The organism is Kitasatospora sp. NBC_01246 (genome assembly GCF_036226505.1).
Taxonomy (GTDB): Bacteria; Actinomycetota; Actinomycetes; order Streptomycetales; family Streptomycetaceae; genus Kitasatospora.
On sequence record NZ_CP108484.1, the window covers coordinates 4507860 to 4564979 of the forward strand.

Consider the following 57120-nt stretch of genomic DNA (forward strand, 5'->3'; position numbering starts at 1 on the left):
CGTCCGCCCGGGTGCGGGTCTCGTACGCCTTGGCGTCGGCCGGCTTGCGGACCTCGATCTGCAGCTGCTGCTCCTTGCGGCGCGACTCCAGTTCGGCGACCTTCGTCTCCTGGACGACGACCTCCTGCCGGGAGGCGGCCTCGGCGAGCGGCCCGGCCTGCTGGGCGCGGGCGTTGGCGGTGTCCCGTTCGGCCTGGTACGCGGACTGCTGGATGGCACTGTTGCGGGTCGCCTCGGCCTTGCGGGCGGCGGCCTCCTGCTCCGCCTCGGTGGCCATCCGGTCGGCCGCGGCCTGGGCGATCCGGGCGTCCCGCTGGACGGCGGCGGCGTGCGGGATGGCGAGGTTCTTGATGTAGCCGGTCGGGTCGATGATCTCCTGGATCTGCAGGGTGTCGATGATCAGCCCGAGCTTCTCCATCTCCAGCCCGGAGGCGGCCCTGGTCTCCCCGGTGAGCCGCTCGCGGTCCCGGATCATGTCCTCGACGGTGAGCCCGCCGACGATCGAGCGCAGGTGGCCGGCGAAGACGTTGTGGACCCGCTGGCTGATCAGCTTCTGCTGGTCCAGGAATCGCCGGGCGGCATTGGCGATGGAGACGTCGTCGTCGCCGATCTTGAAGATCACCACGCCCTTGACCCGGACCGGGATGCCCTGCGTGGTGACGCATTCGACGTCCAGCTCGGCCTCGTTGAGGTCCAGCGAGAGCCGGCGGACGCCCTGCAGCCCCGGCGTGACGAAGGTCCCCCGCCCGGTGACGATCCGGAAGCCCAGGCCGTCCCCGACCCCCTCGGTCCGGTGCCGGGAGCCGGAGATGATCAGGGCCTCGTTGGGCTCGGCCACCCGCCACATGAGCTTGAAGAGCGTGACACCCACCAGCAGTACCCCGGCGGCGGTCCCGATGATGACGAACACCATGGTTCAACTCCCCCTTTCGGCGCATGAGATGCGCCGACTCGGATTGTCCGCCCGGGACAACCGGAGGAGAAGGGATCGCACATGACCGTCCGTCACAACCCTGTCACGGCAGGATCGGTGCCACGTAGACGGTCCGGGGCGGGTGGTACTCGATCACCACCACGGGCGTCCCGACCGACAGCCGGTCACCCGGCACGGCGAGATAGGCGAGGAACGCCTCCGTGCCCCGGCGCTCCGGGACGTGCACCATCACCTCGCCGACCAGTCCCGCGCCCACCGCTCCGCTGACCCGCCCCGTGCTCCCGATCACTGCGCTCCTCCTTCGCCGCCCGCCCCGCGTGACTGCCAGTCTGCCCGCCCCGGAGCGCCGCGGCGCCCCGTGGTCCGGATCGCCGCCCGGGGACCCCCTCTGGACCAGCGGCGATCCGCTCGCTACGGTGTTGGACGTCATGCGCAGGCAACACCGCCTGCGGACACGGGAGCTCGGAGCACCGGGCTGAGAGGGCGCTGACCGGAACGTCGCTGGACGTGCCGACCGCTGCGTCGACCGCAGGAACCTGACCGGGTAATGCCGGCGTAGGGAGTAGAGGGTCTGATGACCACGTTCGACGCACAGCCGCAGTCTGCCCGGAACCAGGCCGCCGGAAGCGCGGCCACCGGCTACCCGACCCCGGCCTGGCGCAAGGCCTACCGCCAGGGGTCCCGCCCCGACCTGCGGGTCCCGTACCGCGAGGTCGTCCTGACCAACGGCCGGACCGTCCCGCTCTACGACACCTCCGGCTCGTACACCGACCCCGCCTACGAGGCCGACGTGCGGCGCGGCCTGCCGCCGCTGCGGGACGCCTGGATCCGCCAGCGCGGCGACGTCGAGGAGTACGACGGCCGCGAGGCCCGCCCGGAGGACGACGGGATCAAGCACACCTCGCCGCGCGGCGGGAACCTGCGCAACCTGGACGCCGTCTTCCCCGGCCGCCCGCGCCGCCCGCTGCGCGGCCGGTCCGGCGCCTCCGTCACCCAGCTCGCCTACGCTCGGCGCGGCGTGGTGACGCCGGAGATGGAGTTCGTGGCCCTGCGCGAGGGCCTGGACCCGGAGTACGTCCGCGCCGAGGTGGCGCGCGGCCGCGCCGTCATCCCGGTCAACGTGAACCACCCCGAGGTGGAGCCGTCGATCATCGGCACCAACTTCCTGGTGAAGATCAACGCCAATATCGGCAACTCCGCCGTCACCTCCTCGATCGAGGAGGAGGTGGAGAAGATGACCTGGGCCACCCGCTGGGGCGCCGACACCGTCATGGACCTCTCCACCGGCCGCAACATCCACACCACCCGGGAGTGGATCCTGCGCAACTCCCCCGTCCCGATCGGCACGGTGCCGCTCTACCAGGCGCTGGAGAAGGTCGACGGCCGGGCCGAGGAGCTCAGCTGGGACGTCTACCGGGACACCATCGTCGAGCAGTGCGAGCAGGGCGTCGACTACATGACCGTGCACGCCGGCGTGCTGCTGCGGTACGTGCCGCTGACGGCCCGTCGCAAGACCGGCATCGTCTCGCGCGGCGGCTCGATCATGGCGGCCTGGTGCCTGGCCCACCACCGGGAGAACTTCCTCTACACCAACTTCGAGGAGCTCTGCGAGATCCTCGCGAGCTACGACGTCACCTTCTCGCTCGGTGACGGCCTGCGCCCCGGCTCGATCGCCGACGCCAACGACGAGGCGCAGTTCGCCGAGCTGCAGACGCTGGGCGAGCTGGGCCGGATCGCCCGGGAGCGGGACGTCCAGGTGATGATCGAGGGCCCGGGCCACGTCCCGATGAACAAGATCAAGGAGAACATGGATCTCCAGAAGGAGATCTGCGACGAGGCGCCGTTCTACACCCTCGGCCCGCTGACCACGGACGTCGCCCCCGGCTACGACCACATCACCTCGGGCATCGGCGCCGCGATGATCGCCTGGTGGGGGACGGCGATGCTCTGCTACGTCACTCCCAAGGAGCACCTGGGCCTGCCCAACCGGGACGACGTGAAGACCGGCGTCATCACCTACAAGATCGCCGCCCACGCCGCCGACCTGGCCAAGGGCCACCCCGGCGCCCAGGCCTGGGACGACGCCCTCTCCGACGCCCGCTTCGAGTTCCGCTGGGAGGACCAGTTCAACCTGGCCCTCGACCCGGAGACGGCCCGCGAGTTCCACGACGAGACCCTCCCCGCCGAGCCCGCCAAGACGGCCCACTTCTGCTCGATGTGCGGCCCGAAGTTCTGCTCGATGAAGATCTCCCAGCAGATCCGCGCCGAGCACGGAGACGGCTCCTCCGCCGTCGCCTCGGACTACGACGCCGAGGCCCTGGCGGGCATGCGGGCCAAGTCCGAGGAGTTCGCGGAGCAGGGCAACCGGGTCTACCTGCCGATCGCGGACTGACTCTCCACCGACTGCACCGGCCCGCGTCCCGTGGGGGGAGTCGCGGGCCGGTGCGCTTTCACGTCGTCGGATGTCGTCGGACGTCCCGGGAGGGCCACGATCGGCGCCGGCCGGGTCGTCCGCCGTCGCCGCGAGATCTGCGGGGTTTGCCGGGTTTCGTCGGGGTCAGTGCCGTCGGCGGGCCGCGGCTCGTCCGCTTCGCCTCACCAGGACGACGAGTGCACCGCCCAGGGTGAGGGCGGCCGTCGAGCCGACCAGGAGGCCGATCGATCCACCCGAGCCGGTGGCGGCCAGTGCCGCCCCCGACTCATCCGGGTGCTGCACGGGACCGCCCTGCACGGGAGCGCCCGATGCGTTGCCGCCGTGACCGTTGCCGACCTGCACGGAGCCGCCCGGCACGTTGCCGTGAGGGCCGTGGTCGTTCCCGTGATGACCTTGCTCATGACCACCGTGACCCTGGTCGCCGTGCCCCGGCCCGCCGTGACCGCCGTGGCCGCTTGGAGACTGGGACGGCCCTGCGGGGCCCGCCGGTCCTGCCGGGCCTGTCGGACCTGCGGGTCCTGCCGGTCCTGCGGGGCCGGGAGAACCGGGTGCGCCGGGCGAGCCGTTGGCTCCGGGTGAGCCGTTCGCGCCGGGAGAACCGTTGGCTCCGGGTGAGCCGTTCGCGCCGGGAGAACCGTTGGCTCCGGGTGAGCCGTTCGCGCCGGGAGAACCGTTGGCTCCGGGTGAGCCGTTCGCGCCGGGGAGTCCGTTGGCACCGGGTGAGCCGTTCGCGCCGGGGAGTCCGTTGGCACCGGGTGAGCCGTTCGCGCCGGGGAGTCCGTTGGCACCGGGTGAGCCGTTCGCGCCGGGGAGTCCGTTGGCACCCGGAGCACCAGGTGCACCGGGAGCTCCCGGGGCGCCGTTGGGGCCGGGGGCACCAGGTGCACCCGGGGTGCCGGGTACGCCGGGAGCGCCGTTGGGGCCGGGCGAACCAGGTGCACCAGGGGCTCCTGGGGCGCCGTTGGGGCCGGGGGCACCAGGTGCACCCGGGGTGCCGGGTACGCCGGGAGCGCCGTTGGGGCCGGGCGAACCAGGTGCACCCGGGGCGCCGGGTACGCCGGGAGCGCCGTCGGGGCCGGGCGAACCGGGCGCACCGGGCGAGCCGGCCGGACCGGCGGGTCCGCTCGGACCGGCGGGTCCGCTCGGACCGGTGGGTCCAGTCGGACCGGTGGGTCCGCTCGGACCGGCAGGACCGCTCGGACCGGCAGGACCGCTCGGGCCAGCAGGGCCGCTCGGTCCGGGCGGGCCGACGGTGCAGGCCGCCCTCGTGATGGTGTTGTCGTCCAGCGTGACTGCCCCCGTGCGGGCCAGGGCACGGCCTTCGATCACCGAGGCGTGGTTCACGGTGATGGACGTCATGGCGAGGATGTTGCCCTTGAAGAAGGAGCTGACGTCGATGGTGGCGGAGCTGCCCACCTGCCAGAACACGTTGCAGGGCTGCGCCCCGTTGACCAGGCTGACGACGCTCGACGGCGCCGTGATCAGGGTGGAGGCGATCTGGAAGATGAAGACGGCACTGGGGTCGCCCAGGGCGTCGAGGGTGACGGTCCCGGTGAGGTTGAGCGACGACGTGGCCTTGTAGACGCCGGGCGTCAGCGTCAGTCCGCCGATGTCGCCCGGAGAGGTCAGGCTGGCGGTGGGGGCTCGGCCCGCGGCGTCGTTGTAGGCGATGACCAGGTCGGACTGGGCCTGTGCGGCCTGGGCGTCGTTGACGTGCTGGACGCCGTTCACGATCCCGGGCGGAAAGCCCGTCACGCTGGTGCCCGGGCTGAGGCCCAGGTCTCCGTTGATCACGCTGGGGCCGGTGTTGGTGACGGTTGAGGCGGCCAGGATCGCGTAGCTGGTGTCGGTCCCCAGCGTCACCGGTGCCGTGGCGGCGTGCGCGGGGCTCGCGACCAGACCTGCTGTCGCCAGCAACGTGAATCCGGAGAGCAGGACGAGCGCCCCCGTGAGGCGGGAGCGTCGGCGCCCGCTGTCGGGTGGGGCGGGCGGAATGGCATCGACTGCCATGGGACGGGACCCTTCTTGTCGTTGTTGAGCTCCGTCACCCGGAAAGAGGTGTTTCGGAGCACTGATGGTGAGTTCTGGTCGGCCCACAAGCCCTCGTACGTGCGCCGGGGCGCCACGGGCGTCACCCCGGGAGGGCCACAGAGCGACAGTCCGCCAGGGATGGTGATGCACCGTCACCAACTCAGTACACCGTGCAACAACAACATGAGAAGGAAAGAATAATAAAGATGCAAAAGGGTGAAGCGGTGGCGCCGTCGGGGTATCTTCACCTCTGCCCGGCGCGTCGTTTGTCTACGTACTCAACGCCGCGTACGGAGTCTCGGCCTCAGCTCCGGCCGGCTCCTCCGGATCCGGCTACGCTCACGGAGTCCGACGTCGTTCCCGCATGGGACCGGTGGACCCGAATGCCGTCGTAATCCTCCCCTGAGTGCCTTCCACGCCTTAGCAGTACCGTTTTTCCTCTTGGCCGCGTCCATGGTGGTGAAATGACGTATCGCTCGGGGGATCGAGTCGTTGGCCTGCATATGAACGACCCAATGAATCGGCAGGGCGGGCTGCTCGCGGCGACCAAGGGCGACGCCGGCACCGTGGCCGAACGCTGCCGTCTCGTCGGCGGCCTGCTCCGAGTCACGCTCGGAGAGCTGCGCGAGGAACTCGGATACCGCAGACTCGGCAAGTACGTGCTGGACGAAGTGGCCGAGAGCCTCGCGGCGGAGGGTCTCGGCTGGTTCCCGGCCTGGCGGCTGTCGCCGAGGGAGAACGCCGAACCGCGCAAGGAGCACGAGCTGTGGGTGTTTCTGCGGGACGACGGTCTGCGGTGCCAGGTCATCGACGCGATCCAGGCCCCCGACGGGTTCGACATCCCCACCGTCCTGAACGGTCTGCTCGCCGACCGCCCCCGGGGCCTCTCCCCGGAGCGCAAACTCGGCCTCATCCGCGAGATCCTCGGGCTCTGAGCGGCCGTCGCCCCGGAGGTCGGCGGGGCGGGGGAGTTCGCCCGCCGGGGTGACCGCGCCGCGCTGACCCGTCCGGACGGTCAGGCGACGGGGTGATGGTCCGTCAGGCCGGCCACGCGGTCGGCGGTGAGGATGCCGAGGAGGTAGCCGTCGTCGTCGACGACCGGCCAGATCGCGAGGGACTTGATCCTCATCGCCAGCGCCGCCAGGCCGAGGGCCATCCCGGGCCAGGCGAACGGGCCCCGCTGGTGCGCGGTGTCGCGCAGCGCGGTCCGCTCGGCGTACCAGGAGCGGGTCAGGAACGAATCGAGGCCGGCCCGCGTCACCAGCCCCTCGCAGCGGCCGTTGTGGTCGCGGACCAGCAGGTAGGCGACGTGGGCACCGCGGAAGATCTCGTTGGCCCGGTCGACGGTGATGTCGTCGGCGATCTGGTACTCGTAGGGCTCCATCGCGTCCGACACCGTGAGGCCGTGGCTCGCGGACTGTGCGTACTGGGTGGTCATGACGTCGACCCGACCCGCCTCCGGGCGGTTCTGCGCCGCCCGGTGCTGTCCTGCACCCAGAACGAAGCCGGAACGGGACCGGATGCGGAATGCCCTGGATGAAGCCCAGGCTACTCCGGTCAGGCCCGGCCCGGCGGGGTCCGGAGCAGTCTCGGGAAACGGCCCAGGACGCCTCGCACACGCGGGGCGCGGCCGCGGCGGGGAACCACACGCTGGCGGAGGAGCCACTCAACCTGGGCCTGCGCGACCGGGACGACGTGAAGACCGGCGTCATCACCTACAAGATCGCCGTCCGTGCCGCAGACCTGGCCAAGGGCCACCCCGGCGCCCAGGCCTGGGACGACGCCCTCTCCGACGCCCGCTTCGAGTTCCGCTGGGAGGACCAGTTCAACCTGGCCCTCGACCCGGAGACGGCCCGCGAGTTCCCGCGACCCGAAGGGGGAGTCGCGGGCCGGTGCGCTTCCACGTCCGATCGACCGCGCCGGGATTGCGGTGCCCGGGCTCGCCGCCGGGGGGTGGAATGCATTTGACAGCAGCATGTTGATCACACGAATGTGTGCTCCGCCGTTCTGGCGCCATCGCGTGAATCATGGGGGAACCACCGTGCGAAGAGCACGTATTCCGGCTGCAGTCGTTCTGGTCCTGTCGGTCACCGGGGCGATCACCTCGGTCGCCGCCGCGAGCGCCGACGCCACCGACCTGTACGTGGACAACAAGTCCGCGTCCTGCTCCGACTCCGCGCCCGCCGCGGGGGGTCAGGGCACGCCCTTCTGCACCATCGGCGCCGCGACGGACGCCGTCCGGCCGGGGCAGACCGTGCACATCGCGGGCGGTGACTACAACGAGCCGATCGCGCTCACCCGCTCCGGGACGCCGACGGCGCCGATCACCTTCGTCGGGACGCCCTACACCGAGGACCCGGCGGGCCGGGGAACGGTCCTCGGGGAGTACGGGGGCCTCAGCAACGTCGTCGCCCTCACCGGCGTCCACGACGTCGTGGTCCGGCACCTCTTCGGGCGCTCCGGTCGGGAGGCCGTCCTGGTCACCGACTCCAGCCGGGTCACCATCGACGACCTGGTCGTCTACAGCTCCGGCTGGGACAGCACGGTCGGCACCGGGTACCCGAGCGCGCGGATCACCGGTGCGAGCAGCGACGTCACCCTGAGCCGCAACGACATCAGCGCCTCGCACGCGGGCGGCGTCCAGGTCGACGCCGGAGTGCGGCACGCGGTCCTGACGACCAACTACCTCAGCTCCAACTCGGGCGTCGGGGTGCGGATCACCGACGCTCCGGACGCGGTGGTCACCGGCAACACCGTCCAGGCCTCCTGCGGGCCGCTGGTCGAGCTGGCCGGGGCGTCCACGGGCGCGACGGTCGAGAACAACGTGCTGGACGGGGACGAGAACGGCCACCCGAGCTGGGGCGCCTGCGCGTCCACCGGACACGAGGACCTCTCGGTGTCCGTCGGCTCGACCGCGGGGACCAAGGCGGACTACAACCTCGTCACCACGCTGACGCGGACGCCGTACAGCTGGGCGGGCCGGACGTACGCCACGGTCGCGCAGTTCCAGCAGGCCTCCGGCCAGGGCGCGCACGACCTGTCCGCCTCCCGTGAGGACCTGTCGCGGCCCGACTCCCCCGCCGTCGACTCGGCCGACGCGACCGCACCCGGCACGCTGACCACCGACGGGCGCGGCAGGCCGCGGGCCGACAACCCGGTGGTCGCCAACACCGGGACCGGTGTCGGCTACTACGACCGGGGCGCGGTCGAGGCGCAGGACCCGCTGGCCGTGTCGCTGAGCGTCTCGTCGACCCCGCCGGCCGGGCAGCCGCTGACCGCCGTGATCAACGGCCGGGTCGATTCGCCCTGGTCCCCCGCGACCGCCACGCTGGACTTCGGCGACGGCAGCGCGCCGGTCGGCCCGGTCACCTTCCCGGCGCGGCACGACTACGCCCCGGGGACCTACACCGCCACGCTGACCGCGACCGACGGCCTGGGCCTGACGAAGACCACGTCCGCCCGGGTCACGGTCGCCGCTCCCGGCCCGGTCCGGCCCGCCCTCGCGCTGTCGCCCTACAACACGGGCGGCCAGGAGGTGCTGGCCGACGGCACCGCGACGGTCAGCCCGTGGCCGGTGGCCACCCGGAGCTTCGACTTCGGTGACGGCACCGCGCCGGTGGCGGGGAGCGCCACCACCGCGCGCCACTCCTACGCGAAGCCCGGCACGTACACCGTCACCCACACGGTGACGGACGACCACGGCCGCTCGGCCTCGATCACGTACCCGGTCTCGGTGGCCACTCCGATCGCCGGCCGCTGGACCACCGGGCAGCCCGCCACGGTGGCGTTCTACCGGAACGGCGCGCTGACCCCGCTGACCACCAACGCGCCGACCGGCCAGGGTGAGCGGATCTACCTCGGCCAGGCCGGTGACACTCCGGTCGCGGGCGACTGGGACGGCACCGGGCACGACCAGGCGGGCATCTACCGGCCGGGTTCGAGCACCTTCGGCCTGCGACACCAGGACGGCAGCGTCACCGCCGTGCCGATGGGCGACCCGGGGGACGTCCCGGTGCCGGGCCGCTGGGACGGCAACGGGCACGCGCAGCTGGCCGTCTACCGTCCGAGCACCGGGGCGTTCATCGTGCGGCACGACGACGGCAGCTTCAGCAGCGCCGTCTTCGGCGACGCCGGCGACCTGCCCGTGGTGGGCGACTGGGACGGCGTCGGCCACACCCAGCTGGGGATCTACCGGCCGGCCGAGGGCCTGAAGGGCCTCGGTGTCTTCGCGCTGCGGCACGACGACGGCAGCGTCTCCACCGCCGGCTTCGGCGCGCCCGGCGACCTGCCGATCGTGGGTGACTGGAGTGGCACCGGCCGCACCACCTACGGTGTGTACCGGCCGTCCGAGGCCCGCTTCCTGCTCAGCCGCGCGTACACCGGGCAGTCCGACATCGACTTCGTCCACCCGAACGTGTAACGCGGCACGGCCGGGGCCGCCAGCGGCCCCGGCACCCCCGCCGGATGTCGGCCGAAGGCACGCCGGACCCCTGTACCGGCGTGTCCTCGGCCTGTTCGTGGGCCGGGTCCGGCGCTCAGGAAGCGTCCTCGGGGTACCAGCGGAGTTCGACGGTGTTGCCGTCCGGGTCCTGCACGTAGACCGAGGTGGCGCTGCCGCGGGCGCCGTAGCGGGGGACGGGGCCTTCGAGGACGGTGAACGCGCCGGAGTCGATGACCTCCTGCCAGTCCAGGGGGTCGACGGTGAGGCAGATGTGGTCGACGTTGGACCCGCCGCGCTCGCGGGCGGTCAGGTCGATGATGGTCTCCGGGCTGACCCGCACGGAGGGGAACGAGACCTTGCCGGCCCGCCACTCGTCGACGCGGACGGGGGCCAGACCGAGCAGGCCGGCGTAGAAGTCCAGCGAGCGCTCGACGTCCCGGACGTTGAGGACGAGGTGGTCGAAGGCCTTGACGCGGACGGCGCTCACTGGGGACTCCCGGGGGTGGGGCGGGCTGGGTGACGTGCTTCCATGATCGGACCGCCCCGGGCGGGGGATCAACGCTCGATCGGTCCAGGATCGTTCACCGGAAGTAAACGATGGGAGCCGGCCGTGTGGGAGCGCCACGAGATCGAGGCGCTGCTGACCCTCGCCGAGGAGCTCCACTTCGGGCGGACCGCCGAGCGTCTGGGAGTCAGCACCGGCCGGATCAGCCAGGTGATCGGGAAGCTGGAGCGGCGGATCGGCGCCCGGCTGTTCGAGCGCACCAGCCGGACCGTGCGGCTCACCGCGATCGGGCAGCGGCTGGCCGGGGACCTGGCGCCGCTGGCCGCCGGGATCGAGGAGTCGGTGCGCCGCGCCGTCGAGGCCGGGCGCGGGGTGACCGGGGAGCTGCGGGTCGCCTTCCTGGGCGAGTGGACCGCGCCGGTGCTGCTCAGGGCCGTGCGGCTGTTCACCGAGCGCCACCCGGGCTGCCGGGTGGACGTCCGGGAGGTGCAGCTGTTCAACTCCCGGTCCAGCCTGCTGGACGGCTCCGTCGACCTCCTCATCGCGGCCTTCCCGTTCGACGGGATGGCCCGCGGGCCGGCGCTGATGGAGGAGCGGCGGGTCCTGGCGGTGGCCGCCGGGCATCCGTTGGCCGGGGCGGAGTCGGTCTCGCTCGAAGTCCTCGCCGAGCACCCGGTGGTGCAGTACCCGGCGGTCACCTCGGTCGAGTTCAAGCGGGACCGGACGCCGGAGCGCACCCCGGCGGGCCGGCCGGTGCCCAAGGGGCCGGTCGGCAACACCTTCTCCGAGATGCTCTCGCTGGTGGCGATGGGCCGGGGCGTCCTGCCGGTGGGCGAGCACTCCCGGCGGTACTACCCCCGCCCGGACGTCGCCTACGTGCCGATCCGCGACGCGTCGCCGATCGAGCGCGGGCTGGTCTGGTTGGAGAGCAACACCACCGAGCGGGTCCGCGCGTTCGTCCGCGCCGCGACGGATGCCGGCGCGGGGGCGGAGCCCGGCGCCGATCCGGTCGCGGGGGCAGATCCGGTCGCGGGGGCAGATCCGGGTTGGGTGGCCGATCCGGGTGCGGCCGCGGCGAACTGACGCCGGATGGGCCCGGGCGGCGGCCCACCCGGGCCCACCCGCCCCGGCCCACCCGCCCGTCCCTCGGGGTCAGACCTCGTCCGGCCCCGTGAAGCCCGGCCCGGTGTAGCCGGGGCCGGTGAAGTCCGGGGTGCTGAAGGAGGCCGTGCGCGGCTCCCGGCCCTGCGGGTCGGTGAGCCCCTCGGCACCGGGGCTGGTGAAGCCAGGCCCGCTGTAGCCCGGCCCGCTGTAACCGGGGCTGCTGAAGTCCGGGCGGGCGGTGTCCGGGCGGGCGCCGTCGGGGCGGGCGGTGTCGGGTTCGGCGCCCGGTCCCGGTATGCCCGGCGCCGTCGTGGGGTCGGCGCGCAGGGCGGTGTGCAGGTAGGGCAGCAGCGCCCGCTCGCGCAGCGCGCGCTGCCAGTCGCGCCGGGCGTCGGCGAGCTCGGCGGCGAGGTCCGGGTCGGTGCCGGGGGGCGTCGGGGTGCCGGCGCCGTCCCGCAGGGCGGTGAGGATCAGCCCGACGATGCCCACCGCCATCGCGACCACGCCGGCCGCCAGCGCCAGCCAGCCGGCGGTCAGCAGCGAGCGGGCCAGCCGTAGCTCGGGGTCGGCGGCCCGCAGCGTGTAGCCGATCAGCAGCAGGACGAGTGCGGCGGCCCAGGCCAGGATCGGGGTGAGCACGGTGAGCACCGGGAAGAGCCCGGCGCCGCCGTTGGCGGAGCGCAGCTGGGTGAGCAGGCCGGGCGCGCTGGGCTCGCCGCTCCGGGCGGGCGGTGGTGTCTCCCGCAGGCTGTCGCGGAGCCGGAGGTAGTGCGTGTACTCGGTGGCCGCCGCGGCCGCGACGCCGTCGGCGGCGCGCAGGGCCTTGATGCGCAACTGGTCGGCGGTGAGTGCGCCGGGCGTGCGCAGGGCGGTGAGGACGGTGCCGTCACGCAGTGCTTCGTCGAGGAGGCGCTCGTAGTCAGGGCGGTCCTCGGCGAGCAGGTGCGGGGCGTTGTTCATGGGGACCCCGTTCATGCCAACCCCGTTCGCTCCGTCGCGGTGCACGGAGACGGGTAGGGAGACGGGCCGTCACACGGGCGGCCGGGTGTGGTGTGCCCTCGATGGTAGGGGTGGTCACGGCCGCGCAGACAGTAAGTTTCCGGAATTTCGCGCCCCGGGCCGCGCGTGCGCTACGGCCCGGGCGCCGGGAACGGGTGTTCGCCCTGGGGTCGGTGGGGCGGCCGGGGGGGTCAGATCGGCAGCCGTGCGACGAGCAGCCGCCCCTCCATGGTGACCCCGCCGTCCATGGCGACGGCGAGCTCGTCGGCGTAGACGTACGGGCCCGGGATGTGCGGCGGCGCGCCGTCGTCGGCGTGCACCGCGCCGGTCAGGTACGGGATGGGGCTGTGGCCGTGCACGATCCGCGCGCCGCCGTAGGTGTCGAGCAGCTCGTGGGCGGCCGTCGGGCCGCCGTCGCCGCGGAACGCGAAGCGCTTGGTGAACCGGCGGAAGCAGTCCCACCACTCGTCGACGCCCTCGTCCGCGAGCAGGTGGTGGACGGCGTCGTTGACCTCGGCGATGGAGTCGCCGTACTCCAGGTACGCGGTGGTGTCGGAGTGCAGCAGCAGGTGGCCCTCCTCCAGCGCGATGGCGGGCAGCCGGGAGAGCCAGCTGATGTGGTGCGTCTCCAGGCGGTCCAGGTCGTGCTGCTGGCCGCCGTTGAGCCGCCAGGCGGCCAGGAAGGAGGCCGTACCGGCGGTGGACTGGACGGGTTCGTCGCCGTACCGGGCGGCGCCCAGGAAGAGCAGTTCGTGATTGCCCATCAGGGCCCGGCAGTAGCCGCCCGCGGCGGCGGCCTCGGCGGCGAGCTGCATGACCAGGTCGATGACGCCGATGCCGTCGGGGCCGCGGTCGGTGAAGTCACCGAGGAACCAGATCCGCGAGCGCCCGGCGGCCCAGTGGCCCTCGGCGTCGATCAGGCCCTGGTGGCGCAGTTCGGCGAGCAGCTCGTCGAGGTAGCCGTGCACGTCGCCGACCACGTAGAGCGGGCCGGGCGGCTCGTTCGGGGCGGGCGCCGGGTACGGGTGGTAGGGCAGGCCGGGCTCGGGCAGCGGGGGCCCGAGTTCGATGGTCGGCGGGTCGTCGTTCTGGTGCGCGGGCGAGGGCCGGTCCGGCAGGGTCGGCTCGTACCCGCCGTGCTCGGTCTGCGCGGCGTGCGGGTGCCCGACGTCGTGCGGGTGACCGGTGTTCTGCGGGTGTCCGGCGGCCGGCCAGTGCTGTTCGAGGTAGCGGGCGCCGCCGTAGCCGCTGTAGGTCTCCGACTCGTAGGCCGCCTCGGCGTACCCGGTCGGCTCGGGTTCGTAGTAGGTGCCGAAGGGCAGCACGTCGAGGTCCGGCTGGTGGCGGGGGCCTGAGTCGGGGTGTTCAGGCCCGGGGAAGCGGTCCTCGGGTGTCATTCGCCCATCATAGGAAGACCACTCTCCCGGCGTCGTCACCTGGTGGGTATCCAATCCTCCGGAGCGTCAGCCGGGCGGTCCGTCAGGTCCGTTTTGTCCTGGCTAGGTATGGTCTAGACCGCAAGATGATCACCTGCGGCCGTCCGTGGCGATGCGTGCCGGTCCGTGACAGGGCCATGCCGAACCAGGAGCCCGGGACCGGCCGCCGCACCGGTGCTCGGCCCACGCACCGGCCCGGGCGGCCGGCCCGGGCGGGTTGTTTGACCGCCCGGGCCGGCCCGCGCACCGCCCGTCGGCCCCCTACACCTCGCCCGGCGGGCGCGGCGGGCTGACGGTGGTGCGCGGACTCCGCCGTTGGGAGGACGCGCGGACGATCAGCTCGGTGGGCATCAGCGTGCCGGGCGGCGGCCCCGTCCCGGCGGTGCGGAAGCGGGGCGGGAAGAGCCGGGCGATGTCGACGCCCGTCCCGGAGTCCACCCCCTCGATGGCGTCGATGAGCAGGTTGACCACCGTCGTCCCGATCCGCCGGGGCTTGAGCGAGAGCGTGGTGATCGGCGGCTCGGTGGTCGCGTACACATCGCTCTCGCTGCAGCAGACCAGCAGCAGGTCGTCCGGCACCCGCAGGCCGTACCGCCGGGCGGCGGCGAGCAGGTCGGTGCCGTTCGGGTCGAAGAGCCCGTAGACGGCGTCGGGCCGGTCCGGGCGGGCCAGCAGCCGGTCGGCGGCGACGGCCCCCGCGGCCGGGTCGTGCGCCGGGTAGGTCTCGTAGACCGGTTCCTGGCCGACCTTGGCGCACCAGCCGAGGTAGGCCTCGGTGGAGAGCCGGGTGTAGGTGTCGGTGCTGGTGCCGGTGAGCAGGCCGATCCGGCGGGCGCCGGCCTCGGAGAGGTGGTCGAGGATGCCGAGCACGGCGGCCTCGTGGTCGTTGTCAACCCAGGCGGTGACCGGGCAGTTGCCCGGCTTGCCGTCGCTGACCACCGGGACGCCGGACCGGTACAGCTCGCTGACCAGGGGGTCCTGGTCGGGCGGGTCGATCACCACGGTGCCGTCCAGGGCGATGTTGCCCCAGACGTCGTGCCGGGAGGAGGCGGGCAGCACCACCAGGGCGTAGCCGCGGCCGAGCGCGGCGCTGGTGGCGGCGCGGGCCATCTCGGCGAAGTAGGCGAACTCGGTGAAGGTGAACGGCTCTTCGCCGTAGGTGGTGACGGTCAGTCCGATCAGGCCGGAGCGCCCGGTGCGCAGGGTTCGGGCGGCGGCCGAGGGGCGGTAGCCGAGGCGCTCGGCGACTTCGCGCACCCGGCTTCTGGTCTCGTCGGGCAGGCGGCCCTTACCGTTGAGCGCGTCGGAGACGGTGGTGATCGACACTCCTGCGGCTGCTGCCACATCCCGGATGCCGGCCCGCTCCAGACGCCGCGAGGTGGTGGGTCGCCGACCGCTCTGGTTGGCTGCTGCTGTCATGGCGGACCGATCGTATGGCTCCTGACAAGGGTCTGTGACCGGCGCATCGGGGGTCCTTGGAGATACGTTTCTCCAAGAGTGAGCCCGTGTGCGCCCCTTCGATACCCGCACGAAACCAGCCGTCTTACCTCTGACATGTGCCAAAGGAACCCTGCAGAATGGCTGATCTGCACCAGTAACCCGACCGGGCATCTCACTCCTACGGGTGAGCCGCGGTCGGTATCGTTCAGGGCACCCGACCGGGGTGGTCCGGTGCGTTGCGAGATCCCGGGGTACGGCGGCGATCCCGTCCGGCGCGGGAGCGGACGCACCAGCGGGCCCGACGCAGTGGGCCCGACGGAGAGAGAAGGAGAAGGACCGTGAGTGGAACGGCAGCGCAGGGGCCTCGGCTGAGGTCGAGCCTGGACGGCATCCCCACCTACAAGCCCGGCAAGCCCGCCGGCGCCGACGCCTACAAGCTGTCCTCCAACGAGAACCCGTACGAGCCGCTGCCCGGCGTGCTCGAAGCGGCCGTCGCGGCGGCCGGCTCGCTCAACCGGTACCCGGACATGGCCGTCACCGAGCTGACCGCCGAGCTGGCCCGGCGCTTCGACGTCCCGGCCGAGCACATCGCCACCGGCACCGGCTCGGTCGGCGTCGCCCAGTCGCTGATCCTCGCCACGGCCGGCCCCGGCGACGAGGTGATCTTCGCCTGGCGCTCCTTCGAGGCCTACCCGATCATCACCCAGGTCGCCGGCGCGACCCCCGTCCCGGTGGCGCTCACCGCGGGCGGCGACCACGACCTGGACGCGATGCTGGCCGCGGTCACCGACCGCACCCGGCTGATCTTCGTCTGCAACCCGAACAACCCCACCGGCAACGTGATCCACCGCGCCGAGCTGGAGCGCTTCCTGGACGCCGTGCCCGCCGACGTCCTGGTGGTCGTCGACGAGGCGTACATCGAGTTCATCCGCGACGCCGACGTCCCCAACGGCATCGACCTCTACCGCGACCGCCCCAACGTCTGCGTGCTGCGGACCTTCTCCAAGGCGTACGGCCTGGCGGGCATGCGGGTCGGCTTCGCGATCGCGCACGAGCCGGTGGCGAACGCGCTGCGCAAGACGGCGGTGCCGTTCGGCGTCACCCAGCTCGCGCAGAACGCGGCCGTCGCCTCGCTGCGGGCCGAGGAGGCCCTGATGGTCCGGGTCGACGCACTGGTCGAGGAGCGCACCCGGGTGGTCGCCGGGCTGCGCGCCCAGGGCTGGGAGATCCCGGACTCGCAGGCCAACTTCGTCTGGCTGGCGCTCGGCGAGCGCTCCCAGGAGTTCGCGGCGGCCTGTGCCGACGCCGGCGTGATCGTCCGCCCGTTCCCGGAGGGCGTCCGGATCTCGATCGGCGAGGTCGAGGGCAACTCGATCTTCCTCACGGTGGCCGAGGCGTTCCGCAAGACGATCGACGGCTGACCTCGTACGGACACCGGCTTCACCAGGGGCGCACCGCTCGGCGGTGCGCCCCTGCGTCGTCCTGTCCGACGTCCCACTCCGCCGGTCGGGCGGGGCACTCATCCCCGCCGCAGGAAGAGCGCCGAGGCGAGGGCGGCGAGCAGCACCAGCGCGGTGTTCACGGCGATCGCCCAGGTGACCCCGGTCAGCACGGTGGTCCCCGCGGCGGCCGCGGTGGCGACCGCGCTCATCACCGGGGTGCCCAGGGTGATGCCGACCTGCTGGGTCATGGTGGCGACCCCGGTGGCCAGCCCCTGCTCCTCGTCCGGCAGGCCCGAGGTGGCCGTCACCATGAAGCCGACGATCGCCAGCATGTTGCCGACCCCGCCGACGAAGGTCGCCGCCAGCAGCAGGCCGAGCCAGGCCCGGTCGGCGCCGAGCAGGAGCAGCGCGGCGGTCGCGGCGGCCTGCACCAGGAATCCCGCGAGCAGCGCGCCCCGGCTGCCGAGCCGCCCGATCAGCCGCGGCGCGACCACACCGCCGAGCACGGTGCCGGCACCCAGGACCCCGAAGGCCAGGCCGGTGGCCAGCGCGGAGAAGCCCAGCACCCGCTGGAGGTAGAGGGTCAGCAGGAAGACCAGCGAGGTCTCGGTGGCGAAGGCCAGCAGGCCGGCCGCGTTGCCCCAGACCACCGTGCGCCGCCGCAGCACCCGGACCGGCACGAGGGGCGAGGCGGCGGTCCGCTCGACGAACCAGAACGCCACCAGCAGCGCCGCGCCCACCCCCAGCGAGCCGAGCGCGAGCGGGTCGCCCCAGCCGTGCTCACCGGCCGCCGTCAGTCCGTGGACCAGGGCGAGCAGACCGCCGGTGACGGTGACCGCCCCCGGGACGTCCATCCGGACCTTCCCGGCCGGCCGGCTCTCCGCGATCAGCCGGGGCGCCACCAGCAGGACGGCCAGGGCCACCGGCACGTTGACGAAGAACGCCCAGCGCCAGCTCAGCAGGTCGGTGAGCAGCCCGCCGAGCACCGCGCCCGAGGTGAAGCCGGCCGACATCAGCGCGCCGTTGAGGCCCAGGGCCCGCTCGCGCAGCGGGCCCTCCGGGAAGGCGGTGGTGAGCAGCGCCAGCCCGGCCGGCGTGACGGCGGCGGTGGCCAGGCCCTGCGCCACCCGGGCGGCCAGCAGCAGCTCCGGGGTGGTGGCCAGCCCGCCGACCAGCGAGGAGACGCCGAGCACGGCGAGACCGATCAGGAACACCCGGCGCCGCCCGAAGAGGTCGGCGACCCGTCCGAACAGCAGGGTGAAGCCCGCCGCGCTCAGGGCGAAGGCGGTGGCGATCCACTGCAGGCTGCCGAGCCCGAAGCCGAGACCCTGGCCGATCACCGGCAGGGCGACGTTCAGGATCGAGAAGTCCACGGCCAGCATGAACTGGGCGGCCAGCAGGACGACCAGGACGAGTCGCTGCCGGCCGGTCATTCCGGCTGGTGTGCGGGGGAGGGCTGGTGCTTCGGACAGGGTGGCGGTCATCGCTCCGCTGCCTTTCGACTCGACGGGGTGTTCCGGGTACGGCAGCAGCCTGCTGGGCCGCGCCGGGGGTACCCAGACCCCCGCGGAGGGTGGCACCGGCAGGGACAGGCTCGGCGCCGCCCGGCGGTGTTCACTGGAGGCATGACCGCACCCGAGACACCGTCAGCGCAGCAGCCCCGGTCGGCGGAGAGGCCGTCGCCGGCCCCCTCCTCGGCGGCGTCGGCCTCCTCGGCGTCTTCGGCCTCCATGGCGTCGTCGGCGGGGGCGGAGAAGCCCAGCGAGCTGGGCGAGTTCCTGCGCACCCGCCGCGCCCGGCTGCGGCCCGAGGACGTCGGGCTGACCACGTACGGCAGCCGGCGCCGGGTGCCCGGGCTGCGGCGCGAGGAGCTGTCCCAGCTGGCGGGCGTCAGCATCACCTACTACACGCGGCTGGAGCAGGGGCAGAGCCGCAACGTCTCCGACGAGGTGCTGGACGCCATCGCCCGGGCGCTGCGCCTCGACGGCGACGAGCACGCCCACCTGCGCAACCTGGCCCGCCCGGGCCGGCCGGCGAAGGGCCGCCAGGCCGAGCGCTTCGAGCGGGTCCGGCCGGCGGTGGGCCGGCTGATCGCGGCGATGGCCGACGTCCCGGCGGTGGTGGTCGGCCTGCGCAACGAGGTGCTGGCCTGGAACCCGCTCGGCCACGCACTGCTGGCCGGGCACCTGGACGCGGCGGCGCCGGACTCGCCGTCGGCGCGCCCCAACCTCTCCCGGCTGCTCTTCCTCGACGCGCGGACCCGGGAGCTCTACCCGTGCTGGGAGACCGAGGCCCGGGCCCAGGTCGCCTTCCTGCGGCTGGCCGCCGGGCGGCACCAGGAGGACCGGCAGCTGGCCGAGGTGATCGGCGAGCTGTCGATGAAGAGCGCGGAGTTCGCGGCGCTCTGGTCGCGCCACCCGGTGCACGACTGCCTGTTCGGCACCAAGGAGTTCCACCACCCGGTGGTCGGGGACTTGGCGCTGGACTTCGAGGCGCTGCCGCTGCCGGAGGCGTCCGGGCACCGGATGCTGCTCTTCATTGCGGTGCCCGGCTCGTCGTCGGAGGCCGGTCTGCGGCTGCTGGCGGCCAGTGCGGCGGCCTCGGGGTGGGCGACGGGGCGGACGTCGGCGGGCCGGGAGCCGGTCGAGGACTGAGCCGGTCGTCACCCGGGAACGACGAGGGGCCCCGCCTCCGCACCGCCGTGCGGGGGCAGGGCCCCTGTGGTGCTCCGTGGGCCGGTCAGCGCTGGGGACGCAGCCGGCGCACGGCGATCAGAACGCCCGCGCCGAGCGCGACGAAGGCGGCGGAGGCGGCGGCGAGGAAGCCGTTGGTGGAGCTGGAGCCGGTCTGGGCGAGCTCGGGGGTGCCGGCGGGCGCGGTGGTGGCGGGCGCGGTGCTGACGGGGGCGGTCGGCGTGGCCTTGGGGGCGGCCGGGGTCCTGTCCTCGACGGGCGCGACGGGAGCGGCCGACTTCGGGGCGGCGGGCTTGGCGGTGGGCTTGGCTGCGGTCGTGGGCTTCGCGGCCGGCTTCGCGGCGGTCGCCGGCTTGGCCGGGGCGGCGGTGCGGACGACCGTGTAGGTGTGGCTTCCGCCCTGCTCCATGGGGTAGCCGTCGGCCCTGCCGCCGATGAAGACCTCGAAGCTCTTCAGGTCGGCGGCGGCGTTCGCCGAGACGGAGACGCGGAAGGCGAAGTGGGCGGCCCGGCCGTCGGTGAGCTGCTTGACCTTGAGCGAGCTGGTGTCCGCGACGATCGCGGGGTCGCAGCCGTGGTGGAGGGAGAGCTTCTTCCAGCCGCCGGCGGTGGCGGCCTCGACGGTGAAGTCCTCCAGCCGGTTGGGACCCTGCGGGTTGTAGATCGCGAAGGAGGGGCCGACGTTCTCGTACGGGGCCCCGGTGAAGTTGGTGACTCCCACGCCGATCTCGGCCTTGGCGCCGCCGGCGGTGATGCTCTGGCCGTCGGGGGTCATGTGGAACCCGGCGGTGAGGTCGCCCTTGTGCGCGGACGCGGGGGTGACCGGCTTGGCCTCGGCGCCGGCCGTGTTTCCCGAGCCGCAGGCCCAGGAGGCCTCGGCGGTCATCAGCTGGACGGAGCCGGCGAGGACGACGGTGGCGGCGACGGCGGCGAGCCGGCGGTGGCCCGAGGTGGCGGTGACGTTCTTCGCGAAAGAGGGCATAACGGACTTGCGCATGACGTGTTTCCCCAGGGTCATGGTGCTGACGGTGTGTGAAGACGACCGGCCCCGCTGTCAGCGGTAGCGCCCCCCGGCCTCGCCGGTCTCGCTCTCCGTGCCTTCATCCGTATAGACGCGCATCCCGGCCGGTGGTTGCAGGTGGGTTCGGAGTTATTTTCGGAACCTTTCGCGCGGGCCGGTGACGGGCGTGGAGTACCGGCGATCACTGCGGTCGAAGTCCGGAGAGGCCCTCGCCCGGTGGGCGAGGGCCTCAACGTGCCGGCTCGGGCGGATGTGCGGTGCCGGCCGGGGTGGGGTCGCTTCGATGGCGGATCTCGGGGTCGTGGCGGCCGGGCCGGCCGCCGCCCGGGACGTGTGCTCCCGCGCCTACCGCTTGACGATCCGGTCGAGGACGGCGGCGAGGCGTTCCTTGACCGCCGCCCCGTGGGGGAGGGGCTCCGGTGCGGCATCGGTGTTCGGTGCCCGCACGCCGCGGTCCGCGAGGACGTAGAGCAGGCGCAGCGTGCGCAGGCAGTTGCTGAGGTGGGCGGGCACCGGGGTGCTGAGGCGGTCGGCTCCGAAGCGGTCGGCGATCGGGTCCAGCCACGTGGTCGCGTCGGACTCGCTCAGATCGGGCCGGGTGAGCACCCGGGCGATCGCCCGGGCCAGCCGGTCGTCCTCCAGCTGGTCGAACACGTGGTCGGTGGGCGCCGTCAGCCGGGCGGCGGCGAGGTGCAGCATCCGCGCCGGATCCACCTCGGGGTGGCGGCCGAACCGGTCCAGCAGGTCCGCGCCGTGCGCGACGGCGTGGAGCCAGCCGAGCTTCTCGTCATTGCCGCGCAGGTCCGTCTCCGCCGGGTACCACCGCTCGAACGCGTCCACCCAGCCGGCCTCGAAGTCCCCCTTCTCCACCAGCATGTCGAGGACGAGGGGGGCGAAGGTGCGGGCCTGGATCTGCGGGTCGAGGAAGCGGGCGGCCATCTCGTCCCCCAGCGCCAGCCGCCGGGGCCCGTCGATCACCCCGCGCTCGATCCAGGTCGCGAGGACGGCGTACGGCGCTCCGTCCCGGACGTCCGGATCGGGGTCCGCCAGGGCGCCGGAGAGTTCGCGGACCAGCTCCTCCAGTGGCCGGTCGGCGGGTACGGCACAGTCGGCGGCTTCGATCCTGCTCCAGTCGGTCACGGCAGGCAGGATAGGTCCGAACCGGCTCGCCGCACCGGGAATTTCCGTGCGGTGGCGGCGAGGCCCCTGCCCGGGTGGGCGGGGGCCTTCGCTTTGCCGCTGCTAGGTGGGTATGCGGTGTCGGCCGGGGGTGGGGGGTTGCTGTCGGATTTCGGGGCCGTAGCGGCCGGCCTGGCGGGCGATCCAGGCGTATTCGGTGGTGCCGTCCGGGAGTTGGCGCAGTTCCCAGCGGCCGTGGCGGGTGATCGGGGGTGGTGTGGGCTGCTGGTCGTCGTTGACCTTGAGGGCGGTGATGACGCCGAGGGTGACGGTGGTGAGGGCGAGGGCGAGGAGGGTGAGGAGGGCGGCGCCGATGAGGAAGTTGGCGGTGCCGGTTCTCATCGGCGGATTCCCAGGACGCGGTGGCCGAGGTGGGCGGCGAGGTCGTGGAGGAGTTCGTGGGCCTGGTCGTGGGTGAGGGGGAGGGCGAGGTGTTCGCCGGGGCCGGTGTGGATGTCGAGGTCGACGGCGAGGCGGAGCTGGACGGTGGCGTCGGGGGCGTGTTCGACGCTGAGGTAGGCGACGGTGGTGCGTTCGGTGTGGATCGCTTCGGTGACGAGGGGGATCAGGACTCCCACGGCTCGTTCCTCTCGGTGTCGCGGAGCAGGTGGAGGAGGTTGAGGAGGGTGGCCACGGGGGCGTTGCCGAAGTCGACGAGGATGCGGCCGTCGACGGTGCCGCCCACGGTGGTGGCAGAGCCCCACTGGATGCCGAACCTGGCGCCTCGGGTGTGGAGTTCGCCGAGGAGGGTGGTGATCTGGGCGTGGGTGTAGTCGCGCATGCGGGGGTCGTCGGGCGTGATCGGGGTGCGGCGGGCGGCGCTCACGCGGCGGCGTCCAGTTCGAACCAGACGCGCTTGCCGTGCTTGCGGGGGTCGGTGCCGAAGCGGTGGGTGAGGGAGCGGACGAGGTGCAGGCCCCGGCCGGAGAGGGCGTAGGGGTCGGTGGGGGTGCGGGGTTCGGGGAGGTGGGGGTTGTCGTCGGCGACGGAGACGCGCAGGGTGTGGTCGCGCAGGAGGACGACGACGAGCGGGGCGGGGCTGCCGCCGTGGCGCCAGGCGTTGACGTAGAGCTCGCAGAGGGCGAGTTCGGCGTCGTGGATGAGGTCGTCGGGCCAGCCGGCGAGGGCGAGGGCCTCGCGCAGCTCCTCGCGGGCGGCGGACCAGTCGGGCGGTTCGGGCAGGGTGAAGGCACACATGAGGGACCTCCGAAGAGAGGGGGAGCGGGGTGGAGTGGGGTGTGGTGTCACCGGCGGATACGTCGCCGTGAGCCAGGCCGGAACGGGACTGGGAGTGCCGCGTACGGCTGCTCTGCGGTGCGCGGGCAGCAGGCGCCTACTGCCCTGGGAACAGGCGTTACTGACGATCCATCGGATCGATGTGAGACGACCATAGCGCAGAAGCACTTAAGATTAAGTGGATCCTGGAAAGCTTCCCTCTTCCGTGGGACAGATGGCCGTGACGGCTGCCGTCGCGGCAGACTGATGCCACGAAACGCAGAGAGGACGCCATGCCCGGTCGCCAGAGTCCAACTCTTCGTCAGCGCCGCTTGGGTGCCGAGCTGCGGAGAATGCGCGAGCAAGCGGGCTTGGGCGGCAGCCAGCTCTCCCGAGTCCTCGGCGTCAGTGCCGCCCAAGTGACGCAGATGGAGAACGGGAAGAGCAGTGTCAGCGCGGAGCGTCTCCAGACGATCGCGGCGGGTTGCAAGTGCACCAACCAGCCTCTGATCGATGCACTCGCCGACCTCATCGCAGCGCGCGGAAAGGGCTGGTGGGAGGAGTACCGCGGCGTCTTGTCGACCGACTTTCTGGAGGTCGCGGAGATGGAGTCCACGGCGCAAAAGCTCTACACATGGGCAACCACCTACGTGCCTGGCCTACAGCAGACCCAGGCTTACGCCTCTGCGGTGTTCGCCCGTGTCTCACCGCCGCTACCACCTCGCGACATCGAGCTCAGAACTGCATTTCGCGTCCAGCGTCAGCACGCCATTCGGTCGAGTGGCACGCCGTACGTGTCCTTCATCCACGAGGCCGCGCTACGGATGCAGTTCGGCGGCCCTCACGTGCTCGCAGCGCAGCTCGGTAGCCTGATCGAGGACTCAGAGCGGCGAACCTGCTCGTTGCGAGTGGTGCCGTTCGACATGGACACGTTTCCTGGCGCGGGCGAGAACATCATGTTCGCCGAGGGACCGGTACCGGAGCTCGCGACCCTCCAGATGGACACCGCGCAGGGCGTCCTCTTCTTCGACTCCCCAGCAGACCTGGCCAGCCACCGCGCAACGTTCACCCGCCTTGACTCCCTCGCCCTGTCGGATGATGACTCGCGAAAGTTCATTCGATCTATCAGGGATGAAATGAAGGGTAGGTATGAGTAGGTCCGAGTGGCAGAAGTCGACCTTCAGCGGTGCATCGAACGAGTGCGTCGAAGTCCGCGTCGTCGACGGCACGGTCGAACTCCGTGAGTCCGACGCCGGCGACATAGTCGTCCGCACCACCCCGCCCAAGTTCGCCAAGTTCCTCCAGGGCATCAAGGCCGGCGAGTTCGACCACCTCACGACCTGACCCGACAGCGCCCCCTCGCCGAGCGAGGGGGCGCCACCATCCGATCCACCTCATTCACACCGGCAGGTCCCAGCCCGGGCCGTCCTCTGTGCCGATCCACACCCGCTGCCCTGCGTCCGAAACGGTGATCCCGAATCCCTCCTGGTGCGGCTCGCCGGCCTCCTGCCAGGCATCGACGGCTCGCTCCACCTGGTCCCAGAGCCTCAGCGGTCCGCGCTGGATGACGGTCCAACCACCACTCGCATCAGCTCTCGTCCGGGCCAGCGAACCCGTTGCCACGTCCACGAGAACCTGCTCTCCGCCCGCCCCCATCCGCTCTGCCGAGGGTGCTGCGAGCTGGGCTACCCAGCTCCCGGTCCACGTCCCGATGACGGCGGGATCGATCCGGCTCGCGCGCTCCTCCCCGGGTAGCATCGCGAGGCCGGGCCGGGGCGGGCGGTCGTGCGGGCGGGCGATCATGAAGCTGGTGAACCCGGGCAGGAATCGGCCGGTCGCACTCCCCGCTCCGGTGACCGTGAGCAGCGCGAGCCCGGACGCGTAGCTCCACCCGGACAGGGTGACCAGGATCCGACCGCCCGGCTTCACCTGGTGCAGCCAGGGCATCGGGATGTACCGGACCGAACACGTGGCGATCAGCCGGTCGTACGCTCCGCCGCCAGGGTCCCCTCGCAGGCCGTCGCCGCTGATCAGCCGGGGGGTGTAGCCCGCCCCGTGAAGCGCGACCGCCGCGGCTTCGGCCACCACGGGGTCGTACTCGACGCTCGTGAGGTTGGCATCGCCGAGCCGGTGGGCGCCCAGGGCCGTCGAGTATCCCGTCCCGGTGCCGATTTCCAGCACACGGTGGCCCGGGGCGGCGTCGAGCTGCTGCCACATCCGCAGGACCAGCGACGGCAGGGTCGACGAGGAGGACGGGGAGCCGACGATCAGCTCCCCGCCCTCCTGACCCGGCCGTGTCGTGCCGTCGAGCTGTGTGATCAGCGTCCGATCGGCGTAGACGCCCTCCAGCCACCCGGGATCGTTCGGGCGCACCGACCGGTAGGCGGTCGGTGCGCTGTTCGGCGTCGGCTCGAAGTACGGGCCGACGAAGTCCTCGCGTGCGACGGCCTCCGCCGCCCTGCACCACGCCGGATCGCTCAGCGTGCCTTCTGCCGTGAGTCGGCGGACCATGGCGGCTCGGAGCTCTGCGGACGGGCTCATGCGTCGGGGCCTCTCTGCAACTGGTCGGCGATGGCCTGGGCGATCGCATCGGTGGTCTCGGGCGGCTGCCACGCCCACTGCCCGTTGGGGTTGCACTCCAGGAAGTACCATTCACCGGCCGCTGTCACGGCGAAGTCGAACGCTCCGTACACCAGCCGGAGTTCACCGAGGTAGGACGTGACGGCGCGCGAGACCTCCTCGGGCACGGCAACCGGAGCGCACGCCATGAGGTCCTGCCTCCGGCGCCAGTCGAGATCGGGGCTGTCGATCCGAACCGCGAAGGCCCGGTCGCCGACCGCGGTCAACCGCACGTCGAACGCCTTCGCCACCTTGGCCTGGAACAGGTGCGGGCAGACCTCCACCCCGGCGGTCAGCTCACCGGCACGCACGTCCCGAACCCACACCTGGCGCAGCCGACCGGCCACCTCGTACGCGATGTTCCACAACGGCTTGTAGACCGCCCCGGCGACCTGGCCCGCCACGAACTCCTGTGCGGCACCCAGCTCGTTGGTGATCAGTGTGTCGGGTACGCGGAACCCGTTCCGCTGCGCTGCCGCGAGTTGCGCCGGCTTGTACTCGGCAGCCCGGTTGGCCCACGGGTGATTGACGTAGTGCGCACCGGGGAGCGAGGCCAGCACACCCCCGGTACCCCACAACGACTGGGCGGCCGCGAACCGTCGCTCCCGCCCGTCCAGTTGCGCGGGCCCCTCGTACGGAGAGGCTCGGCGCATCCAGACCGACCGCACCCGGGTGAGGTCCAGCCTCCGGGTCGGCGTCCGTAAGGTTCCCCGCTGACCGGTCGTGCGGTACCGGGTGGTCAGCGAGGCGCCTTCGTGCAGATCGGTGCCGGGATCGAGCCGGACCACCGGGACGCCACGCCCGGCCAGCACTCGCAGCACCACATCCGCGGTCACATCACGGGAGTTGGTGAGGACCAGCACTGACGAGCGGTCGTCGCTCGTCACCCGGAGCTCTGGTCCTGGTCGAAGGACTCGGTGGAGTCGGCATCCGTCGCCCCGCCCGGCCCCGACCCGTCGCCGGGGCTCGTCATGGTGGGCGTCAGCCCGCTGGTACTGGTGCCGTGGCCCCCCGATTTGACGGTGCGACCGTGCTCGTCCACGAGCACGGCGATCTGCGTCTCAGGATCGATCACAGGCGTGAACGCCGGAACCGCGGCTCCCCGGGGGAACGGCTCCATCCTGCTCACTCCCCACGGCGACGACATCTGCCTCATCTGCCGGTCTCCCTCTCCATCTGCGGCACGTCAGCGGTGCGCAGCCCGCGCCTCGTACAGGAACGAAGTTAGAGAATGGCGGGATGGCTATCAATACCATTCCCGTTTCTGAATAAAAGGTCCTACGGGGAGAGGTCCGGTCACGACCGATACGCGGCAGCCCACTCTGAGAGCAACATGCGGGCGTTCTCTCCGAATGCCGCGGTTTCCTCGAACAGTGCGAATAGCTCTCGGTGCTGACCGATGTCCTTCGGGTCGCGAAAGACCATCCGGCCAGTGAAGGTCTCCACGGTGACGAGTCGATCGTCATAGATCGTGAACGTGTTCATCGGGCCCCGTGTCAGTGGTGTCCCGAATGGCAGTACTCCGATCCGGACGGATGGTAGGCACGTCAGCGAGGCAAGCCGGTCAATCTGAAGGGCCATGGCTGCAGGAGGCAGGAGTGCCCACCTGGCGGCCTGCTCGGTCAGGATGAAGGTGAACTCCTTGGATGCGTCTTGAAGGACGCCCTGCCGTTCGATCTTCCGGTTGATGACTTCCGTTCTGTCTCCCGTCACGTTGGCCAGGCTGGCGCGCATGTACTCCGGAGTGGCAAGCAGGCCGGTGATCATCGAGGGAAGGAAGTAGCGCAGCTCGGTGGCGGCGGCCTCCAGCCTTGAGAGTTCAGCCTGCCGTCTTTCGATTCCCCGCCGCCAGGAAGAACGTTTGTTCTGCCACTCGGTGTGCGCGATTCGCGCCAGAGAACTGACCTCCTGGGTGAGATCTCCAGGCGCGCCGAGGGCTCGAAGGATCTGCTCCACATCGACAAGGCTCGGGGTGACTTTCCCCGTCTCGATCTTGCTGATCTTGCTCTGGCTGATGCCGCAACGCACTGCAAGCCGGTCTCCCGTGAGACCGGCTTGCAGGCGGAGGTTCCTGAGCATCTCGGCCAGATCCTGTTTCGATCGGCCGAGCTGGTCGGGATCGAGTGTCACACGTGGTCTTTCACGTATTCGAGGAACGGCACCGAGTTAGAGATCGCCAGCCGCTTCAACTCTCGGCACTCTTCGACTCGTCCATCGACCAGCTCGCGGTTGATCTGCGTTCCGTCCGAGCGGAAGTTCAGCTGGACGACCGAGGTCTCGTCGAACATCCACCAGTCCTGGTCCGGGATCCCGAAGTCCCGTTCGGTGGCGTCGAGGATGCGGATGTCCTCCCCGGCCGCGATGTTGCCGGGGATCCCCCAGGCGAACTGGTACCGCTGGTAGTCGGTCAACGGCTCCCGCACCACCCGGACCCGGCCGATCGTCCTGCCGCTGATAACGAAGCCCTGAACCCGTCGGTGCCAGGCCGCGTTGTGCTCGGCCGGCTTCGGTTCGCCGCGCAGGAACCGCGCGAGGTTCTCGGCCTCGCGCGGCATGGTGTACGCCGGCTGGGCCTCCAGCCGGAACGCATCCTGGCGGTACCCGTCGAAGTGGTGGCGCCACTGGTCACCATCCAAGAGCACGGACAGCCTCCTCAAGGACGCTCCGGGGAATCTCCACCGCAGACTCCCCAACCGGAACGCGGAGGGCTTCGAAGTGATCGCCTTGGACCACGAAGGTGCCACGATCGGTGGCGTAGACATTCGGGCAGTCATCGTCATCGCAGTCGGGCCCGTTGAACGTGCCCGTAAGTCGCGTCAGGTTCGGGGTCTGGGTCATGCTGTCGCCCCCTCAGATGGGCCCACGCGAGCCCTTGGATACGAAGTTAGGGAGAGCGGGACCAACTGTCCACGCTTACCCGGCCGGTATTCCCGTCTTGGACTAAGAATCAAGGTCTGCAGCCTGGCAGTCACTGCCGAGCATTCAGCTACGGGATGTGGGCACCTCGGATGCGGCAGGGCGATCCCGGCCGTGGAGCAGGAAGTCGGCCAGGCCGACTTCCCACTCCGCCCTGGTGGCTCCTGGGCAGCGGCGGTGCGGCGGCGGGCAGGGCTGTCCCGGCCCGCCGGGGCTGCCGGATGGCTGGGGATGGCTGGGAACCTCCTGGGAGTTCGGCCAACGGTTGGGCGGGGGGTGGGCAAGGTGAGGGCTGGGGGCGGGCGGAGCGTGGCGGAATGCCCGGATTCGGCCGGTCAGGGTTCTCCCAGGCCGCGCCCAGGGTGCCGCAAGAGCGTCCGGCGAAGCTGTGCGCCATGAAGGTGCTTCCGCGACGGCGTGGTGCCGTCCTCCTGAACTCCGCACTGGGCGTGGCCCTGGTGGGCGCCGTGGCCCTGGCGTACACCACGTTGGACAGCGGGACGGAGAAGGCGGCCGGCAAGGCCCAGGTCCGAACCGCGACCGTGGCGAAGGGCACGGTCCTGGCCACCGTGTCCGGAACCGGCACGCTCGCCTCGCCGACCGACGCCGCCCAGGACTTCACCACCGGCGGGAAGCTGACCGCCGTCAAGGTCGCGGTGGGCGACACCGTGACCAAGGGACAGGTGCTGGCCACCGTCGACACCACGGCGGCCCAGCAGCAGGTGGACGCCGCCCAGTCGGCGCTGACCACGGCCAACGCCAACCTGACCAAGGCGCAGGCCGGCGTCACCACCACGACCACCCAGCAGATCCCGGGCAGCTCGAACAAGTCCTCCAGCGGCTCCGGCGGCTCGTCCAACGACTCCACCGGTGGCGGCACCGGTGGCGGGGAACGGGGAGCGGGCGCGAGCAGCGCGCCCGCTCCCCAGACCACCCCCGTCCCGCAGACCACCACGATCACCACCACCAAGGTGGACGAGGCGGCCGTGGCCCAGGCCCAGCAGCAGGTCGCCACCGCGCAGACCAACCTGGCGAACGCCCAGGCCGCGCTGGCCGGTACGACGCTCACCGCCTCGGTGGACGGCACGGTCGCGTCCGTCTCCAACAAGGTCGGCGACACGGTGGGCGGCGGCACCGGGAGCAGTGGCACCGGGAGCACCGCCAAGTCCACCGGGACCACCACCGGCTCCGGCGCCCCGAGCGGCTTCATCGTGCTGACCAACCCGACCGGGATGCAGGTCACCGCCAACTTCTCCGAGCTGGACTCGCTGAAGCTCAAGAAGGGCGAGTCGGCCACCGTCGCGCTGAACGCGCAGTCCGACACCAAGCTCAACGCCACCGTGCTGTCCGTCAGTTCGCTGCCGGTGAGCAGTGGCGGCAGCGGCGGCGCGGCCGCCGTCCAGTACGCGGCGACGCTGCAGATCACCGGTGACACCAGCAAGCTGCGCACCGGCCTCAGCGCGACCGTCTCGGTGGTCACCGGCGAGGCCGACAACGCGCTCTCGCTGCCCACCGCCGCCCTGGCGGGCACCGGCACCAGCCGGACGGCGACCCTGGTGCAGCCGGACGGCTCCAGCGAGCGGGTCACCGTCGAGGTCGGCGTCGAGGGCGACACCACCGTGCAGGTGGTCTCCGGGCTGAAGGAGGGCGACAAGGTCGAACTCGCCACCACCAGCGGGACCAACGGCTTCCCGAACGGATCCTTCCCGGGCCTGACCGGTGGCCAGGGCAGCCGCGGCGGCACGGGAGCCGGCGGCGCGGCCGGCGTGGCAGGCGTCGGCGCGGCCGCCGGCGGCGGCACCGGCCGGGGCGGGAACCGCTGATGGGGCGCAGGACCGCCCCCGCGCCCCAGAGCACGGCGGCGGCGCCCCCGGTCATCCAGATCCGCCGGCTCACCAAGTCCTACGGCCACGGCGACGCCACCGTGCACGCGCTGCGCGGCCCGTCCGACCCGGCCACCGGCGAGCCGCTGGGCGTCGACCTGGACATCGAGCAGGGCGACTTCGTCGCGGTGATGGGCAGTTCGGGCTCCGGCAAGTCCACCCTGATGAACATCCTCGGCTGCCTGGACGTACCGACCGCCGGGCGCTACCTGCTGGACGGCATCGACGTCGGACACCTGGACGAGCAGCAGCTCTCGCTGGTCCGCAACCGCAAGATCGGTTTCATCTTCCAGTCCTTCAACCTCGTCCCCCGCACCACCGCGCTCGCCCAGGTCGAGCTGCCGCTCGCCTACGCGGGCGTGCGCAGCGCCGAGCGCCGGCGCCGGGCGCTGGCCGCGCTCTCCCTGGTCGGCCTCGCCGAGCGCTCCGGGCACCGGCCCAATGAGCTCTCCGGCGGCCAGCAGCAGCGCGTCGCGGTGGCCCGGGCGCTGGTCACCGCGCCCGCGATGCTGCTCGCCGACGAGCCCACCGGCAACCTGGACAGCCGCTCCACCGACGAGGTGCTGGCCCTGATCGACGGCCTCAACGCGACCGGCCGCACGGTGGTGCTGATCACCCACGAGGACGAGGTCGCCCTGCACGCGAAGCGGGTGATCCGGCTGGTCGACGGCGCGGTCGTCAGCGACGTCCGGCAGGCCCCGGTGGAGGGCCCGCCGCCCGCCCTGCTCGCGGCCGCCGACCTCCAGGGGGTGCTCGCATGATCCTCTGGCAGATGCTCCGGTTCGCCGTCGGCGGCCTGGCCGCCAACAAGGTTCGCTCCGCCCTGACCATGCTGGGCGTGCTGATCGGCGTGGCCTCGGTGATCCTGCTGCTCGCGGTCGGCAACGGCTCCTCGGTGGCGGTCAAGGAGTCGATCACCTCGCTCGGCACCAACTCGCTCACGGTCACCGCCGGGTCCTCCTTCGGCGGCTCGCGCACCGCCTCCACCGCCAAGAAGCTCACGGTCGCCGACGCCAGGGCACTGGCGAGCGACCCGGAGGCGACCTCGATCAAGTCCGTCGCGCCGGTGGTCACCGCCAGCGGCACCGCGCTGTACGGGGACATCTCCTACAGCCCCGGCTCGATCGTCGGCACCTACCCCGCGTACTTCGAGACCGCCAACCTGAAGATCGGCCGGGGCGAGTACTTCACGGCCGACGACGTGCTCGGCTCCCGCAAGGTCGCGGTGCTCGGCGCCACCACCGCCAAGCAGCTGTTCGCCACCACCGACCCGGTCGGCAGGGCGATCACCGTCGGCGGCACCCCGCTCACCGTGGTCGGCGTGCTCCAGGCCAAGGGCGGCACCGGCTTCACCGATCCGGACGACGTGGTGATCGCGCCGCTGCCGACCGTGCAGAACGCCTTCACCGGCTTCGGCCCGGTCAGCCAGATCCTGGTGCAGGCCACCTCCGCCGAGACCACCACGGCCGCCCAGGCCGAGGTCACCCGGGTGCTGCTCGGCACCCACGCGATCGCCGACCCGAGCAAGGCGGACTTCCGGATCGGCAACCAGGCCTCGCTGCTCACGGCCCGGGAGTCGACCACCAAGACCTTCACCGTGCTGCTCGGCGCGGTGGCCGCGATCTCGCTGCTGGTCGGCGGGATCGGCATCACCAACATCATGCTGGTCACCGTCACCGAGCGGACCAGGGAGATCGGCATCCGCAAGGCGCTCGGCGCCCCGCGCGTGGCGATCCTCGGGCAGTTCCTCGTCGAGTCCACCCTGCTGTCGGTGATCGGGGCCGGACTCGGGGTGCTGGCCGGTCTCGCCGGATCGCACTTCTCCGTCGTCGGCATCAAGCCGGTGGTGATCCCCGAGTCGGTGCTCGGCGCGTTCGGCATCGCCGTCGCCATCGGCCTGTTCTTCGGCAGCTACCCCGCCAACCGGGCCGCCTCGCTGCGCCCGATCGACGCCCTCCGCCACGAGTGACCAAGGACCCGCAGACCATGAGCAACGAGATCGAGCCGCGCACCCACGCCGAGCAGGTGGTCCTGCTCTCCACCGCGCCGGACGCCCGGGACGTCACCGCCGAGCTGGCCGCGCCACCGCGCCGCCGGCTGCCGTGGCCGACCCTCGTCCTGGCCGGCGCCGTGCTCGCCACGGCGGCCTTCGCGGGCGGCGTCTGGTACCAGCAGGGCCACGGCTCCACCGGCTCCGGCAAGTCGGCCGCGGCGGGGCAGCAGCCCCGGGCGGCGGCCTCCGGCTTCGGGGGCGGGCAGAACGGCACCCGCCGGGGCGGCCAGGGCACCGGTCAGGGCGCCGGCGCCGGTCAGGGCGCGGGTCAGGGGGGTGGCCAGGGCGCGCAGGGCGGCTTCACCCGGGGCACCGTCAAGGCCGTCGACGGCACCACCGTCTACCTGACCGACGCCAACGGCAACACCGTCAAGGTGACCACCGGCGACGCCACCAAGGTCCAGCTCAACAAGGAGGGCAAGGTCACCGACCTGCAGCCCGGTCAGAGCGTCACCGTGGTCGGCACCCCGGCCGCCGACGGCGGGTACGCCGCCACCCAGCTCGTCGAGGGCGCCGCCGGCTTCGGCGCGGGCGGCGCGGGCGGCTTCGGCGGCGGCGCCGGTGGCCGGGGGACCCAGAACCAGACCCGGACGCCTCCCTCCTAGCCCGTCCACGGGTGGGAGGGGGCCCGGCGGCTGACCCCGCAGCCCCCAGGCCCGCGCGGCCCGGCCGAACCTCCTCCGGCGGCCGGGCCGCGCGCTGTGCTGTCCGTGACCGGGTGGCGTGCCGGGCCAGGGGCCGCGCGGTGTCCGTGCCCGCGCGGTGTGTCCGTACCCTGGGTCACGCGCGGTCTTCACCGGCGGGGAACGGCCCGGCCTCCGGCCGGGAACCGACCGCCCCGGTCCGGAACCGCCCGGCCCCCGGCCGGGGAGGCTTCGCGCCGCGGCCGCGCGGCGCCTCCGCCCTGTCCACCGGCTCGTACGCACACCATCCAGCCCCACCGCGCGGGCTCGTTCGCCCGAATCCGCCCGCTAAGGTGTTAATCCAACATTCATCGACGGCGCATAGCCTCCCCGGGCTAGCCTCAAGCTGAACGCCATCGTCCGACCGGGAGGCGGAACCCCCGTGCAAGGCACTGTGTCCACACCTGGCAGCTCCGCCGTGGCCGGCGGCCCGGGCGAGGCGTTCCTCCTCGTCGTCGACGACGAACCCAACATCCGGGAGCTGCTCTCCGCCTCCCTGCGCTTCTCCGGCTTCCGGGTCGCCTCCGCCGCCAGCGGTACCGAGGCGCTCGAACTGATCGCCGTCGAACGCCCCGACCTCGTCGTCCTCGACGTGATGCTGCCCGACCTGGACGGCTTCACCGTGGTCGAGCGGCTGCGCGAGCAGACCACCCGGGGCCAGATAGCCGGGCCCGCCCACGGCCACCCCGGCGACCACCTGCCGGTGCTCTTCCTGACCGCCAAGGACGGCGTCGGCGACAAGGTCCAGGGCCTGGCCGCCGGCGCGGACGACTACGTCACCAAGCCGTTCAGCCTGGAGGAGCTGATCGCCCGGATCCGGGCCATCCTGCGCCGGGCCGGCGGCCCCGCCGAGGACGGCCGGCTGGTCGTCGCCGACCTCACGCTGGACCCGATCGCCCACGAGGTGACCCGCGGCGGCACCCCGGTCGCGCTCTCGCCGACCGAGTTCAAGCTGCTGCACTACCTGATGGCCAACGTCGGCCGGGTGGTCTCCAAGGCGCAGATCCTCGACCACGTCTGGGCCTACGACTTCGGCGGGGACCTCTCCATCGTCGAGTCCTACATCTCCTACCTGCGCCGCAAGCTCGACTCCGGACCCGCGCACGGCCCCAAGCTGATCCACACCGTCCGCGGCATCGGCTACGCGCTGCGCCGGCCGCCGCAGAGCTGACCGCCCCCCGTGTTCCCCCGCTTCTCGCTGCGCGTCCGGCTGCTCGTCCTCGTCCTCGCCCTGGTCACCACCGGGCTCGCGGTCAGTGACGCCGTTGTGCTCGGCACCGTCCGGATGCAGCTGGTGGAGCGGCTCGACGACCAGTTGCAGCGCTTCGCCGAACCGCTCTCGCACCGCGCCCCCGGCCGGACGACCTGGCCGGAGAGCCGGCAGCCCTCGGTCGGCGGGAGGCGGCCCGCGGCGGCGCTGCCCAGCCAGTACCTGGTCCAGTACCTCTCGGCGGACGGCAAGGTCCAGCAGGTGGTGCGCCAGCCGGTCTCCGAGAACGACCCGGCGCCGCAGCTGGCCGGTCTCGACCCGGCGGCCGCCGCCCCGGACACCCCCTTCGACCTGCCCGACCAGCGCGGCCAGCGCAGCTGGCGCACGCTCGTCCTGCCGCTCCAGCGGCCGCCCGCCCTCGGCCCCGCTCCCCCCAGCGCCTTCGCCGTGCCGACCCCCACCCCCGCGTACCTGATGGTCGCGGTCTCCCGGGAGGACATCGACGCCACCGTCGCCCGGCTGCGCACGTCCTTCCTGGCGATCGGCGGCGCGGTGCTGGTGCTGATCGCGGCCCTCGGCTTCTTCGCCGTCCGGGCCGGGATGCGGCCGCTGCGCCGGATCGAGGAGGGCGCCGAGCGGATCGCCTCCGGCGAGCTGTCGCACCGGATGCCCGAGCTCGCCACCCGCACCGAGGTCGGCCGGCTGTCCGCCGCCCTCAACGCGATGCTCACCCAGATCGAGGCCGCGTTCGCCGCCCGGGCCGAGTCCGAGGCACGGATGCGGCGGTTCGTCGCCGACGCCTCGCACGAGCTGCGGACCCCGCTGGCCGGCATCCGAGGCTTCGCCGAGCTGTACCGGATGGGGGCGCTGCCCACCGAGGCGGACGTCAAGCGGACGATGTTCCGGATCGAGAGCGAGGCCGTCCGGATGGGCGCCCTGGTCGAGGACCTGCTGGTGCTCGCGCGGCTCGACGAGGAACGCCCGCTCGACCTCGCGCCGATGGACCTGCGCACCCTCGCGGCGGACGCCCTGCACGACCTCACCGCCCTCGACCCGTCCCGCCCGGTCGCCCTCACCGGTCCGTCCGGCACCGGCGCGCCCGGCCCCGCACCGGTGCTCGGCGACGAGGCGAGGCTGCGTCAGGTGGTCACCAACCTGGTCGGCAACGCCGTCAAGCACACCCCGCCCGGCACCCCGGTGCGGATCGGCGTCGGTACCGCCGAGGGCCTCTGCCTGCTGGAGGTCGCCGACTCCGGTCCCGGCCTCACCGAGGAGCAGGCCGTCCGGGTGTTCCACCGCTTCTACCGGGTGGACGCCTCGCGCAGCCGCCACGACGGCGGCGGCGCCGGCCTCGGCCTCGCCATCGCCACCGCGCTCACCCACGCCCACGGCGGCACCCTCACCCTCCACACCGCCCCCGGCACCGGTGCCACCTTCCGCGTGGAGATCCCCCACCAGCGCTGAAACCGCCCGTTCGGGTGCACCGCCCTGGTTCTCTCCGCCCGGTCTCCGGTCGTGTGCGACCGTACGGCCGCGGCTTGATGCGGATCGCGCGAGCCGACCACACTGGACGGGAAGAGGTGTCTCAATGACCGCGCTCGTAGCCGAGGAGACCGTCGTGGACCTGGACCAGGCGCTGTGGCAGGTGTGGAAGGAGATGGACGTCCCTGAGGGCTTCAGGGCGGAGATCATCGAGGAAGCCATCGAGATGTCGCCCACCGGCGGGACCCGCCACCTGACGATCAACCGCCGCGTGCTGCTGGCGCTGCACGACCAGTTGCGAGCGACCGGCTGGGCCCCCGCGAACGACGGTAACGTCATCCACGGCTTGAGGGTGATGATCCCCGATGTCTTCGTCGCCCCCGATGACCTGGAGGAGATCGAGCACCCTGAAGGGCTGGGCGTACTCGCCTCGGGTCTCGCGATGGTGGTCGAGACGGTGTCACCCGGGAGCAGGAACCGCCGACGAGACGTGGTCCTCAAGCACCGCGCCTACGCGACCGCCGGCATTCCGGTGTACGTGATCATCGACGACTTCGACGACGGCGGCGCCGTCACCGTCCTGACCGGCCCCGACATCGAGCGCGGTGCCTACGCCCGTTCGGTCCGGACGCCGTACGGGGAGGAGGCGTTCGTGCCGGAGGGGCCCGCGAAGGGGTTCGTGATCGGGCCGGAGATCACCGGCGGGCGGCGGGGGTGACGCCGTCCTCCAGCAGCTCCCGGGCCAGCAGGCCGGCCTGGAAGCGGGAGGTGGCGCCGAGGGTCGTCATCAGGTCGGCGACCCGGCGGCGGTAGGTGCGCAGCGAGAGGCCGAGCAGGCGGGCGCCGGTCTCGTCGGTGTGGCCGGTCGCGAGGGCGCTCAGGACCTGCCGGGCCTGCTCGGTGAGGTGCGGCGGCCGGGCACAGTCGGCGAGGTCGGTGGCGGTCTCCCAGGCGGCGCGGAACAGCGAGCGCACGCCGTCGACGACCTCCGGCGACTGCACCACGGTGTACGTCCGCACGCCCCGTACGGGGGCGCCGGCCAGGATCGCGGTGCGCCGGTCGATGATGATCGCCTCGCGCGCGAGCGGTCCGTCGCTGATCCGGACCTCGATGCCGGTGCCGGCGATCCTCACCAGCCGCCGGTGCGACTCCGGATCGGCCAGGGCGCGCCGGGTGTACAGCTTGCGCATGGTGAGCCCGGGGACGAGGTGCGGCCGCTTGCCCTCCGCGAAGGCGGCGTTGACGCCCGACGACCAGGTCAGCAGGTCGGTGGCGGCGACCAGGAACTCCTCACGCGAGGCGACGAAGAGGTGGCCGGCCCGCTGGACGAGCTCCCGCTCGCCGTGCAGGGTGATGATCGGGTCGGTGCTCATGGCAGCAACATGCCAGATCGGTCGGGCGACGGGCGAGCCGGGCGGAGGCTTACCGACATGACGACCACCTCCCACGCCTCGGCCGCCGGCTCCCTCCTGCTCGGCGGCGACCTGCCGATCGCCCGGATGGGCTTCGGCGCGATGAAGCTGCCCGCCCGCGACTGGGACGGCCCGGCCTGCGACCCCGTGCGGAGCCTCGCCGTGCTGCGCCGGGCGGTCGAGCTCGGTGTCGACCACATCGACACCGCCTGGTTCTACTTCCACGAGGACGTCTCGGCGAACGGCCTGATCCGCGAGGCCCTGCACCCGTACCGCGACGGCCTGGTGATCGCCACCAAGGTGGGCCCCGGCCGCAACCCCGACGGCAGCTGGCTGGAGCCGGCCGGTCCGGCGGAGCTGCGCGCGGCCGTCCATCGCAACCTGCGTGAGCTGGGGGTGGACCGGCTCGACCTGGTCTACCTGCGGCGGATGCCCAGCCTGCGGTCGATCGCGACGTCCTTCGCGGCGCTGGCGGAGCTGCGGGAGGAGGGGCTGATCCGGCACCTCGGGGTCAGCAACGTGGACGCGGCCCAGCTCGCCGAGGCCGAGGCGATCGCCCCGGTGACCGCCGTGCAGAACCGGTTCAGCGTGCTGGAGCACTCGGCGGAGGACGCGGCGCTGCTGGCGGACTGCACCGCGCGGGGCATCGCCTTCGTGCCGTTCTTCCCGCTCGGCGGCTCCGGGGTGCCCGAGGACCCGGCGCTCCAGCGGGTGGCCGAGCGGCACGGCGCCACCCGGGCACAGGTGATGGTGGCCTGGCTGCTGGCGGTCTCCCCCTCGATCCTGGCCATCCCGGGCACCTCCTCGCCGGTCCATCTGGAGGAGAACGTCGCGGCCGCCTCGCTGCGGCTGGGCGCCGAGGACCTGGCGGAGTTGGCGGCACTGGGGGCGCCGGCCCGGCCGTGATCCCCGCGTGGGCGAAGCGGTATGACGGTCGGACCGGTCCGACCGGTCCGACCGGTCCGGCGGGGGCTGGTCGGCGGGCGCCGCCGCGGCCTAGGATCCCGGTACGGCATCGCGTGTCGGTCACCGTCCGGGTGAGGCATGGAGGTAGCCCGTGAGTGCCTTACGGAGGCATTCGAAGCATGACGATCCAGCTCGATCACACCATCGTTCACGCCCGGGACAACCGGGAATCCGCCGCCTTCCTGGCGGCCATCCTCGGCCTTGAGGTCGGGACGGCCTGGGGCCCGTTCGTCCCGGTCGCCACGGGCAACGGGGTGACCCTCGACTTCGCGTCCGTCCCGGCGGAAGCGATCGCCCCGCAGCACTACGCCTTCCTCGTCTCCGACGAGGAGTTCGACGCCGCCTTCGCCCGGATCGAGGCGGGCGGCATCGCCTACTACGCCGACCCGCAGCTGAAACTGCCCGGCGAGATCAACCGCCACCACGGCGGCCGGGGGCTGTACTTCTTCGACCCGGCAGGCCACGGCATGGAGATCATCACCCGCCCCTACGGCAGCCGCTAGGCGCCGGGCCCGTGCCCGGCCGGGTCACCACCCGGCCGGGCACGGTCGCGCGTGCCGCGGCGATGGGCCGAATGTCAAGCGCCGGATCGTCCAAGATCGTTCCGTGAGTCGCCCGGGCGCTCGTTGTGGCAGGCCAGGGCCGGTCCGCAGACTGTGCGCACGGCATCGCCGGTCAATCCCACCCCGCCTGCAAATCACTCGTAAGCATGATGGATACTGGTCCTTGTGAACGTGTTCACGTTCACAAGCGGACAAGCTTGCACGGGTACGCAGCGGTCTACAGCTATAGATGAAGTTTGTCCGGAAAGTGACCTTCGAGGTCGGGTCGGAGAGAGGGCGACGTGGAACTGGCAATCGCTCACGAAACCATCGCGCGTTGGCAATTCGGCATCACCACCGTCTACCACTTCCTCTTCGTACCGCTCACCATCAGCCTGGCCGCCATCGTGGCCGGACTGGAGACCGCCTGGGTCCGGACGGACAAGGAGAAGTACTTCCACGCCACGAAGTTCTGGGGGAAGCTCTTCCTGATCAACATCGCGATGGGCGTGGTCACCGGCATCGTCCAGGAGTTCCAGTTCGGGATGAACTGGTCGGACTACTCCCGCTTCGTCGGTGACGTCTTCGGCGCCCCGCTCGCGATGGAGGCGCTGATCGCCTTCTTCTTCGAGTCGACCTTCATCGGGCTCTGGATCTTCGGCTGGGACAAGCTGCCGAGGAAGCTGCACTGCGCCTGCATGTGGATGGTCTCGCTCGGAACCGTGCTCTCCGCCTACTTCATCCTGGCGGCCAACTCCTGGATGCAGCACCCGGTCGGCTACTCGGTCGACCCGGTCACCGGGAAGGCGCAGCTCACCGACATCGCCCGGGTGCTGTTCCAGGACACCACCGTCACCGTCGTCCTGCACACCCTGACCGCCGCCTTCCTCACCGGCGCGGCCTTCATGGTCGGCATCGCCTCCTTCCACCTCTGGAAGGCCAAGCGCCGGCCGGAGGCCGCCGATCCCAAGCGGGTCGCGGTGATGCGGACCTCGCTGCGCCTCGGCCTGGTCCTCGCGGTGGTCTTCGGTCTCGGCACCGCGCTCAGCGGCGACTCGCTCGCCAAGGTGATGTTCCGCCAGCAGCCGATGAAGATGGCCGCCGCCGAGGCGCTCTGGGACAGCCAGGCCCCGGCGCCGTTCTCGGTCTTCGCGGTCGGCGACGTCGGCAAGGGCCACAACTCGGTCGAGCTGGAGATCCCCGGGATACTCTCCTTCCTCGCCAACAGCGACTTCAGCTCCTCCGTCCCCGGCATCAACGACACCGCCAACGCCGAGGCCGCCAAATACGGCGGGGACCCGAAGGACTACATCCCGAGCATCTTCGTCACCTACTGGGGCTTCCGTCTCATGATCGGCTTCGGGATGACCTCCTTCGTGGCGGGGGTGGTCGGGCTCTGGACCACCCGGCGGAAGTGGCTGCTGGCACCGGAGTTCCGCACCGGCGACACCGAGGTGCCGAGACTGATGCTGCTGCCGAAGCGCGAACTCGGCCCGGCCCTCACCAAGTGGAGCTGGCGGATCGGCATCCTCACCATGGGGTTCCCGCTGATCGCCAACAGCTTCGGCTGGATCTTCACCGAGATGGGCCGCCAGCCGTGGGCCGTCTTCGGGCTGATGACCACCGCGAGCGCGGTGTCGCCCAACGTCGGCATCGGGACCCAGATCGGGGCCCTGACCACCTTCACCGTGCTGTACGCGATCCTCGCCGTCATCGAGGTGCGGCTGCTGGTCAAGTACGCCAAGGCCGGGCCGGTCACCTCCGAGCGGCCGCCCACCGAGGACCCGACGCTGCGCGGCCCGTCCCCGGACGAGGACGCGGACAAGCCGCTCGCCTTCGCCTACTGAGCCCGGGCCCCCCGAGCCACCGGGCCCGCCCGGTTCACCGAGCCCCACCGCGGACTACCGAGGACTACTGAGGATCCGACATGCAACTCCACGACGTCTGGTTCGTCCTGATCGCCGTCCTGTGGATCGGCTACTTCTTCCTTGAGGGCTTCGACTTCGGCATCGGCATCCTCACCAAGCCGCTGGCCCGCTCCACCGCCGAGCGGCGGGTGCTGATCAACACCATCGGCCCGGTCTGGGACGGCAACGAGGTCTGGCTGCTCACCGCCGGCGGCGCCACCTTCGCGGCCTTCCCGGACTGGTACGCGACGCTGTTCAGCGGCTTCTACATCCCGCTGCTGGTGATCCTGGTCTGCCTGATCGTGCGCGGGGTCGCCTTCGAGTACCGGGCCAAGCGCTCCGACGCGCGCTGGCAGCGGAACTGGGAGGAGGCCATCTTCTGGACGTCACTGCTCCCGGCCTTCCTCTGGGGCGTGGCCTTCGCCAACATCGTCCGCGGCGTCGACATCGACGCGCAGAAGAACTTCGTCGGCGGCTTCTGGGACCTGCTCAACCCGTACGCGCTGCTCGGCGGACTGGTCACGCTCACCCTCTTCACCTTCCACGGCGCGGTGTTCGCCGCACTGAAGACGGTCGGGGAGATCCGCGACCGGGCCCGTGCCCTGGCGCTGCGACTCGGCCTGGTGACGGCGGTGCTGGCACTGGCCTTCCTGCTCTGGACCCAGGCCGACCACGGCAACGGCTGGAGCCTCGCCGTCCTGGCCGTCGCGGTGCTGGCCCTGGTCGGCGCCCTGGTGGCCAACCAACTGGCCCGCGAGGGCTGGGCGTTCGTCCTCTCCGGGGCAACCATCGTGGCCGCGGTCGCGATGCTCTTCCTCTCGCTGTTCCCGGACGTGATGCCGTCCACCCTGAACCCGGAGTGGAGCCTGACCGTCACCAACGCCGCCTCCTCGCCGTACACGCTGAAGCTGATGACGATCGTCGCGGCCGTCTTCACCCCGCTCGTGCTGCTCTACCAGGGCTGGACGTACTGGGTCTTCCGCAAGCGGATCGGCGTCCAGCACATCCCCGGGCACGACCCGGCCGCCGCGCTCGACCAGGGCTGAGCCGTGAAGCCCGTCGACCCCCGACTGCTCGGGTACGCCCGCACCACCCGCGCCTTCCTCGCCGGATCGGTCCTGCTCGGCGGGGCGGGGGCGGCCCTGGTGGTCGCCCAGGCGAGCCTGATCGCCGAGATCGTCGTCCGCGGCTTCCAGCAGCGGGCCGGCCTCGACGAGCTGGCCGCGCCGCTGCTCTGGCTGGCGCTGACGGCGGTCGGCCGGGGGCTGGTCGGCTGGCTCACCGAACTCACCGCGCACCGCTCGGTGGCCCGGGTGAAGTCCACCCTGCGGCGCCGGCTGCTCGACCACGCCACCGCGCTCGGCCCGGCCCACCTGGCGGGCCGGCGCACCGGCGAACTCACCACCCTCGCCACCCGGGGCGTCGACGCGCTCGACGACTACTTCGCCCGCTACCTGCCGCAACTGGCGCTCGCCGTGGTCGTCCCGGTGATCGTGCTGCTGCGGGTCGTCGGCGCCGACCTCACCTCGGCCGCGATCATCGCCGGGACGCTGCCGCTGATCCCGCTCTTCATGGCGCTGATCGGGATGGCCACCCAGAGCCGGATGGACCGGCAGTGGGAGACCCTCTCGCGGCTTTCGCACCACTTCCTGGACGTGGTCGCCGGCCTGCCCACGCTCAAGGTGTTCAACCGGGCCCGTACCCAGGCCGCCACCGTCGCCAGGATCACCGCCGACTACCGCCGGGCCACCCTGCGCACCCTGCGGATCGCCTTCATCTCCTCGTTCGCCCTGGAGCTGCTCTCCACCCTGTCGGTCGCGCTGGTCGCGGTCTCCATCGGCTTCCGGCTGGTGGACGGCACGCTCGACCTGGAGACCGGGCTGCTGATCCTGATCCTGGCGCCCGAGGTCTACTTCCCGATCCGCCAGGTCGGCGCGCTGTACCACTCCAGCGTGGAGGGGCTGACCGCGGCCGACGAGCTCTTCGCGGTGCTGGAGACCCCGCTGCCGCCGGCCGGGACCGTCCCCGCCCCCGCGCTCGCCGGCGCCCTCGTCGAGGCCGAGGGCCTCACGGTGCTGCACACCGGCCGGAGCGCACCGGCGCTGGACGCCGCCGGGCTGACCCTGCGGCCGGGCACCACCACCGCGCTCACCGGCCCGAGCGGGGCCGGCAAGTCCACCCTGCTCGCCGTCCTGCTCGGCCTCACCGCGCCGGACGCGGGCAGCGTCCGGATCACCGCCGCCGACGGGCGGACGTACCGGCTGGACGAGCTGGAGCCGGCGAGCTGGCGCCGGCAGATCGCCTGGGTGCCGCAGCACCCGCACCTGTTCGCCGGCACCGTCGCCGAGAACCTGCGGCTCTACCGGCCCGGCGCCGGCGAGGACGAGCTGTGGGCGGCGCTGGGATCCGCGCACGCGCGGGACTTCGTGCGGCGGCTGCCGCACGGGCTCGCCACCGTGCTCGGGGAGGACGGCGCCGGCCTGTCGGCGGGCCAGCGCCAGCGGCTGGCGCTCGCCCGGGTACTGCTCGCCGACGACCGGCCGCTGGTGCTGCTGGACGAGCCGACCGCCGGCCTGGACGGCGCCTCGGAGGCGGCCGTGGTGAACGCCGTCCGGGTACTGACCGCCGATCCGGCGCGCACCGTGCTGCTGGTCGCGCACCGGCCGGCACTGCTGGCGGTCGCCGACCGGCTCGTCCGGCTGGAGGGGCCGCCGGTGCCCGCGGCCGCCGCCGCGCCGCCCCGGCCCGCACACGACGGGGAGCCGGTGCCGGCCGCCGACACCCCGCCGGAGGAGCCCGCCGGAGCGGCGACCGTACGGCCCCGGCTGGCGCTCTCCGTCCTGCTCGGCGCGCTCGCGCTCGGCTGCGCGGTGGCGCTGATGGCCACCTCCGGCTACCTCATCTCCTACGCCTCCGAGATGCCGCCGGTGCTCTACCTGATGATGGCCGTCACCTCGGTGCGGGCCTTCGGCATCGGGCGCAGCGTGTTCCGCTACGCCGAGCGGCTGGTCTCGCACGACGCCGTGCTGCGCACCCTCGGCACCCTGCGGGCCGCCGTGTACCGCCGGCTGACCGTGCTGGCCCCGGCCGGGCTGCCGGCCTTCCGGCGCGGGGACCTGCTCTCCCGGCTGGTCGCCGACGTCGACGCCGTCCAGGACCACCACCTGCGCTGGCGGCTGCCGGCGGCGGTGGCCGCGGTGGTCTCGCTGGCCGCGACGGCGGCGATGGCCGCCTTCCTGCCCGCGGCCGGCCTGGCCCTCGGGCTGGGGCTGCTGCTGGCCGGGGCGGTGGTGCCCGCGCTGGCCGCCCGCTGGTCGGTCGGTGCCGAGCGGCGGCAGGCCCCGGCCCGCGGCCGGCTGGCCACCGCCGTCGTCGACACCCTCACCGGAACGGCCGAACTCACGGTGGCCGGGGCGCTGCCGGGCCGGCTGGCCGCCGTCCGGTCCGCCGACGCCGCGCTGACCGGGCTGGCCGCCCGCTCGGCCGCCACCACGGCGCTCGGCACCGGGCTGATCGCGCTGCTCACCGGGCTGACGGTGGCCGCCGCCGCGGCCGTCGGCATCCGGGGTGTGCAGAGCGGTGCGCTGGCGCCGGTCTGCCTGGCGGTGGTCGTGCTGACCCCGCTGGCCGCCTTCGAGGCCGTCACCGGGATGCCGCTCGCCGTCCAGGCCCGCCGGCGCAGCCGGACCGCCTCGGCCCGGCTGGCCGAGGTGCTGGACGCGCCCGCCCCGGTCACCGAGCCCGCCGCCCCGGCGGCCCTGCCCGGGCAGCCGCTGCCGATCACCGTCCGCGGGCTGACCGTCCGCCACGCCGGACAGGAGGCGGACGCGCTGGTCGGCCTCGACCTGGACCTCGCCGCCGGCCGCCGGATCGCCGTGGTCGGCCCGTCCGGCTCCGGCAAGACCACGCTCGCCCAGGCGCTGCTGCGCTTCCTGGAGCCGGCCGCGGGCCGGATCACGTTCGCCGACGGCCGTCCACAGGCTGTGGACAGTCGGGAGCTGGCCGGGGACGACGTCCGCCGGGTGATCGGGCTCTGCGCCCAGGACGCGTACGTCTTCGACAGCACGCTGCGGGAGAACCTGCGGCTGGCCCGGCCCTCGGCCGACGAGCGGGAGCTGCGCGCCGCGCTCGCCGCCGCCCGGCTGCTGGACTGGACGGACACCCTCCCGGCGGGCCTCGACACCATGGTCGGGGAGCACGGCGCCCGGCTCTCGGGCGGCCAGCGCCAGCGGCTCGCGCTCGCCCGGGCGCTACTGGCCGACTTCCCGGTGCTCGTGTTGGACGAGCCCGCCGAGCACCTCGACCTGCCCACCGCCGACGCGCTCACCGCCGACCTGCTCGCCGCCACGGCCGGCCGGAGCACCGTGCTGATCACCCACCGGCTGGCCGGCCTCGACGACGGCTCCGTCGACGAGGTCCTGGTCCTGGACGGCGGCCGGGTGGTCGAACGCGGCACCTGGTCGGAGCTGGTCGCGGAGCCGGGCGGCCGGCTGCGGGCGATGTGGGAGCGCGAGCGCGCGGCGGACGGCCCGGTGGCGGTGGGCACCGCCGCAGCCGGTCGCCCGCCGGTGGTCGCGCCGACCTTCGGCTGAAAACCGTACAAACTACGCTCGACACCATGGACCCCACGCCAGACCTGCCACCCGCCACCGCTCCCGACCCGGCGCCCCACCGGGTGCCCGAGATCTCCTCGCTCGGGCTGGACACGCTGGTCACCGAGGTGGCGGAGCGGCTGCAGTCGGCGGCCGCCGTCACCGACCGGATGCAGCGGCTGCTGGAGGCCGTCGTGTCGGTCGGCGCCGGGCTGGACCTGCACGCGACGCTGCACCGGATCGCCACCGGCGCCGCCGAGCTGGTGGACGCCCGGTACGCCGCGCTCGGCGTGATCGCACCGGGCGGCCACGGCCTGGCGGACTTCATCCACGTCGGCGTGGACGACGAGACCGCCGCCGCGATCGGCGAGCTGCCGGCCGGCCGGGGCATCCTCGGCGCCCTGATCGACCGGCCCGAGCCGCTGCGCCTGACCGACCTTGCCACCGACCCGCGCTCCTCCGGGTTCCCGCCGGAGCACCCGGCGATGAAGACCTTCCTCGGCGAGCCGATCCGGATCCGTGACGAGGTGTTCGGCAACCTCTACCTCACCGAGAAGCAGGGCGGCGGCGCCTTCACCCCCGAGGACGAGCAGGTGGTGCACGCGCTCGCCGCGGCCGCCGGCGTCGCGATCGAGAACTCCCGGCTGTACGAGGAGGGGCGGCGGCGCGAGCGGTGGATCGCGGGCGCGGCCGCCGTCACCACGGCGCTGCTCTCCGCCGACGAGGCCGAGGTCGCGCTGACCGTCGCGGCCGAGCAGGTGCGCGAGCTGGCGGACGCGGCGCTCGGCATGATCCTGCTGCCGACCGTGGACGGCGAGGGCGACGGCCAGATGCGGGTGGCGCACGCCTCCGGCGAGGCCGCGGAGTTCGTCCAGGGCGAGCTGCTGCCGAAGGAGAGCTTCGGGGCCCGGCTCCTCCAGGGCGACAGCGTCTACCTCGACGACATGTCCAGCGACCCGACCGTGGTGATCCGCCTGGCGCGCAGCTTCGGCCCGTCGATGGCGGTGCCGATGGTCGCCGCCGGCCGGGTGCTCGGAGGGCTCTGCGTCTGGCGCCCGCGCGGCGCGGTGCCGTTCACCGACACCGAGAAGCAGCTCGCCGAGACCTTCGCCTCGCAGGCCGCGCTGGCCCTGCGGCTCGCCGAGGGGCAGCGGGACCAGCAGCGCCTCGCCGTCTTCCAGGACCGCGACCGGATCGCCCGCGACCTGCACGACCTGGTGATCCAGCGGCTGTTCGCCACCGGGATGATGCTGGAGAGCGCCGCCCGGCGCGCGGTCGTGCCCGAGGTGAAGGTCGGCATCGGGAACGCGGTGGACGAGCTGGACGCCACCATCCAGGAGGTCCGCACCACCATCTACGCGCTCCAGCACGACAACCACGGCGACGCGCCGGACACCCTGCGGACGCGGGTGCTGCGGGAGGGCAGCCAGGCCGCCGCGGCGCTCGGCTTCAAGCCCTCGGTGACCTTCACGGGCCCGGTGGAGAGCCTGGTCGGCGAGAAGACCGGCCGTCAACTGCTGGCCGCGCTGCGCGAGATGCTCTCCAACACGGCCCGGCACGCACGGGCCTCGCGGGTCGGCGTGGAGGTCGACGCCACCGTGCACCTGGACGACGAGGGACGCCCGGTGAGCGGTGACCCGGAGTCACTCGACCGGGCCGGGCGCCCCGGGGTGCTGCTGACCGTGACGGACGACGGCGTCGGCATCCCCGTCGGCGGCCGCCGCAGCGGTCTGCGCAACCTCACCCGACGGGCCGAGGTGCTCGGCGGGGACGCCTGGCACGAGCCCGGTCCGTACGGAAAGGGGACGCGGGTGCGCTGGACCGCGCGGCTCTGAGTCTTCGCGCGCTATCGAACGGTCTGTGCCGGTCAAGGGAGTTCGGTGAGGGGGCCGGGCGTGTGGTTGGTGTGCAGTCGGTGAATGTTTAACGAGGGAGAACTTCGCGGCCAACGGAGCAAGTTGTGCATTTCCTTCCCTTCCGGCGTGCTCGTGTGCACACATAGCTTTACTCCCGTCTCGGAGGGAACCGGACTGGGGGAGCAGTGGACGCGTCGAACCGCGGTCACACCGCAGCAGGTGCAGGGCGTGGGGGATTCCGGGTCGAACGGGCGCCGGACGGGCGTTACCGCTGGCAGCTGAAGGCCCCCAACGGCCGGGTCGTCGCGGTCACCGCGGCCGGATACGAGACGGCCGCGGACGCCGAGCGCGGCTTCGACGGGTTACGCGCCGGCGCCGACGCCCTGGTCGCCCGGATCACCCACGTCCGCGACGGCATCGGCTGGGTCTGGGTCGTCCCCGGTTCGCGCCTGCTCCCCGAGGTGCGCTCCAGTCGCGCCTACGAGCGGTACGCGACCTGCCAGAACGCCTTCCGCCGGTTCGTGGTGCTGCTGGCCAAGCAGCCCGCCCTCGAATTCCCGGAACTCGCGGCACCGTTGAGACCCTCCGATGCCCGCCGCTGAGCGGCGCGGTCCGCGCCTGCTGATCGTGCCCGCCGCCGACCGGTGCCTCGGCTGGTCGCTGCGCGCCGCCAACGGGAGACAGCTCGGCGTCGGCGTCCGCACCTATCGCAGCGAGGACGAACTCGCCGACGCGGTAAGAGAGTTGATCATCGAGCGGGCCGCCCTGCGGTGTACCGTCGGGCAGTCCGAGGCCCGGCTCTGGGTCTGGACCGCCCAGCTCCCGGTGCGCAGCACCCGGCCAGGCGTGGTCGAGGCCGGCCCGATCGCCCGCAGCGCCCGCGGCTACCTCCGGCGCGACCAGTGCCGGGCGGGCGTCGACGGCTTCCTGGCCGGGCTCCAGTGGATCGGCCAGGAGCTCCGCAGAACCGGCCGGGACGCCCGCCGGCCCTGGTAGTACCCTCGCCCGGTGCGCGGCGCCCTGACGGCCGACGCGGATGGCGCCTCGTCAGACCCCCGTTCCGGCCGGCCGGGATGCCGTGCGTCCCGCCGTCCGCGCCCGGCGAGCCCGGCCCCGGCTCTGGCCCCGTCCGCGCCCGTTCCCCCAGGTCCGGTGAAGCGCAGGTTTCCGGCAACCCCCCGAGCCGCCACCTGGAGAAGAACGTCATCGGCCTCCGACCTGCGGCTTTCCACCCCGCTGCGGCCGGGCTGACCAGTCACTAAACCTGTCCGAACCGATGAGTCGACAATCGCCGGCCGCCACTGACGGCCCTTCCGGGGGAACAGCCCGTCCCGACAGGATCAGCTCTGCCGGAGCGGCCACCGCGGATGTGGCCACCGGCCCCGGACCCCCGACCAGGGCCCGGGCAAGCGATGCACCTCTCTCCCACCGGAGGAACAGGAACATGCGCAAGACCGCTGCCAAGCTGCTCGCCGTCGCCGCCATCGCCACCTCGCTCGCCACCGTCGCCGCCGGCACCGCCAGCGCCGACCCGAGCGTGACCCCGGCCGCCCAGGACATCGTGAGCGCGGGCTCCGACACCACGCAGGCCGTGTCGACCCGGTTCTCGACCGACTACAACGCCTACCTGACGAGCATCGGCGACACCACCTCGCCGCGCTACTACAGCTGGGACGCCACGGGCTCGACGAACATCACGCTGAAGTCGGGCGCCTCCTCGATCGTCCGCCCGAACGGCTCCGGCGCCGGCATCACCGAGCTGAACACCTCCGGCTCCGCGCTGGACGTGGCCCGCTCCTCGCGTGCCCCGAAGTCCACCGACCCGGCGTCGGACATCTTCGTCGCGTTCGCCAAGGACGCGGTGACCTGGTCCGCCAACTCCGGCGGCCACGCCCCGGCGAGCCTGACCGCCGCCCAGCTCAAGGGCATCTACGACTGCTCCATCACCAACTGGACGCAGATCAACGCCTCGCTGACCAACGCCACGATCAAGCCCTGGCTGCCGCAGGCGAGCTCCGGCACCCGCGCCTTCTTCCTGACCGCGATCGGCAACCCGACCGTGGGCAGCTGCGTCCAGGACGGCCCGGAGGAGAACGAGGGCGTCGACACCCGCCTGGCCGGCGCCGACACCGTCTTCCCGTACTCGGTGGCCTCGTACCTGTCCCAGACCGTGGGCGGCCACTCCACCTCGACCTCCGCCCCGGCCAGCCTGACCCTGCGCAACGTCGGCACCCTGGTGCCGGTCAACACCACCACCAACACCATCAACGCCCCGTTCGCCGCCTCGGCGTTCGGCCGCGTGGTCTACAACGTCGTCCGTGACGCCGAGTGGACCGCCACCAACGCCCACGGCACCGCGCTGCGCGCGATCTTCGGCCCCTCGGGCTGGATCTGCTCCAACGGCACCAACGACATCAAGAGCTACGGCTTCCTGCCCCTCCCGGCGGCGGCCTGCGGCAGCACCACCCACAGCTGATCACACCCGCTGATCACACCCCGCACCATCCGGCGGCCACGGGCTTCGGCCCGTGGCCGCCGGCCACACCCGGGCACCCCTTCGTGCCTGTCGGAGCCGGCCGGGCGCCCATCGACTTCGGCATCCTCCGCCCGCCGGGCAGTGCGGAGGAGGAAGGCCGTCGGGGCGGTCGAACGACCGCCCGCACCACCCAGCACATCACCTCTCCCAAGGAGTTCAGCATGACCCGTACCAGCGCCCGCTTTGCCGCCACCGGTGCCGCAGTCGTCCTCGCCGTGACCGGTATGAGCGGTGCGGCTGCCGCCGACGCCGCCCCCGCGGCCCCGACCGGCAGCGCGGTGGTGCACGAGAGCACCGCCTTCCTGAAGGACTCCGCCCTGAACGGCCTGGTGGTCATCCCGCTGCCCACCGCCACCCCGTCCTACGACTCCAGCACGGGCTTCTCCACGTCGTTCCCGGTGACGGGTGGCGACGTCAACCTCCAGGGTTACTACGGCAACGTCCAGCTGGGCGGCAGCCTGCTCTTCGTCAACCTGTTCACCGGCAAGACCGCGGTCTTCAAGCAGCTGGCGTTCAGCGCCGACAGCTGGGCGATCACCGGGGTCCCGGTCGGCGGCACCGACCCGGTGGCGCTGCTCGACCCGGCCGGCACGACCGACATCACCCGCACCGGCGCCACCCAGACGGTGACCGCCGCGGACCTGAAGGTCGACGCCGAGGGCGCGCAGTACGTGGACACCAAGCTGAACACCACCTTCTTCAAGGCCGGCCAGTCGATCGGCAACTTCTCGCTGAGCTTCACCACCGGCAGCTGAGCTTCACCACCGGCAGCCGACACCTGCGACCGGCTCGGTGGAACGGCGGGCCCGTGCGACGGCACCGGCCCGCCGTTCGCAGGTGGAGTTCCCAACTCCGCTACAGAGTCGTCGCGTTGTGGTCTCGTACATCGGTACGACCGGATCCGGCCATGTAGGGCTGGCCGAATGGATGCGAACCGGAACCGCCGGCCTGCTCGCCGCCTGATCCACCTCGCGCCGCGTCACGGCGGTGCGCGTTCGCACGGAGGTGCCCGTCATGAGACTCCGACTACTACCCGGTACGAGACGCGGGGGGTGGCGCCGGAGGTTGCCAGCGGTCGCCCTCGTCTGGTCGGTGGTGGTGGCGCTCGGCGTGGCCCCCATCGGCCTCGGCACGTCGTCGCAGGCCGCGGCGGCGACCTCGTCCGCCGTGACCAAGCCCGGCCCCAAGGTGTGGGACCCGAACACCTGGGAGGAGGGCGCCGAGGGGAGCGTGACGGTCGCGCAGACCCAGAACCTGTCCAACCAGGTGCTGCAGGTCTCCTGGAGCGGATTCACCCCGACCGTCGACACCTCGGGCACCCCGCTGACCATCGTCACCAAGGGGTCCAAGCAGGCGCTCTACGCCGTCCGGGTCTACCAGTGCCGCGGTCTCGACCCCAAGATCACCGACTGCTACGGCAGCAAGCTGTACAACGCCGACGGTGGCAAGGGGTTCAACCAGAAGGCCCCGGCGGAGGGCACCACGACGCCGGACTTCCCCTCGAACATGGCGATCGCGCCGACGGGCGCCGACGGCTCGGGCGAGACCTCCATCGAGATCTGGACCGCCACCCAGAGCCCCTCGCTCGGCTGTGACGCCGCGCACCCGTGCTCCCTGGTGGTCGAGCCCAACTACGGCGGCGACACCCAGGACCCGTACAAGGCACGGAACGGCGCGGTCGACTGCGCCGACCACCTCAGCGACGTGGACGGCTTCTTCAACACCGCGAGCGACGGCGGCCTGGAGGCCTACGCCGGGGCGTGGGACGGCAACCAGTACGCCGGGTACCAGGTCGGCGAGCAGTGCGCCTGGGAGAAGCGGACCGTCGTCCCGCTGCACTTCTCGCCCACCGCCGCCGACTGCGACAACCGCGCCGCCGACTTCAAGGCGGCCGGCCTGGAGATGGCCAACCGGGCCGTCCAGCAGTGGCGGACCGGCCTCTGCCTGGCGTCCTCCCCGCTCGCCTTCCAGTACTCCTCCTCCGGCGGCGAGCCGCAGGCCAGGGCGGCGTTCCTGGGCGGGTCGGCCGGCGTGGACGTCGCGCTGACCGCGTACCCCGACACCGCGACCCCGGCCCGGCCGTACGTCTACGCGCCGCTGGCCACCACCGGGATCTCGGCGGTCTTCCTCGTCGACGACCCGGACACCGGCCGCCAGCTCCGCGACATGAAGCTGACCCCGCGCCTGATGGCCAAACTGCTCACCCAGTCCTACGCGCCGCTGGGAAGCCCGGTCGCGTCGGTGAGCGGCAACCCCAGCTGCGTCTTCCTGGACGAGGACTTCCTCCAGTACAACCGGTTCCCGGAGAGCAGCGGGCTGCACTGGCCCCGCTCGTGCACGCCCGCGGAGTTCGAGCCGACCATCGTCGGCGGCACCACGGACCTCGTCTACCAGCTGACCGCGTGGATCGCCGCCGACCCGGAGGCCGTCCGCTTCCTGGACGGCGAGGACGACCCGTGGGGGATGCGGGTGAACACCTTCTACCAGCGGGGCGCCTACTCCGGGTACCCGGCCGACACCCTCCAGCCGCAGGACTTCACCGGGCCGACGGACGTCAGCGAGGCCGCCAAGCGGATGCGGCAGTACGAGTGGAACCCCGTCCTCGGCGGTCTCACCCAGGTGCTGCGGACCATCCTGGAGAACCGGTCCACCTGCCAGCTCTGGATGGCGGACCCGGCCACCGGCAACCACCTCAAGTGCGACCCGATGGCCCGCGGCGAGCGGAAGCTGTTCGCGATCATGGACAGCGCCCAGGCCAAGGCCTTCTCGCTGCCCGAGGCCACCCTGCGCAACCCGGCCGGCGGCTTCGTCTCGCCGACCACCAACGGGTTCCAGTCGGCGGTCGGCGACATGCCGACCGACGCCGCCACCGGGACCCAGCTGCTGCCCTACGGCGTCGCGGGCACGGCCTTCGCCCGGGACACCCAGGCCTACCCGCTGACCACCGTCCAGTACGCGATGGTGCCCACCGGCGGGGCGGCGGACAAGGCGCCCGCGATCACCCGGTTCCTGACCACCGTCGCCAACGGCGGCCAGGTCTACGGCGTGGAGCCGGGCAAGCTCGCCCCGGGCTTCCTCAGCCTCACCGGTGCCCAGCGCCAGCAGACGCTCGACGCGGCGAAGCACGTGGAGACGCAGGACAACAAGTGGCCGGGCAACCAGGTCGCCCCGCCGCCGACCACCCCGTCCGGCGGTGACGGCGGGACGACCGGCGGTGCCGGCGGCGCCACCGGCGGCGAGTCGGGCGGCACCGGCGTCACCACCACCCCGGTCACCGGCGACGGCACCGGCACCGGCGGCTCGTCCCCCGGCGCCGGCTCCGGCACCGGCGGGCTCGGCGACGGCGCCGTCGGCGGTGCCGGCGGGATCGGCACCGGGGGCACCGCGAGCGCGGGCGGCACCGGTGGCGCGGCCACCGGCGGCGCGGGGGCTCCGGCCGCCGCGGCCGGCGGGGCCAAGGCCACCGCCACGCCGGGCGCTTCGGCGGGCCCGCTCGCAGCCGCTCCGGTCGCCGCCGGCTCCCCGGCGGCCGACCGCGCCGGCACCGCCCGGCTGCTGCTGCCGATCGCGGTGATCGCGGGCCTGGTGCTGCTGATCGGCGGCCCCGCCGCGCTCTTCCTCGGCGGCACGCCCGCCGGCGAACGCGCCGTCTCCGCCGTGGGCCGGACCTGGGCGCGGGTGCGCCGCCGGCCCTGATCCAGCGGTCGCACCGGCTCGGCGGGGCCGCCGTCACGGCCCCGCCGAGTCCTCCGCCCCGGGCGCCACGGCCCGGGGCCTCCCCTGTACCGAGTACTTCCGTACCGAGCGCGCCGGAGAGCAGACCATGACAGCCGCCGCCGAGCCCGCGGCACCGTACGCCGGGGCTCCACGTCCACCAGAACCCGATGTCCCCCGCGTCATCACCGCCCCCGCCACGCCCGGAGACCGGGTGTTCCGGGGAGTGCTGAGGGTGGCGGGCCTCTCCGTCTTCGCGATCATGGGACTGATCGCGTTCTTCCTGATCCTGCGCGGCGCGAACGCGCTGGGCGAGGTGGGCTGGTCCTTCCTCACCGAGCAGAAGTGGCAGACCCAGGCCCACAACTTCGGGATCGCCGCCGTCCTGCCGAACGGCCTGCTGATCGCGGTGATCGCCCTGGTGATCGCCGTGCCGGTGGCGCTGACCACGGCGATCTTCATCTCCGAGTACGCGCCGACCAGGCTGCGGGCGACGCTGGTCTCGCTCATCGACCTGATGGCCGCGATCCCCAGCATCGTCTACGGCCTCTGGGGGCTGTTCTTCCTCCAGCCGCGCATCATCGGCTTCGTCCGCTGGCTGACCAACCACCTGGGCGACGCGATCCCCTTCCTCAAGGTGCGCACCGGCGACATCGGGACCTCCTACACCTCCTCCACCTTCATCGCCGGGGTGGTCGTCTCGCTGATGATCATCCCGATCGTCGCCTCGCTCAGCCGGGAGGTGTTCTCGCAGGCCCCGCAGGGCGAGCGGGAGGGCGCGTACGCGCTGGGCTCGACCCGGTGGGGGATGGTCCGCGCGGTGGTGCTGCCGTTCGGCCGCGGCGGTGTGATCGGCGCGGTGATGCTGGGCTTCGGCCGGGCGATGGGCGAGACGATCGCCGTCGCGCTCATCATCTCGCCGAACTTCAAGGCCATCAGCCACATCCTGGAGAACGGCGCCAACTCCATCTCGGCGCTGATCGCGCTGCGCTTCGGCGAGTCGGACGAGCTCTCGCTCTCCGCGCTGATGGCGGCCGGCCTGGTGCTCTTCGCGCTCACCCTGCTGGTCAACCTGGGCGCCGGCTTCGTGATCAACCGGTCCCGCTCCGGTGCTTCGACGGCGGACTGACCATGGCCCACTCCGCCACACGCCGCCCGTCGCCGGGCCGCCCGTCGCCGCGCCGCCCGTTGCCGCTCCGCCGTGAAGGGACCGCCCGATGACCACCCTCGACCTGCCCCCGGCCACCGTGGCCGCGCCGGCCGACCCACCCGCGGCCGCCGCCGCGCCGCGCCCCGAGAAGCGGGTCCGGCTCGGCGGCTTCACCCGCGAGGACGTGCTGACCCTGGTCGGTGCGCTGGTCGGCTCGCTCGCCCTGGACTGGATGCTCTACGAGCGGATCCTGCCGTTCAGCGGTGCGCAGGGCTTCCTGCTCTGCTGGTACGCCCTGTTCCTGGTGGGCTACTTCGCCATCGGCCGCCTCCAGTGGAACCCGCTGATGGTCCGCGACCGGCTGGTCTCGGTCGTCGCCTGGAGCTCCGGACTGCTGGTCGTCGGCCTGATCGCCGACCAGATCGGCTACGTGCTGGTGCGCGGCTACGACGCGGCCCGGCACCTCAACTTCTTCACCGAGTCGATGGACCACACCGCCCCGCTCTCCCCGATCACCTCGGGCGGCGCGCTCAACGCGCTGGTCGGCTCGCTCGAACAGCTCGGCCTGGCCACGCTGTTCGCGGTCCCGCTGGGCATCGCGGCGGCGGTCTTCATGTCCGAGGTCGGCGGCCGGATGGCCCGGCCGGTGCGGACCCTGGTCGAGGCGATGACCGCGCTGCCGTCGATCGTCGCGGGCCTGTTCATCCTCGGCGTCGTGATCATCACCTTCGGCTTCGAGAAGAGCGGCTTCGCGGCCTCGCTGGCCCTCACCGTGATGATGATGCCGATCGTCACCAGGGCCGCCGAGGTGGTCATCCGGCTGGTGCCCGGCACGCTGCGGGAGGCCTCGTACGCACTCGGCGGCAGCCAGTGGCGCACGGTCTGGAACGTGGTGCTGCCGACCGCCCGGCCCGGGCTGGTGACGGCCGTGGTGCTCGGCATGGCGCGCGGCGTCGGCGAGACCTCCCCGGTGCTGCTGACCTCGGGGTTCACCTCGCAGTTCAACGGCAATCCGTTCAGCGAGCACCAGGTCTCGCTGCCGCTGTACATCTGGAACTACGTCAAGCAGCCCTACCCCGACATGATCGCGCGCGCCTTCGCCGCCGCGCTGACCCTGATGATCGTGGTGCTCGTCCTGTTCGTCACCGCCCGCGTCGTCGGCGGCCGCAAGCCGGGTCAGCTGACGCGCCGCCAGAAGCGCCGGATCGACCGCGCCGCCGCCGTCGCCGAGGCCTCCGCCCGGGGCGGGCACCGGGGCTCCGCCCGGCCCTCGACCGCGGCCGCCGCCCGTACCGCCGCCCGGCCCGCCGGCGTGGCCACCGCCCTCGGGGAGCACTGATGTCCCGCCCAAACGCCCTCAGTACCAGAGGAGTTCCCATGTCGTGGGAGGCCGCAAGCCGCCCCGTGGCACGCACGTTCGCCGTGCTGCTGTCCCTGATCCTCGCCGCGGGCTCCCTCCTGCTGGGGCAGAGCACCCCCGCCTTCGCGGCCACCGCACTCAACGCCGACGGCTCCAGCTGGGCCGGCCCGGCCATCGACCAGTGGCGCCAGGACGTCGCTCCGCAGGGCATCCAGATCAACTTCAACCCGATCGGTTCGGCGGCCGGCCGCAACCAGTGGAGCATCGGCCAGGACGACTTCACCGCCTCCGACGTGCCGTTCCGCTCGCAGACCGACACCGGCCTCGGCCAGGCCGGCCAGGCCGGCGGCTCCGGCAAGGCCGAGAACCCCCGGTACGGCTTCTCCTACGTGCCGATCACCGCCGGTGGGACGACCTTCATGTACAACCTGGTCGTCGCCGGCAAGCAGGTCCGCGACCTGCGGCTCTCCCCGCAGACCGTGGTCGACATCTTCACCAACAAGATCACCAACTGGAACGACCCGAAGATCACCGCGGACTACGGCAAGGCCCTGCCGAGCCTCCCGATCACCCCGGTGGTCCGCTCCGACGGCTCCGGCGCGACCGCCCAGTTCACCCGCTGGATGAGCCACACCCACGGCGCGCAGTGGGAGGAGTACTGCAAGAGCGTCAACGGCGTCAGCTGCGGTGACTACACCGAGTTCTTCCCGCCGTCGGGCCGGATGACCGCGCAGAACGGCTCCGACGTCGTGGCCGGCTACATCAAGGCCCCGTCCGGCCTCGGCACCATCGGCTACGACGAGTACGCCTTCGCCAAGCGCAGCAACTGGCCGGTCGTGAAGGTGCTCAACCCGGCCGGCTACTACACCCTGCCGACCGCCTCCAACGTCGCCGTCGCGCTCACCGCCGCCAAGATCCGCGGCGTGGACGACAGCACCGCCGCCGACGACCCGGACTACCTCCAGCAGAACCTCGACGGCGTCTACTCGATGAACGACCCGAGGTCGTACCCGCTCTCCAGCTACAGCTACCTCATCGTGCCGCGGGCCGGGGCGGCGCTCCCGCCGCCGCCGCGCTTCACCAACGACAAGGGCAGCGCCCTCAGCCGCTTCCTCGCCTACGTGCTCTGCGAGGGCCAGGGCGAGGCGGACGGCCTCGGCTACTCCCCGATCCCGCGCAACCTGGTCCGCGGCGGGCTGCTGCAGACCCAGCACATCCCCGGCAACGCCAGCCCGGTCGACGCCAACACCCTCTCCAACTGCGCCAACCCGACCTTCAACTCGGCCGGCCGGCTGACCGTGCTGGACAACGCCCCGCAGCCCAGCCCGTGCGACGCCAAGGGCGCCCCGCTGGACTGCACCGTGC

Annotated in this window: 50 protein-coding genes and 1 pseudogene (2 of these 51 running past the window's edge); 30 read left to right on the plus strand and 21 right to left on the minus strand. The window is 72.6% G+C overall.

Annotated elements, in window-relative coordinates:
* Positions 1 to 913, minus strand: the 5' portion of a protein-coding gene (locus tag OG618_RS19855; RefSeq protein WP_329488865.1) for an SPFH domain-containing protein. 605 nt of this gene lie to the left of the window's left edge; 913 of the gene's 1518 nt are visible here — the first part of the coding sequence; it begins with the start codon at positions 911 to 913; the stop codon falls past the left edge of the window.
* A 103-nt stretch (positions 914 to 1016) separates the two neighbouring features.
* Positions 1017 to 1223, minus strand: a complete 207-nt coding sequence (locus tag OG618_RS19860; RefSeq protein WP_329488866.1) for a hypothetical protein — start codon at positions 1221 to 1223, stop codon at positions 1017 to 1019.
* 285 nt (positions 1224 to 1508) lie between these two features.
* Between OG618_RS19860 and thiC the strand changes: the two genes are divergently transcribed.
* Entirely contained in the window at positions 1509 to 3326 is a 1818-nt protein-coding gene (gene thiC, locus OG618_RS19865) for a phosphomethylpyrimidine synthase ThiC (RefSeq protein WP_329488867.1), read from the plus strand.
* A 165-nt stretch (positions 3327 to 3491) separates the two neighbouring features.
* Here the strand turns inward: thiC and OG618_RS19870 are convergent, their stop codons facing one another.
* The gene (locus OG618_RS19870) at positions 3492 to 5378 is read right to left on the minus strand and encodes an ice-binding family protein (RefSeq protein ID WP_329488868.1); all 1887 of its coding nucleotides are present in this window, start codon (positions 5376 to 5378) and stop codon (positions 3492 to 3494) included.
* A 536-nt stretch (positions 5379 to 5914) separates the two neighbouring features.
* Here OG618_RS19870 and OG618_RS19875 point away from each other — a divergent pair.
* On the plus strand, positions 5915 to 6334 hold the full coding sequence (locus OG618_RS19875; RefSeq protein ID WP_329488869.1) for a hypothetical protein: 420 nt from the start codon (positions 5915 to 5917) through the stop codon (positions 6332 to 6334).
* Between the two features lie 80 nt (positions 6335 to 6414).
* Here OG618_RS19875 and OG618_RS19880 read toward each other — a convergent pair whose 3' ends face one another.
* Entirely contained in the window at positions 6415 to 6837 is a 423-nt protein-coding gene (locus tag OG618_RS19880; RefSeq protein ID WP_329488870.1) for a CBS domain-containing protein, read from the minus strand.
* A gap of 230 nt (positions 6838 to 7067) precedes the next feature.
* Here OG618_RS19880 and OG618_RS19885 point away from each other — a divergent pair.
* Together OG618_RS19885 and OG618_RS19890 are read left to right on the plus strand one after the other, a co-directional pair.
* Positions 7068 to 7262, plus strand: a pseudogene (locus tag OG618_RS19885) (phosphomethylpyrimidine synthase ThiC); the annotation flags it as partial.
* Between the two features lie 178 nt (positions 7263 to 7440).
* Positions 7441 to 9819, plus strand: a complete 2379-nt coding sequence (locus OG618_RS19890; protein WP_329488871.1) for a PKD domain-containing protein — start codon at positions 7441 to 7443, stop codon at positions 9817 to 9819.
* Between the two features lie 115 nt (positions 9820 to 9934).
* Here the strand turns inward: OG618_RS19890 and OG618_RS19895 are convergent, their stop codons facing one another.
* The gene (locus OG618_RS19895) at positions 9935 to 10327 is read right to left on the minus strand and encodes a VOC family protein (RefSeq protein WP_329488872.1); all 393 of its coding nucleotides are present in this window, start codon (positions 10325 to 10327) and stop codon (positions 9935 to 9937) included.
* Positions 10328 to 10450: 123 nt separating this feature from the next.
* On the opposite strand from OG618_RS19895, the gene OG618_RS19900 reads away from it, so the two are divergent.
* Complete coding sequence (locus tag OG618_RS19900; protein ID WP_329488873.1) at positions 10451 to 11428, plus strand: LysR family transcriptional regulator; 978 nt, start codon at positions 10451 to 10453, stop codon at positions 11426 to 11428.
* Between the two features lie 69 nt (positions 11429 to 11497).
* Here OG618_RS19900 and OG618_RS19905 read toward each other — a convergent pair whose 3' ends face one another.
* The 3 genes from OG618_RS19905 to OG618_RS19915 all read right to left on the minus strand — a co-directional run bounded on the left by OG618_RS19905 (position 11498) and on the right by OG618_RS19915 (position 15303).
* Positions 11498 to 12424 (minus strand): hypothetical protein, encoded by a 927-nt coding sequence (locus OG618_RS19905; RefSeq protein WP_329488874.1) that lies wholly within the window; start codon positions 12422 to 12424, stop codon positions 11498 to 11500.
* Between the two features lie 215 nt (positions 12425 to 12639).
* Positions 12640 to 13845, minus strand: coding sequence for a metallophosphoesterase (locus tag OG618_RS19910; protein ID WP_329488875.1), 1206 nt, complete (start codon positions 13843 to 13845; stop codon positions 12640 to 12642).
* 300 nt (positions 13846 to 14145) lie between these two features.
* Positions 14146 to 15303: a LacI family DNA-binding transcriptional regulator gene (locus OG618_RS19915; protein ID WP_078879728.1), complete on the minus strand. Its 1158-nt coding sequence runs from the start codon at positions 15301 to 15303 to the stop codon at positions 14146 to 14148.
* A 359-nt stretch (positions 15304 to 15662) separates the two neighbouring features.
* On the opposite strand from OG618_RS19915, the gene hisC reads away from it, so the two are divergent.
* Positions 15663 to 16745, plus strand: a complete 1083-nt coding sequence (hisC, locus tag OG618_RS19920) for a histidinol-phosphate transaminase (protein WP_329488876.1) — start codon at positions 15663 to 15665, stop codon at positions 16743 to 16745.
* Between the two features lie 98 nt (positions 16746 to 16843).
* Here hisC and OG618_RS19925 read toward each other — a convergent pair whose 3' ends face one another.
* Positions 16844 to 18250, minus strand: coding sequence for an MFS transporter (locus OG618_RS19925; protein ID WP_329488877.1), 1407 nt, complete (start codon positions 18248 to 18250; stop codon positions 16844 to 16846).
* 246 nt (positions 18251 to 18496) lie between these two features.
* Here OG618_RS19925 and OG618_RS19930 point away from each other — a divergent pair, with 246 nt between their 5' ends.
* Complete coding sequence (locus OG618_RS19930; protein WP_329488878.1) at positions 18497 to 19420, plus strand: helix-turn-helix transcriptional regulator; 924 nt, start codon at positions 18497 to 18499, stop codon at positions 19418 to 19420.
* An 85-nt stretch (positions 19421 to 19505) separates the two neighbouring features.
* Here OG618_RS19930 and OG618_RS19935 read toward each other — a convergent pair whose 3' ends face one another.
* The 6 genes from OG618_RS19935 to OG618_RS19960 all read right to left on the minus strand — a co-directional run bounded on the left by OG618_RS19935 (position 19506) and on the right by OG618_RS19960 (position 22856).
* The gene (locus OG618_RS19935; RefSeq protein WP_329488879.1) at positions 19506 to 20456 is read right to left on the minus strand and encodes an LPXTG cell wall anchor domain-containing protein; all 951 of its coding nucleotides are present in this window, start codon (positions 20454 to 20456) and stop codon (positions 19506 to 19508) included.
* A gap of 369 nt (positions 20457 to 20825) precedes the next feature.
* Complete coding sequence (locus OG618_RS19940) at positions 20826 to 21620, minus strand: DUF2785 domain-containing protein (protein ID WP_329488880.1); 795 nt, start codon at positions 21618 to 21620, stop codon at positions 20826 to 20828.
* A gap of 102 nt (positions 21621 to 21722) precedes the next feature.
* Entirely contained in the window at positions 21723 to 22001 is a 279-nt protein-coding gene (locus OG618_RS19945) for a hypothetical protein (protein WP_329488881.1), read from the minus strand.
* On the minus strand, positions 21998 to 22237 hold the full coding sequence (locus OG618_RS19950) for a hypothetical protein (protein WP_329488882.1): 240 nt from the start codon (positions 22235 to 22237) through the stop codon (positions 21998 to 22000). The genes OG618_RS19945 and OG618_RS19950 overlap by 4 nt, the downstream gene beginning before the upstream one ends.
* On the minus strand, positions 22225 to 22485 hold the full coding sequence (locus OG618_RS19955; protein ID WP_329488883.1) for a hypothetical protein: 261 nt from the start codon (positions 22483 to 22485) through the stop codon (positions 22225 to 22227). The genes OG618_RS19950 and OG618_RS19955 overlap by 13 nt, the downstream gene beginning before the upstream one ends.
* Positions 22482 to 22856, minus strand: coding sequence for an ATP-binding protein (locus OG618_RS19960; protein ID WP_329488884.1), 375 nt, complete (start codon positions 22854 to 22856; stop codon positions 22482 to 22484). The genes OG618_RS19955 and OG618_RS19960 overlap by 4 nt, the downstream gene beginning before the upstream one ends.
* A 311-nt stretch (positions 22857 to 23167) precedes the next feature.
* Between OG618_RS19960 and OG618_RS19965 the strand changes: the two genes are divergently transcribed.
* Together OG618_RS19965 and OG618_RS19970 are read left to right on the plus strand one after the other, a co-directional pair.
* Positions 23168 to 24031 (plus strand): helix-turn-helix domain-containing protein, encoded by an 864-nt coding sequence (locus tag OG618_RS19965; RefSeq protein WP_329488885.1) that lies wholly within the window; start codon positions 23168 to 23170, stop codon positions 24029 to 24031.
* Complete coding sequence (locus OG618_RS19970) at positions 24024 to 24218, plus strand: DUF397 domain-containing protein (protein ID WP_329488886.1); 195 nt, start codon at positions 24024 to 24026, stop codon at positions 24216 to 24218. Before OG618_RS19965 ends, OG618_RS19970 begins: the two co-directional genes overlap by 8 nt.
* Before the next feature lie 54 nt (positions 24219 to 24272).
* Here the strand turns inward: OG618_RS19970 and tgmC are convergent, their stop codons facing one another.
* From tgmC to OG618_RS19995, 5 genes are all read right to left on the minus strand, one after another.
* Entirely contained in the window at positions 24273 to 25415 is a 1143-nt protein-coding gene (tgmC, locus tag OG618_RS19975) for an ATP-grasp peptide maturase system methyltransferase (protein WP_329488887.1), read from the minus strand.
* Positions 25412 to 26380, minus strand: a complete 969-nt coding sequence (gene tgmB, locus OG618_RS19980; protein WP_329488888.1) for an ATP-grasp ribosomal peptide maturase — start codon at positions 26378 to 26380, stop codon at positions 25412 to 25414. Before tgmB ends, tgmC begins: the two co-directional genes overlap by 4 nt.
* On the minus strand, positions 26377 to 26649 hold the full coding sequence (gene tgmA / locus OG618_RS19985) for a putative ATP-grasp-modified RiPP (RefSeq protein WP_442906831.1): 273 nt from the start codon (positions 26647 to 26649) through the stop codon (positions 26377 to 26379). Before tgmA ends, tgmB begins: the two co-directional genes overlap by 4 nt.
* Before the next feature lie 140 nt (positions 26650 to 26789).
* Positions 26790 to 27623: a helix-turn-helix domain-containing protein gene (locus tag OG618_RS19990; protein WP_329488889.1), complete on the minus strand. Its 834-nt coding sequence runs from the start codon at positions 27621 to 27623 to the stop codon at positions 26790 to 26792.
* Complete coding sequence (locus OG618_RS19995) at positions 27620 to 28135, minus strand: DUF6879 family protein (protein ID WP_329488890.1); 516 nt, start codon at positions 28133 to 28135, stop codon at positions 27620 to 27622. The genes OG618_RS19990 and OG618_RS19995 overlap by 4 nt, the downstream gene beginning before the upstream one ends.
* Before the next feature lie 669 nt (positions 28136 to 28804).
* Here OG618_RS19995 and OG618_RS20005 point away from each other — a divergent pair.
* From OG618_RS20005 to OG618_RS20035, 7 genes are all read left to right on the plus strand, one after another.
* On the plus strand, positions 28805 to 30232 hold the full coding sequence (locus OG618_RS20005) for an efflux RND transporter periplasmic adaptor subunit (RefSeq protein WP_329488892.1): 1428 nt from the start codon (positions 28805 to 28807) through the stop codon (positions 30230 to 30232).
* Entirely contained in the window at positions 30232 to 31053 is an 822-nt protein-coding gene (locus OG618_RS20010) for an ABC transporter ATP-binding protein (RefSeq protein WP_329488893.1), read from the plus strand. Before OG618_RS20005 ends, OG618_RS20010 begins: the two co-directional genes overlap by 1 nt.
* Entirely contained in the window at positions 31050 to 32261 is a 1212-nt protein-coding gene (locus tag OG618_RS20015) for an ABC transporter permease (protein WP_329488895.1), read from the plus strand. The genes OG618_RS20010 and OG618_RS20015 overlap by 4 nt, the downstream gene beginning before the upstream one ends.
* 17 nt (positions 32262 to 32278) lie before the next feature.
* A complete protein-coding gene (locus tag OG618_RS20020; protein ID WP_329488896.1) occupies positions 32279 to 32950 on the plus strand; it encodes a hypothetical protein in 672 nt (223 codons plus the stop codon).
* Between the two features lie 472 nt (positions 32951 to 33422).
* Positions 33423 to 34199: a response regulator transcription factor gene (locus tag OG618_RS20025; protein WP_329488897.1), complete on the plus strand. Its 777-nt coding sequence runs from the start codon at positions 33423 to 33425 to the stop codon at positions 34197 to 34199.
* Positions 34200 to 34208: 9 nt separating this feature from the next.
* A complete protein-coding gene (locus OG618_RS20030) occupies positions 34209 to 35702 on the plus strand; it encodes a sensor histidine kinase (RefSeq protein WP_329488898.1) in 1494 nt (497 codons plus the stop codon).
* 124 nt (positions 35703 to 35826) lie between these two features.
* Positions 35827 to 36438, plus strand: coding sequence for a Uma2 family endonuclease (locus OG618_RS20035; RefSeq protein ID WP_329488899.1), 612 nt, complete (start codon positions 35827 to 35829; stop codon positions 36436 to 36438).
* On the opposite strand, the gene OG618_RS20040 is transcribed toward OG618_RS20035, so the two are convergent.
* Positions 36416 to 37093 (minus strand): helix-turn-helix transcriptional regulator, encoded by a 678-nt coding sequence (locus OG618_RS20040; protein WP_329488900.1) that lies wholly within the window; start codon positions 37091 to 37093, stop codon positions 36416 to 36418. The genes OG618_RS20035 and OG618_RS20040 overlap by 23 nt on opposite strands.
* 57 nt (positions 37094 to 37150) lie before the next feature.
* Between OG618_RS20040 and OG618_RS20045 the strand changes: the two genes are divergently transcribed.
* The 14 genes from OG618_RS20045 to OG618_RS20110 all read left to right on the plus strand — a co-directional run.
* Positions 37151 to 38038, plus strand: a complete 888-nt coding sequence (locus OG618_RS20045; protein WP_329488901.1) for an oxidoreductase — start codon at positions 37151 to 37153, stop codon at positions 38036 to 38038.
* Positions 38039 to 38217: 179 nt separating this feature from the next.
* A complete protein-coding gene (locus OG618_RS20050) occupies positions 38218 to 38601 on the plus strand; it encodes a VOC family protein (RefSeq protein WP_329488902.1) in 384 nt (127 codons plus the stop codon).
* A 341-nt stretch (positions 38602 to 38942) separates the two neighbouring features.
* Positions 38943 to 40487 (plus strand): cytochrome ubiquinol oxidase subunit I, encoded by a 1545-nt coding sequence (locus OG618_RS20055; RefSeq protein ID WP_329488903.1) that lies wholly within the window; start codon positions 38943 to 38945, stop codon positions 40485 to 40487.
* An 80-nt stretch (positions 40488 to 40567) separates the two neighbouring features.
* Entirely contained in the window at positions 40568 to 41593 is a 1026-nt protein-coding gene (gene cydB / locus OG618_RS20060) for a cytochrome d ubiquinol oxidase subunit II (protein ID WP_329488904.1), read from the plus strand.
* A 3-nt stretch (positions 41594 to 41596) separates the two neighbouring features.
* Positions 41597 to 45139 (plus strand): thiol reductant ABC exporter subunit CydD, encoded by a 3543-nt coding sequence (gene cydD / locus OG618_RS20065; protein WP_329488905.1) that lies wholly within the window; start codon positions 41597 to 41599, stop codon positions 45137 to 45139.
* A gap of 26 nt (positions 45140 to 45165) precedes the next feature.
* Positions 45166 to 46974, plus strand: coding sequence for a GAF domain-containing protein (locus tag OG618_RS20070; RefSeq protein WP_442906832.1), 1809 nt, complete (start codon positions 45166 to 45168; stop codon positions 46972 to 46974).
* A 206-nt stretch (positions 46975 to 47180) separates the two neighbouring features.
* Positions 47181 to 47597 carry a YegP family protein gene (locus tag OG618_RS20075; RefSeq protein ID WP_329488906.1) on the plus strand — a complete coding sequence of 139 codons (417 nt, stop codon included), beginning with the start codon at positions 47181 to 47183 and terminating at the stop codon, positions 47595 to 47597.
* On the plus strand, positions 47584 to 47991 hold the full coding sequence (locus tag OG618_RS20080) for a hypothetical protein (protein ID WP_329488907.1): 408 nt from the start codon (positions 47584 to 47586) through the stop codon (positions 47989 to 47991). Before OG618_RS20075 ends, OG618_RS20080 begins: the two co-directional genes overlap by 14 nt.
* Before the next feature lie 448 nt (positions 47992 to 48439).
* Positions 48440 to 49471, plus strand: coding sequence for a PstS family phosphate ABC transporter substrate-binding protein (locus OG618_RS20085; RefSeq protein ID WP_329488908.1), 1032 nt, complete (start codon positions 48440 to 48442; stop codon positions 49469 to 49471).
* Positions 49472 to 49692: 221 nt separating this feature from the next.
* Positions 49693 to 50286, plus strand: coding sequence for a hypothetical protein (locus OG618_RS20090; protein ID WP_329488909.1), 594 nt, complete (start codon positions 49693 to 49695; stop codon positions 50284 to 50286).
* Between the two features lie 310 nt (positions 50287 to 50596).
* Complete coding sequence (locus OG618_RS20095; RefSeq protein WP_329488910.1) at positions 50597 to 53227, plus strand: hypothetical protein; 2631 nt, start codon at positions 50597 to 50599, stop codon at positions 53225 to 53227.
* 127 nt (positions 53228 to 53354) lie between these two features.
* Positions 53355 to 54374 (plus strand): phosphate ABC transporter permease subunit PstC, encoded by a 1020-nt coding sequence (gene pstC, locus OG618_RS20100; RefSeq protein ID WP_329488911.1) that lies wholly within the window; start codon positions 53355 to 53357, stop codon positions 54372 to 54374.
* A gap of 88 nt (positions 54375 to 54462) precedes the next feature.
* A complete protein-coding gene (gene pstA, locus OG618_RS20105) occupies positions 54463 to 55734 on the plus strand; it encodes a phosphate ABC transporter permease PstA (protein ID WP_329488912.1) in 1272 nt (423 codons plus the stop codon).
* A 65-nt stretch (positions 55735 to 55799) separates the two neighbouring features.
* Positions 55800 to 57120: the 5' portion of a substrate-binding domain-containing protein gene (locus OG618_RS20110; protein WP_329488913.1), read on the plus strand. It continues 509 nt past the right edge of the window; only the first 1321 of its 1830 coding nucleotides appear in the window; its start codon is at positions 55800 to 55802; the stop codon falls past the right edge of the window.

Excerpts from the sequence above, each read along its gene's own strand:
- thiC (WP_329488867.1), top strand. The coding sequence starts at position 1,509 with ATGACCACGTTCGACGCACAGCCGCAGTCTGCCCGGAACCAGGCCGCC.
- OG618_RS19870 (WP_329488868.1), bottom strand. The coding sequence starts at position 5,378 with ATGGCAGTCGATGCCATTCCGCCCGCCCCACCCGACAGCGGGCGCCGA.
- OG618_RS19875 (WP_329488869.1), top strand. The coding sequence starts at position 5,915 with ATGAATCGGCAGGGCGGGCTGCTCGCGGCGACCAAGGGCGACGCCGGC.
- OG618_RS19880 (WP_329488870.1), bottom strand. The coding sequence starts at position 6,837 with ATGACCACCCAGTACGCACAGTCCGCGAGCCACGGCCTCACGGTGTCG.
- OG618_RS19905 (WP_329488874.1), bottom strand. The coding sequence starts at position 12,424 with ATGAACGGGGTCCCCATGAACAACGCCCCGCACCTGCTCGCCGAGGAC.
- OG618_RS19910 (WP_329488875.1), bottom strand. The coding sequence starts at position 13,845 with ATGACACCCGAGGACCGCTTCCCCGGGCCTGAACACCCCGACTCAGGC.
- OG618_RS19915 (WP_078879728.1), bottom strand. The coding sequence starts at position 15,303 with ATGACAGCAGCAGCCAACCAGAGCGGTCGGCGACCCACCACCTCGCGG.
- OG618_RS19925 (WP_329488877.1), bottom strand. The coding sequence starts at position 18,250 with ATGACCGCCACCCTGTCCGAAGCACCAGCCCTCCCCCGCACACCAGCC.
- OG618_RS19930 (WP_329488878.1), top strand. The coding sequence starts at position 18,497 with ATGGCGTCGTCGGCGGGGGCGGAGAAGCCCAGCGAGCTGGGCGAGTTC.
- OG618_RS19935 (WP_329488879.1), bottom strand. The coding sequence starts at position 20,456 with ATGCGCAAGTCCGTTATGCCCTCTTTCGCGAAGAACGTCACCGCCACC.
- OG618_RS19945 (WP_329488881.1), bottom strand. The coding sequence starts at position 22,001 with ATGAGAACCGGCACCGCCAACTTCCTCATCGGCGCCGCCCTCCTCACC.
- OG618_RS19960 (WP_329488884.1), bottom strand. The coding sequence starts at position 22,856 with ATGTGTGCCTTCACCCTGCCCGAACCGCCCGACTGGTCCGCCGCCCGC.
- OG618_RS19965 (WP_329488885.1), top strand. The coding sequence starts at position 23,168 with ATGCCCGGTCGCCAGAGTCCAACTCTTCGTCAGCGCCGCTTGGGTGCC.
- OG618_RS19970 (WP_329488886.1), top strand. The coding sequence starts at position 24,024 with ATGAGTAGGTCCGAGTGGCAGAAGTCGACCTTCAGCGGTGCATCGAAC.
- tgmC (WP_329488887.1), bottom strand. The coding sequence starts at position 25,415 with ATGAGCCCGTCCGCAGAGCTCCGAGCCGCCATGGTCCGCCGACTCACG.
- tgmA (WP_442906831.1), bottom strand. The coding sequence starts at position 26,649 with ATGAGGCAGATGTCGTCGCCGTGGGGAGTGAGCAGGATGGAGCCGTTC.
- OG618_RS20005 (WP_329488892.1), top strand. The coding sequence starts at position 28,805 with ATGAAGGTGCTTCCGCGACGGCGTGGTGCCGTCCTCCTGAACTCCGCA.
- OG618_RS20010 (WP_329488893.1), top strand. The coding sequence starts at position 30,232 with ATGGGGCGCAGGACCGCCCCCGCGCCCCAGAGCACGGCGGCGGCGCCC.
- OG618_RS20015 (WP_329488895.1), top strand. The coding sequence starts at position 31,050 with ATGATCCTCTGGCAGATGCTCCGGTTCGCCGTCGGCGGCCTGGCCGCC.
- OG618_RS20020 (WP_329488896.1), top strand. The coding sequence starts at position 32,279 with ATGAGCAACGAGATCGAGCCGCGCACCCACGCCGAGCAGGTGGTCCTG.
- OG618_RS20035 (WP_329488899.1), top strand. The coding sequence starts at position 35,827 with ATGACCGCGCTCGTAGCCGAGGAGACCGTCGTGGACCTGGACCAGGCG.
- OG618_RS20040 (WP_329488900.1), bottom strand. The coding sequence starts at position 37,093 with ATGAGCACCGACCCGATCATCACCCTGCACGGCGAGCGGGAGCTCGTC.
- OG618_RS20045 (WP_329488901.1), top strand. The coding sequence starts at position 37,151 with ATGACGACCACCTCCCACGCCTCGGCCGCCGGCTCCCTCCTGCTCGGC.
- OG618_RS20050 (WP_329488902.1), top strand. The coding sequence starts at position 38,218 with ATGACGATCCAGCTCGATCACACCATCGTTCACGCCCGGGACAACCGG.
- cydB (WP_329488904.1), top strand. The coding sequence starts at position 40,568 with ATGCAACTCCACGACGTCTGGTTCGTCCTGATCGCCGTCCTGTGGATC.
- OG618_RS20070 (WP_442906832.1), top strand. The coding sequence starts at position 45,166 with ATGGACCCCACGCCAGACCTGCCACCCGCCACCGCTCCCGACCCGGCG.
- OG618_RS20080 (WP_329488907.1), top strand. The coding sequence starts at position 47,584 with ATGCCCGCCGCTGAGCGGCGCGGTCCGCGCCTGCTGATCGTGCCCGCC.
- OG618_RS20085 (WP_329488908.1), top strand. The coding sequence starts at position 48,440 with ATGCGCAAGACCGCTGCCAAGCTGCTCGCCGTCGCCGCCATCGCCACC.
- OG618_RS20090 (WP_329488909.1), top strand. The coding sequence starts at position 49,693 with ATGACCCGTACCAGCGCCCGCTTTGCCGCCACCGGTGCCGCAGTCGTC.
- pstC (WP_329488911.1), top strand. The coding sequence starts at position 53,355 with ATGACAGCCGCCGCCGAGCCCGCGGCACCGTACGCCGGGGCTCCACGT.
- pstA (WP_329488912.1), top strand. The coding sequence starts at position 54,463 with ATGACCACCCTCGACCTGCCCCCGGCCACCGTGGCCGCGCCGGCCGAC.